Below are 57,671 nucleotides of genomic sequence, written 5' to 3'. Positions count from 1 at the left end.
ACGGTTTTCACCGCGTTACTGCAAAAACCGCACGGTCGCGATACCACGCTGGTTGCCCTCGGCGGCGGCGTGATTGGCGACCTTACCGGTTTCGCCGCCGCCAGCTATCAGCGTGGCGTGCGCTTTATCCAGGTCCCGACGACATTGCTGTCGCAGGTCGACTCCTCCGTAGGCGGGAAAACCGCTGTAAACCATCCCCTCGGCAAGAACATGATCGGCGCGTTCTACCAGCCTGCTTCTGTGGTGGTGGATCTCGACTGTCTGAAAACGCTTCCTGCGCGTGAGCTGGCATCGGGTCTGGCGGAAGTGATCAAATACGGCATCATTCTTGACGGTGAATTTTTCACCTGGCTTGAGGACAATCTGGACGCGTTATTACGTCTGGAAGGTCCGGCAATGGCGTACTGTATCCGCCGTTGTTGTGAGCTGAAAGCCGAAGTTGTCGCAGCAGACGAGCGCGAAACGGGCTTACGTGCTTTACTGAATCTGGGACATACCTTTGGTCATGCCATTGAAGCTGAAATGGGTTATGGCAATTGGTTACACGGTGAAGCCGTCGCTGCTGGTATGGTGATGGCGGCGCGCACGTCAGAGCGTCTCGGTCAGTTTAGCGCTGCGGATACGCAACGCATTATTACGCTGCTCCAGCGCGCAGGTCTGCCTGTACACGGGCCGCGTGAGATGTCTGCTCAGGCGTATTTGCCACACATGCTGCGCGATAAGAAAGTCCTGGCGGGCGAGATGCGCTTAGTGCTCCCGCTGGCGATAGGGAAAAGTGAAGTACGCGGCGGAGTGCCGCACGAAATCGTTCTCAGCGCTATTGCTGACTGTCAGCAGGCGTAACAACAAGAAAGGTCGGACTGATACTGCACGGTATTGGTCATTTAAATTCAGGTTAACTGCAACGTCGTAAGCATTAACCTTTGAGTGGGGTGTTAAATGGATGAATTCAAACCAGAAGACGAGCTGAAACCCGATCCCAGCGATCGTCGTACTGGTCGTACTCGTCAATCTTCTGAACGCGATAATGATCCACAGATCAATTTCGATGACGTCGACCTGGATACGGACGATCGTCGTCCAGGGCGTGCGCGAAAGGCGCGTGAGGAAGAGCAGTACAGCGAAGACGATTATGAATCCGATGATGCAGTGGATGAAGAGCGCGTAGAGCGTCGTCCCCGCAAACGTAAGAAAGCCGCCAGCAAACCCGCTTCCCGTCAGTACATCATGATGGGTGTCGGCGTTCTGGTGTTGCTGCTGCTGATCATCGGTATTGGCTCCGCGCTGAAAGCCCCTTCACCCTCCTCTTCCAGCGATCAAACGGCGTCTGCCGAGAAGAACATCGATCTTTCCGGCAATAACGCGACCGATCAGGCGAGCGCCACGCAGCCTGCGCCAGACGCTGAACAGACCGCCGGAAACACGCAGCAGGATGTTTCTCTGCCGCCGATCGCCTCAACGCCAACGCAGGGTCAGGCACCTGCCGCGACCGAAGGCCAACAGCGTGTGGAAGTTCAGGGCGATCTGAACAATGCGCTGACTCAGCCGCAGGGTCAGGAACAGGTTAACAATGTGGTGGCGAACTCCACGCTGCCGACGGAACCAGCCACCGTTGCGCCAATCCGCAACGGCAATGCGCCGCGTCAGACGGCGACGACGCAATCGGGCGAGCGTCAGACCACTACGCGCCCGGAACGTAAGCAGGTTGTGATTGAGCCGAAGAAACCGCAGACCACCGCGAAAGCGACGCCAGTGGAACCGAAGCCGACCACGCAGCCGAAACGTAGCGAACCTGCCGCGCCGGTCGCGACGACGAAAGCGCCAGCAACCTCCGCGCCAGCGGCAACGACCGCGCCGAAAGCCACCGCCAGCACTGCGCCTGCACAAACCGCAGCGCCAGCGCAAACCACAGCGGCAGCCGGCAGTGCGGCTGGTACGAAAAGCACAGGTAACGTGGGTTCGCTGAAGTCTGCGCCTTCCAGCCATTACACCCTGCAACTCAGCAGTTCTTCTAACTACGACAACCTGAACGGTTGGGCGAAGAAAGAAAACCTGAAAAACTATGTGGTGTATCAGACGACGCGTAACGGCCAGCCGTGGTATGTTCTGGTAACGGGTGTGTATGCGTCTAAAGATGATGCCAAACGTGCGGTGTCTACGTTGCCAGCCGATGTGCAGGCGAAAAACCCGTGGGCAAAACCGTTGCATCAGGTGCAGGCCGATCTGAAGTAATAGTCATGTTAAAGCGCAGGATGCTGTCGGAGCTTTCTCCACAGCCGGAGAAGGTGTAATTAGTTAGTCAGCATGAAAAAGAATCGCGCTTTTCTGAAGTGGGCAGGGGGGAAATACCCCCTGCTTGATGACATCAAACGGCATTTACCGAAAGGTGAATGTCTGGTTGAACCCTTTGTGGGTGCCGGGTCGGTGTTTCTTAACACCGACTTTTCTCGTTATATTCTTGCCGATATTAATAGTGACCTTATCAGCCTCTATAACATCGTGAAGTCGCGTACTGAAGAGTATGTGCGGGCTTCCCGCGAGCTGTTTACGCCTGAGACGAATCAGGCCGAGGTTTACTATCAACTCCGTGAAGAGTTCAATACGAGCCGGGAGCCGTTCCGTCGAGCGGTCCTGTTCTTATACCTGAACCGCTATGGTTACAATGGCCTGTGCCGCTATAACTTGCGTGGGGAGTTTAACGTGCCGTTTGGCCGTTACAAAAAGCCCTACTTCCCGGAAACGGAGTTGTACCATTTTGCCAAAAAAGCGCAGAATGCAGAGTTTCATTGCCTTTCGTATGAAGAGTGTATGGATCGTGCTGATAGCAATTCTGTGGTCTATTGCGATCCGCCTTACGCACCGCTTTCTGCGACGGCGAATTTCACCGCTTATCATACCAATAGCTTCAGCCCAAAAGAGCAGGCGCGCCTGGCGGAGATGGCAGAAAAGCTGGTCAGCAAGCGGATCCCGGTGTTAATTTCGAACCATGACACGCCCGATACCCGCGAGTGGTACAAAGCGGCGAAACATTTTCAGGTCAAAGTGCGTCGCAGTATAAGCAGCAATGGCGGCACACGTAAAAAGGTGGACGAACTGCTGGCTCTGTACCAACCAGGAGTCGTAACGCCTGCGAAAAAATAATTCTCAAGGAGAAGCGGATGAAACAGTATTTGATTGCCCCCTCAATTCTGTCGGCTGATTTTGCCCGCCTGGGTGAGGACACCGCGAAAGTGCTGGCTGCTGGTGCGGATGTCGTGCATTTTGACGTCATGGACAACCACTATGTGCCGAACCTGACCATCGGCCCGATGGTGCTGAAATCCCTGCGCAAATACGGTATTACCGCCCCCATCGACGTGCATTTGATGGTGAAGCCGGTTGACCGCATCGTGCCGGATTTCGCCGCAGCGGGCGCCAGCATCATTACGTTTCATCCCGAAGCCTCCGAGCATGTCGATCGTACCTTGCAGCTGATTAAAGAAAACGGCTGTAAAGCGGGTCTGGTGTTTAACCCGGCCACGCCGCTGAGTTATCTGGATTACGTGATGGATAAGCTGGATGTGATCCTGCTGATGTCCGTCAACCCGGGTTTTGGCGGCCAGTCTTTTATTCCGCACACGCTGGAGAAGCTGCGTGAGGTGCGCCGTCGTATTGATGAGTCAGGTTATGACATTCGCCTGGAAGTGGACGGCGGCGTCAAGGTGAACAACATCGGCGAAATCGCCGCGGCGGGCGCAGACATGTTTGTGGCAGGCTCCGCGATTTTCGACCAACCAGACTACAAAAAAGTCATTGATGAAATGCGCAGTGAACTGGCAAAGGTAAGTCATGGATAAATTGCAGGATATTCGGGGTGTCGCCTTTGACCTCGACGGCACGCTGGTCGACAGCGCGCCGGGATTAGCCGCTGCGGTAGATATGGCGTTATACGCGCTGGAACTGCCTACCGCTGGCGAAGATCGCGTAATTACCTGGATTGGTAACGGCGCGGATGTATTGATGGAGCGTGCGCTCGCCTGGGCTCGACAGGAACGCGCTACGTTACGTAAAACAATGGGCAAACCGCCTGTTGATGATGAGATCCCCGCCGAGGAGCAGGTGCGTATTTTGCGTAAGCTGTTCGACCGCTACTATGGCGATGTGGCGGAAGAAGGGACGTTCCTGTTCCCGCACGTAGCCGATACGCTGGGCGCGCTGCATGCCAAAGGGCTGCCGCTTGGACTGGTGACCAATAAGCCGACGCCGTTTGTGGCGCCGCTGCTTGAAGCGCTGGATATCGCCAAATACTTCAGCGTGGTTATTGGCGGCGACGATGTGCAGAACAAAAAGCCGCATCCCGATCCGCTGCTGCTGGTGGCAAAGCGGATGAGCGTCGCGCCTGAACAGATGCTCTTTGTGGGCGATTCGCGTAACGACATTCAGGCTGCAAAAGCGGCTGGCTGCCCGTCGGTCGGCCTCACGTACGGCTACAACTATGGCGAATCAATCGCTCTTAGCCAGCCGGATGTGATTTACGACACTATTAATGACCTTCTGCCCGCTCTCGGGCTTCCGCATAGCGAAAATCAGGAATCGAAAAATGACTAAGCCCATCGTTTTTAGTGGCGCACAGCCCTCAGGTGAATTGACCATTGGCAACTATATGGGTGCGCTGCGTCAGTGGGTGAACATGCAGGATGACTATCATTGCATTTACTGCATCGTTGACCAGCATGCGATCACAGTGCGTCAGGATGCACAGCAGTTGCGTAAGGCGACGCTGGATACGCTGGCGCTCTACCTGGCGTGTGGTATCGATCCTGAGAAAAGCACCATCTTTGTTCAGTCCCATGTGCCGGAGCACGCGCAGCTGGGCTGGGCGCTGAACTGCTACACCTATTTCGGCGAACTGAGCCGGATGACCCAGTTCAAAGACAAATCCGCGCGCTATGCCGAGAACATCAACGCCGGTCTGTTTGATTACCCGGTTCTGATGGCGGCAGACATTTTGCTGTATCAAACGAATCAGGTGCCGGTGGGTGAAGATCAGAAACAGCATCTGGAATTGAGCCGCGACATCGCGCAGCGTTTTAACGCGCTGTATGGCGATATCTTTAACGTTCCTGAGCCGTTTATTCCAAAATCCGGCGCGCGCGTGATGTCACTGCTGGAACCGACCAAAAAGATGTCCAAGTCGGACGATAACCGTAACAACGTCATCGGCCTGCTGGAAGACCCGAAATCGGTGGTGAAAAAAATCAAACGTGCGGTGACGGATTCCGACGAGCCGCCGGTAGTGCGCTACGACATCCAGAATAAAGCGGGGGTGTCTAACCTGCTGGATATCCTCTCCGCCGTAACCGGCCAGAGCATCCCTGAGCTGGAGCAGCATTTCGAAGGCAAGATGTATGGTCATCTGAAAGGTGAAGTGGCTGAAGCCGTTTCCGGTATGCTGACCGAGTTGCAGGAGCGTTATCATCGCTTCCGCAGCGACGAAGCCTTCTTGCAGAAAGTGATGAAAGAAGGGGCGGAAAAAGCCAGCGCCCGTGCTTCCGAAACGCTGAAAGCGGTCTACGAAGCGATCGGCTTTGTCGCCAAGCCGTAATGCGCACCGCGCCGTAGGCCAGATAAGGCGTTTACGCCGCCACCCGGCGTAAACACGGCGAGGCCTACAGTGATGCGACTCCACACATTAAAAAACCGGGGATTTCCCGGTTTTTTTGTCTCTCTGCGTACCCGTGACGAAAAACTGTGAGGCGTCTCGCCGTTTACGCACATCGTCATTGCGCGATATCTTCATTTTAATGAATATATAAATATTCACTTTACTGAAAATTTATGATGCGTCGAACATTTATCAAAAAAGAGGGGGTCGTGCTGACGACCCTGGCCCGCTACCTGCTTGGTGAGAAATGCGGTAACCGTTTGAAAACGATAGATGAACTGGCTAATGAATGCCACTCATCGGTGGGGTTAACGCAGGCCGCATTAAAAACGCTGGAGTCCTCCGGGGCGATCCGTATTGAGCGTCGTGGGCGCAACGGCAGCTTCCTGGTGGAGATGGATAACAAAACGTTGCTGTCGCATGTGGACATCAGCAACGTTGTTTGCGCGATGCCGCTGCCGTACACCCGTCTGTATGAAGGGCTGGCGAGCGGGCTGAAAGCGCAGTTTGAAGGGATTCCATTTTATTACGCGCACATGCGTGGGGCGGATATCCGGGTTGAGTGCCTGCTGAATGGCGTCTACGACATGGCCGTGGTGTCGCGTCTGGCCGCAGAGAGCTACCTGGCGCAAAACGGGTTGCGCATCGCGCTGGAACTGGGGCCCCACACCTATGTCGGCGAGCACCAGTTGATCTGCCGTAAAGGCGAATCCGACCGGGTGAAGCGAGTGGGGCTGGATAACCGTTCGGCAGATCAGAAAATCATGACTGAAGCCTGTTTCGGCAAAAGTGATGTGGAGCTGATAGACCTCTCTTATCACGAAAGTCTTCAGCGCATTGTGAAAGGCGATGTGGATGCGGTGATCTGGAATGTGGTGGCGGAAGCGGAGCTGGCATTGCTGGGGTTAGAAGCGACGCCGCTCACCCGCGATCCCCGATTCTTGCAGGCCACCGAAGCCGTGGTGCTGACCCGGTCGGACGATTACCCGATGCAGCAACTGCTGCGCGCCGTGGTGGACAAACAGGCGCTGCTCGCCCATCAGCAACGTGTGGTCAGCGGTGAACAGGAACCCAGTTACTAAGTTAATCAAAGGCATTGTAAATGGAAAACAGACTCAGCCTGCTGTGTGACGCAGGGGTTATCGACGAAGATATTTGCCGTGGCATGTTGCAGGTCGTCAGACGACTGGACGAGGAGTGGAAGCTGCCGGTGCATACCGAGCAGGGAACGATGGCGATAACCCACATGGCCAGCGCGTTAATGCGTAGTCGCCGGGGAGAGGTGATTGACGCGCTGGATCACGAGCTGCTGGCGGAACTGACGCAATCTCCCCACTGGCCCGCGATTTTGTTGGCGCACCAGGCGCTGCTGGCGGAGTTTACGGTTTCGCTTCATGCCAATGAGGAAGGTTATTTGTTGGCAAATCTATATGGGCTGTGGATGGTGGCGCACGAAGCGTCGTGAGGAACACCGTACATCAACGTACCACACCTTAAATATTCAAAAAAATGAATATTTAATTCAGGGATTAGAAATCGAGGCACAAAGATGTTTATACACGCATTGAAACGCCAGAATCCGGCGCTGATTACCGCCGCGATCCGACTCTGGCAGCAGGGAAGGATCGTCCCGGACAGCTGGGTGATTGATGTTGATCAGGTGCTGGAAAACGGGAAGCGCCTGGTTGATACGGCCCATCAATACGGTATCACGCTGTATCTGATGACAAAACAGCTTGGGCGCAATCCCTGGCTGGCGGAAAAGCTGCTGGCGCTGGGATATGCCGGAATTGTCACGGTGGATTACAAAGAGGCCAGGGTCATGCGCCGCGCCGGATTGCCGGTGGCGCATCAGGGGCATTTAGTGCAGATCCCCTCCCGGCAGATTGACGAAGCGGTGGAGCAAGGGACGGACATTATTACGCTCTTTTCGCTGGAGAAGGCGCGTGAAGTGTCGGCGGCGGCGGTGAAGGCCGGGCGCGTGCAGGCGGTAATGCTGAAGATTTACGGCGAGCAGGATTTTCTTTATCCGGGGCAGGAGAGCGGCTTCCCGCTGGCGCGCCTTGATGACGCGGTGAATGACATTCGCCGTCTGCCGGGGCTCCATGTCACGGGGTTAACGCATTTCCCCTGCCTGCTGTGGGATGACGCATCAGGTGAGACCAGGCCGACGCCCAATCTGCATTCCCTGGTCAAGGCGAGGCAGCAACTGGAAGAACAGGAGATTGCCATTGAGCAGCTTAATGCGCCCTCTGCAACCAGCTGCGCGTCTTTGCCGCTGTTGGCGCGGTATGGCGTCACCCATGCCGAACCGGGCCATGCGCTGACCGGCACCATTCCGTCGAACCAGCAAGGCGATCAGCCTGAACGCATTGCGATGCTCTGGCTGAGTGAAATTTCGCACCATTTTCGTGGCAACAGCTACTGCTATGGCGGCGGCTATTACCGCCGGGGACATGCGCGCAACGCGCTCGTTTTTACGCCGGAAAACGACGTTCCCGCGAAGACGACGCTGGAACCCGTCGATGACAGCAGTATCGACTACTACCTGCCGCTTGCAGGGACGTTTCCGGTGAGCAGCGCCGTGGTGCTCTGTTTTCGTACCCAAATTTTTGTGACGCGCAGTGATGTGGTGCTGGTGTCTGGCATTCAGCGCGGCGCGGCGGAAATCGTCGCCCGTTATGACAGTCTCGGAAACGTACTGGAGGCGTAATGGCTCGTTTTGTGGTGCTGGTGATTGATAGCTTCGGCGTCGGCGCAATGAAGGATGTGGCGGAGGTTCGTCCGCAGGATGTCGGGGCGAATACCTGCGGACATATTCTGCGTCAGCTCCCGCAGCTACATCTGCCGACGCTGGAGAAGCTGGGGCTGATTAACGCGCTGGGCTATGCGCCAGGCGTTATGGCTCCCTCGGCATCGGCAGTGTGGGGGATCGCGGAATTGCAGCATGAAGGAGGGGATACCTTCATGGGGCATCAGGAGATTTTAGGCACGCGTCCGCAGGCGCCGCTGCGTATGCCGTTTAGCGAGGTGATTGATCGCGTTGAGCTGGCGCTGAAGGCGGCGGGCTGGCAGGTAGAGCGACGTGGCGGCGAACTGGCGTTTCTGTGGGTCAATGAGTCGGTGGCGATAGGCGATAACCTCGAAGCGGATTTAGGGCAGGTTTACAACATTACCGCCAACCTTTCCGCCATCGCCTTTGACGAGGTGCTGAAGATTGGCCGCATTGTGCGTGAACACGCGCAGGTGGGGCGCGTCATTGCATTCGGCGGCACGCTTCACGACAGCCAGCGGATTCTGGACGCCGCAGAAACGAAAGAGGGGCGTTTTATTGGCATCAATGCGCCGCGATCTGGCGCATATGAGAGCGGTTTTCAGGTTGTTCATATGGGCTATGGCGTGGATGAGCGGGTTCAGGCACCGCAAAAACTGCATGAGGTTGGCGTGCCGACCGTGCTGATCGGCAAAGTGGCGGATATCGTGGCGAACCCTCACGGACGTAGCTGGCAAAACCTGGTGGACAGCCAGCGCATCATGGATATCACGCGCGATGAATTCAGTGCCGCCCGGCACGCGTTTATCTGCACCAACATCCAGGAAACCGATCTGGCGGGACACGCCCAGGATGTCGCACGTTATGCGGAACGTTTGCAGGTGGTTGACCGTAATCTTGCGCGGCTGACAAGCGAGATGACACCCGATGATTGTCTGCTGGTGATGGCCGACCACGGCAACGATCCGACGATAGGTCACAGTCACCATACCCGTGAAAGAGTGCCGATTCTGGTCTACCGGCAGGGGCTGAAGCCTGTTCAGTTAGGCCTTCGCACCACGCTGTCGGATGTGGGCGCGACGGTCTGTGAGTTCTTTGGCGCGCCCGCGCCACAAAACGGCACCTCTTTCTTTTCGTCATTACAGCTCACAGGAGACGCCGTATGAATTTTGATACGTCAGGCTACACCTGGGCCCATGAGCATCTGCACATCGATCTCTCCGGGTTCAAAAATAACCTCGACTGCCGGTTAGATCAGTACGATCTCATTTGTCAGGAGATGAAAGATCTGCGGGCGTTGGGCGTGCGCAACATCATTGAAATGACCAACCGCTATATGGGGCGCAACCCGCAATTCATGCTCGATTTGATGCGGGATAGCGGGATAAACGTGGTGGCCTGTACGGGTTACTACCAGGACGCATTTTTCCCTGAGCATGTCGCGACCCGCAGCGTGGAGCAGCTTGCGCAGGAGATGATCGATGAAATTGTCATCGGTATTGATAACACGACGCTGAAAGCCGGAATTATTGCGGAAATCGGCTCCAGTGAAGGAGTGATTACGCCGCTGGAAGAGAAGGTGTTTATCGCCGCTGCGCGCGCCCACAATGAAACCGGACGCCCCATCTCTACCCATACCTCGTTCAGTACGATGGGGCTGGAGCAACTGGCCTTGTTGCAGGCGCAGGGCGTCGATCTCTCCCGCGTGGTGATTGGTCATTGCGATCTGAAAGATAACCTCAACGGCATTTTGCAGATGATCGATCTCGGCGCGTACGTGCAGTTCGACACCATCGGCAAAAACAACTACTACCCGGATGAAAAGCGCATCGACATGCTGAATGCGCTGCGCCAGCGTGGTTTGCTCAACCGCGTGATGCTTTCGATGGATATTACCCGCCGCTCCCATCTAAAAGCCAATGGCGGCAATGGCTACGACTACCTGTTAACCACCTTTATCCCACAGCTGCGCCAGTCAGGATTCAGTCAGGCCGATGTGGACACGATGTTGCGTGATAACCCCTCACAATTTTTCCAATAAGGACAGAAAGATGAAAAAGATTGGTGTTGCTGGCTTACAGCGTGAGCAGATTAAAAAAACCATCGAGACCGTGGCGCCCGGCTGCTTTGACGTGTCCATTCACAACGATATGGACGCGGCGATGAAAGTGAAGTCCGGGCAACTGGATTATTACATCGGCGCGTGTAATACCGGCGCTGGCGCGGCGTTGTCGATAGCGATTGCGGTGATTGGCTACAACAAAAGCTGCACCATCGCTAAGCCGGGTATTAAAGCGAAAGACGAGCATATCGCAAAGATGGTCGCGGAAGGGAAAGTGGCGTTTGGCCTCTCCGTCGAACATGTTGAGCATGCGATTCCCATGCTGGTTAACCACTTGAAATAAAAGGCATGCTTATGGAGCTGTATATTCAGATTCTGGTGGTGGCTTGCCTGACGGGGATGACGTCGCTACTGGCGCATCGATCAGCCGCCGTTTTCCATGACGGGATTCGCCCGATCTTACCGCAGCTGATCGAAGGCTATATGAACCGCCGGGAGGCGGGGAGTATCGCGTTTGGTTTGAGTATCGGTTTTGTGGCGTCGGTGGGGATCTCATTTACCCTCAAAACGGGGCTGCTTAACGCCTGGCTGCTGTTTTTACCTACCGATATTCTTGGCGTACTGGCGATCAATAGCCTGTTGGCGTTTGGGCTTGGTGCCGCCTGGGGCGTGCTGATTCTGACCTGTCTGCTGCCGGTGAACCATCTGCTTACCGCCTTGCCGGTTGACGTGCTGGGGAGCCTTGGCGAGCTGAGTTCCCCGGTTGTCGCCGGTTTTGCGCTGTTCCCGCTGGTGGCGATTTTTTATCAATTCGGCTGGAAACACAGTCTTATCGCTGCGGTTGTGGTGCTGATGGCGCGTGTCCTGGTGGTGCGCTACTTCCCGCACCTGAACCCGGAATCGATTGAGATTTTTATCGGCATGGTGATGCTGCTGGCGATTGCGATTACGCACGACCTGCGCCACCGTGGCGATGAGGAGATGGATACCAGTGGGTTATCCGTCTTTGAGGAGCGCACCTCCCGTATTATTAAAAACTTACCGTATATCGCGATCGTCGGCGCGTTGATTGCGGCGGTTGCCAGTATGAATATTTTTGCCGGCAGCGAGGTGTCGATCTTTACCCTTGAGAAAGCCTATTCTGCTGGCGTTACGCCTGAAGAGTCGCAGACCTTGCTTCATCAGGCGGCGCTGGCGGAGTTCATGCGCGGGCTTGGCTTCGTGCCGATGATCGCCACAACGGCGCTGGCGACGGGCGTGTATGCGGTGGCCGGTTTTACCTTTGTGTATTCCGTGGGCTATCTGGCGCCGAATCCGTGGATTGCCGCCATCCTGGGGGCGGTCGTGATTTCTGCGGAAGTGCTGCTGTTGCGCTCGATTGGGAAGTGGCTTGGACGCTACCCGTCGGTGCGCAATGCGTCGGACAATATCCGTAACGCGATGAATATGCTGATGGAAACCGCGCTACTGATCGGCTCTATTTTTGCGGCGATCAAGATGGCGGGTTATACCGGATTCTCGATTGCGATTGCTATCTACTTCCTCAACGAGTCGCTGGGGCGCCCGGTGCAGAAGATGGCCGCGCCGGTCGTGGCCGTGATGATTACCGGTATCTTGTTGAATATTCTCTACTGGTTCGGTCTGTTTATTCCGGCCTGAGGAGGCGTCTAAATGAAAACCTTCCCCCTGCAAAGCCTGACGCTCGCCGAGGCGCAGCAGAAGCAGTTTGCGCTGGTGGACACGGTGTGTCGTTATTTCCCAGGCGCGGATTTTTTAAAGGGTGGCGATCTGGGATTAAGTCCGGGGCTTAACCAGCCGGGAACCACCCGGCAAGTGGAAAAGGTGCTGGCGGAGGCGTTTCATGCTGAGGACGCGGTGCTGGTGCAGGGCGCGGGAACCGGCGCGATTCGGGCCGGGCTGGCCGCGCTGCTGAAACCGGGGCAACGCCTTCTGGTGCATGATGCGCCGGTTTATCCCACAACGCAGGGGATCGTCGAGCAGATGGGGATTGTGCTTGTCAGAGCGGATTTCAACGATCTGGCGACGATAGCGCAGGTTATCGCAGAGCATCGTCCCCATGCGGCGCTGGTGCAACATACGCGTCAGCAACCGCAGGATTGCTATTCTCTGGCCGGGGTGCTGGCGGAGCTTGCGCGATGCGGCGTCCCCACGCTGACCGACGATAATTATGCGGTGATGAAAGTGGCGCGTATTGGCTGTGAATGTGGGGCCACGCTGTCCACGTTTTCCTGTTTTAAACTCTTCGGGCCTGAAGGCACCGGCGCGGTGGTGGGGGAGGCGGAAGCCATCGCCAGAATACGTGCGACGATGTATTCCGGCGGCAGCCAGATTCAGGGCGCGCAGGCGCTGGCGGTGCTTCGTGGCCTGGTTTTCGCGCCAGTGATGCACGCTGTGCAGGCAGGGGTGACGGAACGTTTACTCGCCTTGTTGAACAGCGGGACCGTGCCGGAAGTGAAGCAGGCGGTGATTGCGAATGCGCAATCGAAAGTGTTGATTGTGGAGTTTCACCAGCCCGTTGCCGAAAAGGTGTTGGAGGAGGCGCAAAAGCGCGGGGCGTTGCCTTACCCGGTAGGCGCGGAGTCCAAGTATGAAATCCCGCCATTGTTTTATCGCCTTTCCGGTACGTTTCGTGCGGCCCGTCCGGGTCTGGCGCGTTATGCGATTCGTATTAATCCCAACCGCAGCGGCGAAGAAACGGTGTTACGTATTTTGCGGGAAAGCCTGTGTGCCTGATGGCACAACACCGTAGGCCGGATAAGGCGTTTACGCCGCCATCCGGCGCGTATGTGTGCACGGAAGCCTGATGGCGCTGCGCTTATCAGGCCTACAATGATACATATGAAAAAACCGGGGAATCCCCGGTTTTTTTGTATCGTGCGACAACGGTTTCGATTATTGATCCGCGGCCGGGCCGCAACCACCAATAATTTTTGAAATAGAAATTGCCGGGTGAAGTAAATAATCGTAACTGCAATCATTCTTTTTGTTTTCGATATGACCCGTACACGCGGTGAGCGTAGCCAGCATCCCTGCCACAACGGCAATCTTTGCAATTTTAAACATGACAAAATCCTTGTAAATAAAACAATTTTAATTGTATGAGATAAATGGAAAAATCCATTTTGCGGACGTTACCATATCAATTAATAAGGGAGCGAGGTAGTCCAGATAAGGACTTCTTATTCTGCGGATAATATGCTTTGCGTAGATTCAGCATAATAAAAAACGGCCTGGAGATGATGTATATTCTCCAGGCCGTGGCGTTTATTTAATTAACGGAATGTTTTCTTAAAGTTCAGCATAAAGCCTTTATCGCTGATGCCATCTTCTTTCCACTGATAAGCGTCGAGATGCAGGCTGCTGTCCTGGGCGCTGTACTTCACGCCCATCGTTGCCAGACCGTTCAGACCGCCGCCTTTCTGGCCGTCGTCAACGCTAAAGCGCTGGTCGCTTGCACCCGCCAGCGTGGCGCTACGCTGGCTTTTCGTGTAGCTCAGGTTCGGGCCGCCTTCCAGCGTGGCGCTTGCGCTCCAGCCGTTTTCCCCGGCGTAGTCCATTTTCAGGCCAAGCACGGAATCTACGGCCGTTTCGCTGCCGCTGTTCATCGACAGGTTGAAGTCCCCGGCGCTGCGCTCTTTGTAACCTTCTTCCATTGTGTGACGCAGCTTAACGCCCGCATACGGCGTGATTTTCAGCGCATCGTCCATCAGGTTAAAGGTTTTTGCCCCTTCGCTGCGGAACTCCATGTACTGCTGACGGGCGTCAGAATCCGCCACTTTATTGACATCGCCATAGGCGACAGAGCGGCTGCTGTCGAGGTTATGCACGTCATAACGCAGGCTGTTGTTCCAGGCCAGACCCTCATTAAAGGTCATGCTGTGCTTCAGGCCGAAGAACTGGCTGTAGCCGCCGGTCACTCCGTTGTCGCCCGCTTTCTGCGAACCGTCGCCGTCCAGACGCGCAATACCGTATTCCAGCGTCAGGTTCTGGCTGGCGGTCAGATCCAGCGTCTGGCGCAGCGCCAGCATGTCGTACTGGGTGTCGTTACCCAGTTCGGCACGCGGATCGCCTTTCGCCATCACGTTGAACGCCAGACCGTCTTTCACCTGCGGCGCGGCGTCCGCCAGCATCGTAAAGCGATTGCTGAGTACGCGGGCTTCGCGGAAGACGGTGTTCGCCTGGCTGCCGCTGACCTGTTTCAGGGCGTTGTTCAGCTCTGCGGTCGTGCCAACGTTCAGGCTGTTGTACAGCTCATTGTTGGTATACCCGGCGTCCAGCGCCTGTGCGACGTCGCTGACGGAACTCTCCGTCGCCACATCCGCATAGGCGTTTTTGGTCATGGTGATGTCAACGTTGCCGTCGCCGTCGGTGCTGCCCTGGGCGTTCCACACCACGCTGGTGGAGGTGATATTGTCCGCGCCCTGGATATTACTGCCGGTAAAGGCGTTATCGACCACGACGGTGGTCTCTGCCGTACCTGCGGTAAAGCCGGTATTCACCTTCACGTCGTCGCCAATCACCAGGTTATTCGCTTTCAGCGTACCGGAACTGCCGTCGGCATTGGTGCCCACAATGTAGTTGCTTAACATCTGCGGCGCGTTCGGATCGGCCGGAGGCGCTGGAATATCACCCTGCGTCGGCGCGACAATCGCATCCGGGATCACGATATCCGCCGTACCGTTGTGATCGTCCTGCGTACCCGTAGTGCCAGGGGCGTAGATGCCGCAGCCGGTGTCGCACAGCAGATTCACTTCGCCATTATTGATGATGGTTTTGCTCTGGCCGCCAAACGCGTAAGAGTCATTCGCGTACACGTTGATCACGCCATCGGCGGTGTTGTTGATGGTGGTGGCGTTGCCGTTGCCTTTGATGCCGATAAGTCCGGTGCCGTTGGTTCCGTCTATTTGCCCCTGTTCGGTGCCGACGTTGATGGTGCCGCTGTTGACCAGGTCGATGATATAACTGCTGGTGCCGCCGCTGATCGCCACGGCATTGTCGCCCTGGACATTAATAGTCCCTTCGTTGCCAAAGCTATAGCCACGGCTGAGGTTGATCAGGGGGGCGTCCGGGTTAATACCATTAATCACGCCGGTTTCCGTGTTCCAGATCCACATCGGGGAGTTGCTGGCATTCGCGGTGGTGATGGCGCTGTAACCGTTGGTGGCGGTAATGGTGCCGCTGTTCACCTGAGCGATGGAACTGCTGGTACGCGTCATGTTGATGATGGTGTTTTCGCCGCCTTCTACCGCGCTGCCGCTGTTGGTAAGCGTTGCGCCTTCCTGGTTATAAAACGCAAAGCTGCCGTTGATGAGCGATTTGCCATCTTCCGCCACCGTCATATTGCCGGTATTGACGACTTCCTGGGCGTAAGAGGTTCCTGCAATTGAGCCGGTAAAGCTGCCCTCGTTGAACAGGGTGATATCGCCATTAAGCGTCAGGAGGTCAGTGGTCAGGCTGCCGTCTGCGCGGTTGAACAGGCTGTGATACGTTGTGATCGTATCGGCATGCATCGTCCCGTGGTTTTCCATATTGCCAGCGTTATTAATCGCCATATCGCCGTTGACGGTCAGCGTGGCGCCTGCTTCGTTGTACAGCCAGCCGCTAACATCGAGATCGCCGTTCAGCGTTTCATTGCCGTAATTCGCCAGCGCTCCGGTGGTGAAAAAGCCCGCTTCTGACGTTTGGCTATCGCTGTCGCCGCTGCCGGGCAGCGACCGTATCCAGATTTTGTCGGTTGGCATGGAACCCATATGTGGGTCGTTTTCGTCCATCGGGCTGCCGTTCAGGTTGATGGCGCCGTTATTGATGATGTAGCTGTTGCTGTCGCTAAGGAACGCCTGACCGTAGTCGGCATCAATATTGATGGTGCCGGTGGTGTCGTTCACGACGGTGCCGCCGTTTAATGCGGCCATCCCCACCAGTTGGTTTTCCTCGCCGGTCACACCTTCATCAGCGGTCAGCGTAATAGTACCCTGGTTAACGGCCGTGCCGCCGCTGAGCGCCATCATACCGAACCCGGCGTTGTTGACGGTGATGGTGCCGGTGTTGATGGCTGTGGCGTCACCGTAGCCGATGTCTGAGGAACCGGCAACCATTGCCGAGCTGGTCAAATAGAGGTATGTCGGCTGCCAGTAGTCTGTGCTGATGATATTGTTTTCATCGTCCAGCGTCGGGATAAAACCGTCCAGATAAATATCGCCTTCGTTTAACGCCGTCCCTACACTGGCACTGACGCCATATGCTCCCGCGCCCTGTAAATGGACGGTCGCTCCTTTATCATTAACGACGCTGCCGCCCTGGGTCGCCAGCATGGCGTAAAGCGTGTGGGTATACCATCTTTCCGGGTAGATATTGATACCGTTAATGAACTCTGGCGTTTGGTTAGAAAAGAGGGTGATATCGGCCCCTGCTTTGTTGTGTACGACCGTATCTTCGCCATTTGCACGGGTGATGGCAGAACGGTCATCTCCGGTATCGCCACTGCTTCCGTAGATGAGAATATTGCCACTGTTGCTCGCTTCCGCTCCCTTATCGGCAAGGAGAACGTTGACTGTTCCGTGGGTGGTAATATCGCCCTGATTTTCAATTGTCGAGCCCTGGCCATGAGCTGACAGCAGGGCATTACTTCCGGTGGAGTAATTTAAGTTCAGATAATCGGCGTTCACTTCAATCGTGGCGTCATCGGTAATGAGCAGAGAGCCGCCATTATTAACGTTTGCCAGCGTGGCCTGGCCACCTGTGATAGTGGTCATATCCACGGTAGATTTACCGCTTAGCGTTAACGTGTTGTCACCATCAATATTGATACCGATAGCTTCAGAGCCAATAGACGCTTCGTTTTGGGAAAAGTCGATGTTTATACCACCGGCGACATTCACGGCGTTACCGCTGCCGCTGATATTGAGGCCGGTAACGCTCGCATACCCAGAGCTGACATCAGAACTGTCAAGATGGATATTCATCGCGCCATCCAGATTGACCGTATTTTGATTGCCGTTGACGGTAATGCCTTGTAACTGCTCATCGCTTTTAATTTGAGCGTCTTGCGCGTAACCAGCCTCGATGTTCACATTACCCAGAATGGTTGTCGTATTCGTGTCGCCAGAAACGTTAAGACCGGTTGCCCCACGAAATACGCCGCTGCTGTCCTGAGCCGCAGTCACGTTAATATCGCCCGTCAGACTGACCTGCGATTCAGTACCGCTGATCAGCGTTCCCGTACCGTTAAGGCTGGTGTTGATATTACCTTTGTTGTTGAAGGTGTTTTGTGTACCGGCAACAACGAAGCCGACTGAGCCGTCGTTACGCACGGTGGTGGTGCCGCTGTTTATGAGTTCGCTTTCTTCGCCGTTGATGGTCAGGCCCGTCGCGCCATTCATAACCAACAGGTCGCCATTCTGCGTCATGTCAGCGTTATTGCCCGTAATGGTGGCGATTGTTGAGCCAGCGCCGTCGACGGCCATATTGCCGGTATTGAGTACGCGGGCGTTGTCGCCATCAATGCGCACGCCTGTCGCGCCATCGGCGATGAGCTGATCACCTTCATTAATCACCAGCGCATGATCGCCCTCAATGTACAACCCCGTAGAGCCGGCACCGCGGGTTGTCGAATGGCCTTTGTTATCGACGATAGCATCGTCACCGGTGATTTTGGCCCCGGTGCCGCCGTCAGAAACGTTTAATTCCCCTTCGTTGATGAGGCGAATGTTATTGCCGTTAATGATGGAACCGGTAGAACCTGCGCCGCTAATGCTGGAAGTCCCCGCATTATCAATGAGGGTGTTATCACCATCGATAACGATGCCCGTACCGCCGCCGCTGATGGTGATATCGCCGGAGAGTGAGGTTGAGGTGCCATTACCGGAAATTAACGCCCCGGTAGCGCCATCTACCGTACTTTTGCCTGAAATAGCGTTAGTGGTGCCGTCGCCGCTAATAACCAGGCCAACTGCGCCATTGGTTACGGTGGAATCCCCGTTCAGCGTATTACGGGTGTTATCGCCCGAGATAATGACGCCGGTACGATTTTTCCCGCCGATATCCAGTTCGCGATCGGTGGTGTGCGTCTTGCCGTCTCCGGTGACAACCTGAGTATTGTTATCCGCGAGGATCAGATAGCCCCGGCTGTCGTACTTCCAGTAAAAGCCGTTGGCCTGAGCGCCTTCAATCACGGCCGCGTTGCTGTCGGTAACGTTCCAGCCGGAAATCGCCAGCGTTTTGCCGTCCTGGGTGGTTAACTGCCACTGCGCGTCTTGTTCGGAATAACTGAGCGTGGCTTCGCCGAGGTGCTCGCCGTTATCCAGCTTGATGTCGTCGAAGTGCAGGGTGTCTGTGCCTTTATCCAGCGTCACCTGATTGCTGAAGGTCGTCACGGACGTGTCGTCAGGCGGTACTGGCGTATCACCGCCATCATCGGGCGGTGTGACGTCGCCGCCATCATCGGGAGGCGTTGGGGTGACATCTCCGCCGTCATCCGGCGGCGTTGGGGTAACGTCGCCCCCGTCGTCTGGCGGGACTGGCGTTGTTGAATGGTGGTGAGAGTCGCCGTCGCTGTGATTGCCAATGGCGATGCCCGCCGCCAGAGCCGCTACGCCGCTGGCGACCCATGCCCAATGGTTATCCTGCCCGGCTTCTGCCGTCAGACATTTCGCCGGTAACTTATTGCGTTCCGCCTGAGATAACGACGAAATATTTACCGGACATTCTTTCTCATCTTCTGTATTCTCTGCCGCAATTGCCGGGCAGTAATATGTTTGCAGTGCAATCGCAATACCCACTGCAAGGAGTTTTTTCCTTTGCATAAACATAGTTGCCATCCTGTAAATAAAATAAGAAATATAAGGCGGCCCTGACAGACAACCTTTATTTGCAAAATTAATGAATGGCGCTATTTTGCCACTGACTACCCAGGGGGCGTCAATCCAGTCTTTATTCTGCTGATATTTGTGTGGTGAATTTATTTAGCGAATAAAAAAGAGATAATGGCTGTTTTGTGCGGTATTTTATTGCGTTATTCTTTTTTATATTTACGCAATGAATGGATTTAGCTTATTTAAAGTGTAATGTAAGAATGAATGATCGTTAAAGTGTTAAAAAAAAGATGCCCTGATATAGGGCATCTATATTTATTAATGGTTTGAGAACCAGTTTAGCTTATCGCGTAACGCGACCACCCGACCGACAATAATCAGCGCCGGGCTTTCGACCTGCTTCGCCAGCTCGCCTAATTGCGCAAGAATGCCGCTGACCACGCGCTGCTTGACGGCCGTACCGTTTTCAACCAGCGCCACAGGCATATCGGCCTGCATACCAAACGCGATCAGCTTCTCCTGAATGGTCGCCGCCTGATTCAGCCCCATATAGAACACCAGCGTTTGTTTCTCCGCCGCCAGGTTTTCCCAGTCCAGCTCGCCGCCCGTTTTCAGGTGCCCGGTGACCAGACGCACGCTTTGCGCGTAGTCGCGGTGAGTCAGCGGAACGCCGGAATAAGCCGAGCACCCGGAGGCCGCGGTAATACCGGGAACAACCGAGAACGGAATGCCGGCGTGGCACAGCGTTTCCAGCTCTTCGCCGCCGCGACCGAAGATAAACGGATCGCCGCCTTTCAGACGCACCACGCGTTTGCCTTTCTGCGCTTCTCGCAGCAGGATCTGGTTAATCTCTTCCTGGGGAACACAGTGATAGCCCGCGCGTTTGCCAACGAACACGCGGTCAGCGTCGCGGCGTACCAGATTCATAATGTCGTCGGAGACCAGGCGGTCATACACCACCACATCCGCCTGTTGGATCTGTTGTAACCCTTTCAGCGTCAGCAGCCCGGCGTCGCCAGGGCCCGCGCCCACCAGCACCACTTCACCACGGTGATCCAGCGGTTCGCTAAGCATCTGCTCGGTGATCTCCGACACCGCTTTCGCATCGGCATTCGCCAGCGACTGCGCGAGCCTGTCGTTGATGAACAGTTTTTCCCAGAAGCGACGGCGCTCGCCCATTGTGGCGAACTGCTTTTTCACCCGCGCGCGGAGCTGGCCGGCGTAATGCGCGACCTGGCCGAGGTGCTGGGGCAGCAAGGACTCCAGTTTCTCGCGCAGCAAGCGTGCGAGAACGGGCGAAGTGCCGCCGGAGGAGACCGCCACCATCAGCGGCGAGCGGTCGATAATGGAGGGCATGATGAAACTGGCGGCTTTTGGCGCATCGACCACGTTGCAGAAAATGCGGCGTGATTCAGCGGCTTCGCTCACCTGCTGGTTCACGGCGTCATCATCGGTCGCGGCGATCGCCAGCCAGCATCCGTCGAGCAGGGATTCTTCGAATGCCCCTTCAACCAACGTTAACATGCCTTCATTTGCCCACACGGTGAACTGCGGAATAAACGCCAGCGCGTTAACCGTTAATCGAGCGCCTGCTTCCAGCAGTAACCGCGCTTTGCGTTCTGCGACATCACCACCGCCGACGAGCAGACAGTCACGATTGCGTAATTGACAAAATATAGGCAAATGGTCCACGACATTACCTCTTAATTATTGGCAGTAGCTTCAGTTTGATTGATTTTTGCCGGAGCCGGACGCTCCGCTTTTGGCGTAGCATACCAATAACCTAATCCCATGAATACGACACCGGACAAAGTATTGCCGAGAGTCACCCACAGCAGGTTATGACCAATTCCCGCCAGCGTGTAGGTGTCGCCGTGATGGCCGAACCAGGAGAGGGCGAACAGCGTCATGTTAGCGACGGAGTGCTCGTAGCCGGACGCGATGAACGCCAGCAGACACCACCAGATAGCGAGGAATTTCGCCGCGCCTTCGGTACGAATCGCCATCCAGATCGCCAGACAAACCAGCCAGTTGCACAGCGCGCCTTTAAAGAACAGTACCGTAGCGGGCGCGGTGGTTTTCGCCAGCGCAACCGTGTGAACGATGCTAGTATCGACCGGCAGCAGACTGCCGCCGCCCCAGCTATACAGCAGCGCGACGAACACGGAGCCCACCAGGTTGCCCAGCCAGGTTTGCGGCAGAATCGCCCACATCTGACCGTGGCTGATGGTGCCCGCTTTTACGCCGAGCGTCAGGAACATGGTGTGGCCGGTAAAGAGTTCAGAACCGGCGATGATCACCAGCGTTAAGGCGATGCCGAAGGTAGCGCCCATCACCAGCGGGCGAACGGAAGGGTCAAGCAGGTTGCCGAGGGTAAAAATAAGAATGATGCCGAGACCGACGTAGGCACCGGCCATTGCGGAACTCACCCAGAAACCGAGCGGATTATTTGCCGACAGGCGTGCAATGCGCGCAGCGTTAGCCGCACACTTGTTAATAGTGTCTGTAAACATTTGATTATCCTTGAAGTAAAAACAATAAAATTAAAAAAGAAATCGTAAAACCGTAGGCCGGATAAGGCATTTATGCCGCCATCCGGCGGTGTTTTTGCCTGATGGCGCTACGCTTATCAGGCCTACAAAATCGGGCCTGTAACCATTTGATTGTCCTTGAAGTAAAAACAATAAAAATCGTAAAACCGTAGGCCGGATAAGACATTTATGCCGCCATCCGGCGGTATGTTTTGCCTGATGGCGCTACGCTTATCAGGCCTACAAAATCGGGCCTGTAACCATTTGATTGTCCTTGAAGTAAAAACAATAAAAATCGTAAAACCGTAGGCCGGATAAGGCATTTATGCCGCCATCCGGCGGTATGTTTGCCTGATGGCGCTGCGCTTATCAGGCCTACAAAGACGTCAAAAAGGGAGGCGTTGCGCCTCCCCAAATTCATCAACCGCGCAGTTGCACCATGCCGTCTTTCACGCGAGCTTCGTAGTGCGCGACGGAATGGCTTTCATCTTCCATGCACAGACCGTCGCTCAGACGGAAACGCTGTTTTTTCAGCGGGCTGGCAACCCACAGTTCGCCCTGATGCTCGGCAATCAACCCGCGTGACAGCACGCTGGACTCAAAAAACGGGTCGATGTTGCTGATCGCGAACACCTGGTCGCTGTGATATGGACGGAAAATGGCGACCTGCTTTTCGCCTAACAGCGCGCAGACGCCGGTTTCCGGCAGAATGTCATCGATTTTGCAGATGTTTTTCCACTGGCTCATGCGTTTTCCTCCACCAGAGTTACCGGAATGCGCTCGTACGGCGTTGCCGGACGATGCTGTTCACGCTCAGGCACCACCTGAACATTCGGGTCGCGCTTATCGCTGTTGATAAAGTGTCTGAAACGAACCTGCGCAGACGGTGTATTCACGGTCTCCGTCCACTCGCACACCACCGCTGCACGCAGGCGGGTCATCTCTTCTTCCAGATGTGCGTTCAGGCCCAGTTTGTCGTCGATGATGACCGACTTCAGGTAGTCGATGCCGCCTTCCAGGTTATCTAACCACGGTGCGGTACGGGTCAGTTTGTCGGCGGTACGGATGTAGAACATCATGAAGCGGTCGAGGTATTTAACCAGCGTTTCGCGGTCGATATCCGCCGCCAGCAGGTCAGCATGACGCGGTTTCATCCCGCCGTTACCGCAGACGTACAGGTTCCAGCCTTTTTCCGTGGCGATAATCCCCACGTCTTTACCCTGGGCTTCCGCACATTCACGGGTACAGCCGGAGACGCCAAATTTCATTTTGTGCGGGGTACGGATGCCTTTGTAACGGTTTTCCAGCTCGACGCCGAAGCCGACGCTATCGCCCACGCCGTAGCGGCACCAGGTGCTGCCCACGCAGGTTTTCGCCATACGCAGCGCTTTGGCATACGCGTGACCGGTTTCGAAGCCCGCTTCAATCAGCTGACGCCAGATCTCTGGCAGATCGTCTTTCTGCGCGCCGAACAGACCAATACGCTGAGAACCGGTAATTTTGGTGTACAGGTTAAACTCACGCGCGATGCGACCTACGGCCACCAGACCTTCCGGCGTGATTTCGCCGCCCGCAGAACGCGGGATCACGGAGTAGGTGCCGTCTTTCTGGATGTTCGCCAGGAAGTTGTCGTTGGTATCCTGTAGCGGGGTGTGCTGCGGCTTCAGAATGTATTCGTTCCAGCAGGAGGCCAGCAGAGAACCGACGGTCGGTTTACACACTTCGCAACCGTAGCCTTTACCGTGTTTCGCCAGCAGTTCTTCAAAGGTTTTAATGCCTTCCACGCGGATGAGGTGGAACAGTTCCTGACGCGAGTACGCAAAGTGCTCACACAGGTTGTTGTTCACCTCAATACCCTGTTTCGCCAGTTCGGCGTTCAGAACCTGAGTAACCAGCGGAATACAGCCGCCGCAGCCAGTACCGGCTTTGGTTTCCGCTTTCAGCGCCGCAACGGTGTGGCAGCCTTTGTTGATGGCGGCGACCAGCATCCCTTTGGTGACGTCAAAGCAGGAACAGATTTGCGCGCTGTCCGGCAGTTTATCAACGCCAATGGAAGGCTTACCGCTGCCAGAATGTGCCGGCAGGATCAGCGAGTCCGGGTTTTCCGGCAGTTCAATCGCGTTCAGCACCAGTTGCAGCAGGTTGCCGTAATCGCTGGTATCGCCCACCAGCACCGCGCCGAGCAGGGTTTTGTTGTCTTCGCTGACGATGAGGCGTTTGTAGACCTCTTTGCTTTCGTCGAGGTAAACGTAGCTACGCGCGCCCGGCGTGCGGCCATGCGCATCGCCAATGCCGCCGACGTCCACGCCCAGCAGCTTCAGCTTGGCGCTGAGGTCTGCGCCTTCAAACGCGTTTTCGGTTTCGAGGATGTGGTCAACGGCAACCTGCGCCATTTTGTAGCCAGGCGCGACCAGACCGTACACGCGGTTGTTCCAACTGGCGCATTCGCCAATCGCGTAGATATCCGGGTCAGACGTCTGGCAGGCGTCGTTAATCACGATACCGCCGCGCTGAGCGACGTCCAGGCCGCACTGGGTGGCCAGTTTGTCACGCGGGCGGATACCGGTAGAGAAAACGATGAAATCGACTTCCAGCTCGCTACCGTCGGCAAAACGCATGGTTTTACGCGCTTCGGTGCCTTCCTGAACGATCTCTTTGGTGTTTTTGCTGGTGTGTACGCGCACGCCCATGCTTTCGATTTTACGGCGTAGCTGCTCGCCGCCCATCTGATCCAGCTGTTCTGCCATCAGCATGGGGGCAAATTCGATAACGTGGGTTTCGACGCCTAAGTTTTTCAGCGCGCCAGCGGCTTCCAGACCCAGCAGGCCGCCGCCGACCACCGCGCCGCGTTTGCTACGACGGGCGCAGGCTTCAATGGCGTTGAGATCTTCAATGGTACGGTAAACAAAGCAGTCCTGGGTTTCGGAACCTTTAATTGGCGGGATCCACGGGTAGGAACCGGTCGCCATGATCAGTTTATCGTAATAAACCGTACGACCCGCGCTGGAGTGGATGACCTTCTCCTGACGGTTGATCGTAATAGCGCGTTCGCCGACCAGAACGTTAACGCCGTGCTTCTCATAAAAGCCTTCACGCACCAGAGACAGCTCTTCAGCGGTGTGGTGGGAGAAGTAGGAAGACAGGTGGACACGGTCGTATGCTTTGCGGGGTTCTTCACAGAACACGGTAATGTCAAAATTGGCAGCGTCGGATTTATCAAGAAGGTCCTCAATAAAGCGATGGCCGACCATACCATTACCGATAATAGCGAGTCTGACTTTGCTCATTTTTGCCTCGATTTCTTTTCTATTACTGCCTACCTTAACGATTCAGCAACCCCGCTTATTGATGTAAATCAAATTCGGCCTTATATACTCCTTAAGAGGTATATTGCTGATTTGTCAGCATTTTTATAAGTCACGGAATTGTCAGACATTTCGTTGTTGTGCAAATAACGTACAAAATGAGGGGTTATTGGCGTAAGAAGGTCTACCTCTAAAGAATGCGAGGTCTACGCCGTCAGGAGGAGGGGGAAATTGCGCGAAAAAGCAGGATTAAAAAGCCGGGCTAAAAAGCCGGATGGCGACGCTATGCGTCTTATCCGGCCTACAAGTTACATGTAGGCCCGGTAAGCTTGCGCCACCGGGCAAATCATCATCAGTGCGCTGCTGGCACGTTATGCTGGCGATGACGGGTAACAAACCCGAGGATAAAGCACATCACAAACACTACGGCATACAGACCGTTTGCGGTGAGCAACGCGGCCTGCGGGCCGCTGTGCGCCACGATCGGGCCTGTCACCACGAAGGTCAGCATGGTGCCAATGGTGCCGCAGGTCAGCACAAAGTTAACCAGCTTCGGCGACGGCACTTTGGTTTGCTGCGAACCCAGCGTAATGATTGAGGTGTAAATGGCGCTGGAGAAGAAGCCGAGCGTCAGAATAAACCACGCCATATGCTCCGGCTGGGCCTTAATGAACAGGTACATCAGCACCGCCGCCAGACCCGCCAGTACCGTCAGGATACGTTGCAGATCAAAGAAGCGCAGAATGAAGCTGAAGGCCCACATGCCGAACATGTACGACATCCAGAAATCGCTGACCAGCGTACCGGCGCCGTTCAGGCTCATGCCCAGACCTTTGGCGTATTCCGGCACCCAGGAGATGAAACCTAACTGACCGAGGATGTAGCACAGCGCGGCGATAGACAGGAACAGAACGCCAATGCCCCATTTCTCTTTTACCACCGGCGTTTCCGTTTTCGGCGCGTGTTTACCCAGCGCCGGAAATTCGCAGCCGAAGGTCAGGATGAAAATCGCCACGTAGACCAGACCGATGCAGGCGTATACCCAGTACCACTCAATGCTGCGCGCCAGCAGGTAAGCGGCGACCATCGGGAAGATCATCCCGGCCATACTGAAGAAGGAGTCGGTGAACAGCAGGCGAGAACCACGCTGACGGCCTTCATACATCTGGGTGATCAGGAAAGTACCGATCGACATGGTGATACCGCTCACCAGACCCAGTACAAACATTGCCGCAGAGAAAAGCGCCAGGCTATGGCTGAGCATCAGCCCGGCCACGGCCAGCACCATCAACACAAAGCCAAAACGCAGCTGCGTTTTCAGCGGGATAATTTCCATCAGCCAGGCATTCAGGAAAATAGAGATCAGGATACCGGCGTTAAGAAAGGTGAATGTGTTACTCATACTGGAAACGGGCAGGTTGAAGTACTCTGCAATGTTTCCCATCACCATCCCGGTGACAATTACCAACGCGCCTGTCAGGGCGTAGGAGAGAAAGCTAATCCATGTGAGCTTGATGCGATTGCTGTTAGTCATGACTGGCCTGTGTATAGAGGTGTAAAGCGCATTGACAGCGCCGTGAGCGGGCAGATTTTAGGCGTTTTAGTGATGTATTTAAATGTTTATTAGCAATTACTGTAAGCGTTACATTTTTTAACGTGACGATGATCACATTAATATGCCGAAAAGCACAACAAAATCGTAAGGTTACATTTGTTTCAGATACGTAAAATTAGGTAAAGGGCTGGCCTGCTCCTTGAAGGCTCTTTAGAATCAATCTACTTGCTTTTGTTACTGCTCTCGTTAAGGAAATCTCATGCTCAAATCGACTCTGGCGGCTGTTGCAGCTGTTCTCGCTCTTTCTGCTCTCTCTCCTGTAGCGTTGGCAGCGAAAGGTGACCCACATGTTCTGCTGACGACCTCCGCCGGAAATATTGAACTGGAACTGAATAGCCAGAAAGCGCCAGTTTCAGTGCAAAACTTTGTCGATTATGTCAACAGCGGTTTCTATAACAACACCACGTTCCACCGTGTGATCCCCGGCTTTATGGTGCAGGGCGGCGGTTTTAACGAGCAGATGCAGCAAAAGAAACCTAACCCGCCGATCAAGAACGAAGCGGACAACGGGCTGCGCAACACCCGTGGCACCATTGCGATGGCGCGTACCGCAGATAAAGACAGCGCAACCAGCCAGTTCTTTATCAACGTTGCAGACAACGCCTTCCTGGATCACGGCCAGCGCGATTTTGGCTACGCCGTATTTGGTAAAGTTGTGAAAGGGATGGATGTCGCTGACAAAATCTCCCAGGTGCAGACGCACGATGTCGGCCCTTACCAAAATGTTCCTTCAAAACCGATAGTTATCCTTTCCGCCAAAGTCCTGCCGTAATGGCATTCTGCGCGGGCCAGTAATGCCCGCGCGATTCCTGACCTCTGCGTAACCTGAATTTGCTGCTTATACTTGTGGCAAGTGCAGGCACATTCAGGGAGGTCTCGTGAAAAAACTCACCGATAAACAAAAGTCTCGCCTCTGGGAACAACGACGAAATATCAATTTCCAGGAGAGTCGACGTCTGGAAGGGGTGGACATCCCGTTAGTTACCCTGACCGCCGAAGAAGCACTGGTGCGCCTGGCAGAATTAAGGAGGCACTATGAGCGATAAGTTTGGTGATGGACGCGACCCCTACCTGTATCCCGGCCTGAACATCATGCGTAATCGCTTAGGCATCCGGCAGGTTCAGCGTCTGGAGCAGGCGGCGTATGAACTGACCGCACTGCGTGCCGCGACGATTGAAGCTGGCCCCCTGGTGCGCGGACTGCCTCACCTGCGCGCCATTCATCGTCAGCTGTATCAGGATGTTTTTGACTGGGCCGGACAACTGCGCGAGGTCGATATATATCAGGGAGATACCCGTTTTTGCCATTTTGCCTACATCGAAAAAGAGGGCAACGCCCTGATGCAGGATCTGGAAGAAGAGGGGTATCTGGTCGGGCTGACGAAAGAGAAATTCGCCGATCGTCTGGCGCACTACTACTGTGAAATTAATGTGCTGCATCCTTTTCGCATCGGCAGCGGACTGGCGCAGCGCATCTTCTTTGAGCAACTGGCGCTCCACGCCGGTTATATCCTGAGCTGGAGCGGCATTCAGGTGGCCGAATGGAGCCAGGCGAACCAGAGCGGCGCGATGGGCGACCTGTCGGGATTACAGGCAATATTTCGTAAAGGGGTAAGCGAAGCCCAGGAAACTGAGTAGAATAGCGCGGTTCTTACGTACCGGAGCCGCCATGATTCTGCTGATCGACAACTATGATTCGTTTACCTGGAACCTTTATCAGTATTTCTGCGAACTGGGCGCTGATGTCCTGGTCAGGCGAAATGACGCGTTGACGCTGGCGCAAATTGACGCGCTGAATCCGCAAAAAATCGTGATCTCGCCGGGGCCCTGTACGCCGGATGACGCGGGTATCTCCCTGGCGGTAATCCGCCATTATGCCGGGCGCCTTCCCATGCTCGGCGTCTGTCTTGGACACCAGGCGATGGCGCAGGCCTTTGGTGCGACGATCGTGCGGGCGGCTAAAGTGATGCACGGTAAAACCTCTCCCGTCACCCATAACGGCCAGGGCGTTTTTCAGGGGCTATCGAACCCGCTCACCGTCACGCGTTATCACTCGCTGGTGATCGATCCTGAAACGCTTCCCGCTTGCTTTGACGTTACGGCCTGGAGCGACACGCAGGAAATTATGGGGATTCGCCACCGGGAGTGGGATCTGGAAGGGGTGCAGTTCCACCCGGAAAGTATTCTGAGCGAGCAGGGACATCAACTGCTGGCTAATTTCCTGTCGCGCTGATTTGTGGTTGCTATATAGTGATTTTTTATGCATATTTTATGACTGAAATTTCATTTAGCTGGATGGGCATAAGATGGCAACTGAACAAACTGCAATTACGCGCGCGACTTTCGATGAAGTTATCCTGCCGATTTATGCACCGGCAGAGTTTATTCCGGTAAAAGGCAAGGGCAGCCGGGTCTGGGATCAGCAGGGTAAAGAGTACGTTGATTTCGCGGGTGGGATTGCAGTTACCGCCTTAGGGCATTGCCATCCGGCGCTGGTGGACGCGCTGAAAACGCAGGGTGAAACGCTGTGGCACACCAGCAACGTTTTTACTAACGAACCTGCGCTGCGTCTGGGGCGTAAGCTTATCGACGCGACCTTCGCCGAGCGCGTGCTGTTTATGAACTCCGGCACCGAAGCCAACGAAACCGCCTTCAAACTGGCGCGCCACTATGCCTGCGTGCGTCATAGCCCGTTTAAAACCAAAATCATCGCCTTCCATAACGCCTTTCATGGCCGCTCGCTGTTTACCGTTTCCGTTGGTGGTCAGCCGAAGTATTCCGACGGATTTGGCCCTAAACCGGCGGATATCATCCATGTTCCTTTCAACGATCTGCACGCGGTGAAAGCGGTGATGGATGACCATACCTGCGCGGTGGTGGTGGAGCCGATCCAGGGAGAAGGCGGCGTCACCGCCGCAACGCCAGCGTTTCTGCAAGGCCTGCGCGAGCTGTGCGATCGGCATCAGGCGCTGCTGGTGTTTGATGAAGTTCAGTGCGGTATGGGGCGCACCGGCGATCTGTTCGCCTATATGCACTACGGCGTGACGCCGGATATTCTTACCAGTGCGAAAGCGCTGGGCGGCGGCTTCCCGGTCAGCGCTATGCTGACCACGCAGGAGATTGCGTCCGCGTTCCACGTTGGGTCGCACGGTTCCACCTACGGCGGCAACCCGTTGGCCTGCGCCGTTGCCGGAGCCGCGTTCGATATCATCAATACGTCTGACGTGCTGAGCGGCGTTCAGACTAAACGCGAGCGGTTTGTTCAGCATTTGCAGAAGATTGACGAGCAGTATGACATTTTCAGCGATATTCGCGGCATGGGGCTGCTGATTGGCGCGGAACTGAAGCCGCAGTACAAAGGCCGGGCGCGGGATTTCCTTTACGCTGGCGCGCATGAAGGCGTTATGGTGCTGAATGCCGGGCCGGATGTCATGCGCTTTGCCCCTTCGCTGGTGGTGGAAGAGGCGGATATTGACGAAGGGATGCAACGTTTTGCGCAGGCGGTGGCGAAAGTGGCTGGCTGATTGCCGGATGGCGCTACGCTTATCCGGCCTACAAATCGCGTTTTCCCTGTAGGCCGGATAAGGCGCTTGCGCCGCCATCCGGCAAACAACAAACAGTAAACAACGTCAACCCTTCATATCCCGTAACCGGCGACTAAGCCAGATGCCATGATGCGGGCGCTGGCGCCATGCCACTGACGAAATGGTGTGCATGGTATTCAGGTGCCCCAGCACGCGTTGCAGATGCTGTTCCAGCGTGCTGAGCGGCCCGTGGGAGAGCATCTCCGATGACTCCAGAATATTCACATCCCCGGAACCGCCCGGTGCGTCATACTCCAGCCGCTGCTGACAGCGCTGGAGCGCAATTTCGCAGGATTCCAGATAGCGCTGCGCCAGATCCGGCGTCAGCATCGTATGCTCGCGCGCCAGCGTGGTCATGGCGTTGACGTGCTCAACGATAAACTGGCTGTGCGTTACCCACAGTTTCATATCTTCCAGATAGTGCGTGTTAAACCCCGGTTCCTGCATCGCCTGATTCAGCGAGTTAAACAGCGTATTGTGCGCCTGGTTCACCCGCATTCGCTGATACGCCAGCGGCGTTGGCTGCGGGTCGTTGCTGAGGATCAGCCGAATGGCCTCCTGGTCCGCTTCCAGCGCGTCGTGGGCATTCTTACGCAAAAGGCCGCTTTGCCACTGCGGCCAGAGCCAGACCATTCCGCCAAAAGCAATCAGGCAGCCAATGACCGTATCAATAAATCGCGGCACGATGAACTGTTCGCCGTTGAGCGTCAGCAGTTGCAGGGTATAGACCGCCGTCACCGTAAAACCAACCGTCGCCCAGCCGTAGTTTTTGCGAATGGTCAGATAGCTCACCAGCGTAATGATCAGCATTAATGCCAGCGTGTAGCCTTCAGGAATGCGAAAGTGCAACGTGACGCCCGCCACCACCAGACCGGCCAGCGTACCCGCCGAACGGTGCAGAATGCGCACGCGCGTCGCGCCGTAGCCGTTTTGCGTGACGAACAGGATGGTCATCAGAATCCAGTACGGCTTGGGCAGATGTAAGGCGCTGCCCATCAGGCTGGCGATACTTAACATAACGCTGATTCGCCCGGCGTTGCGCAGCGCGGGCGATTTAAACGATAAATAGCTTTTCAGCGCGGGCAGTAGCGGCAGGCGACGCTGTTTATCGGCCATCAGGTCGCGTGCGTACAGCGGACGCTGAGTGCGTAATACGCGGGCAATACGGCTAAAGTGCCAGTAGCAAAACTGCCCGACAGGGTTTTCCGGGTGCTGATTGGCGATTTTTCCCAGCGCGCCAGTCTGCTTCTCCATCGAAAAACGGCTGGGCAGACGGTGATACAGTATGTCATCCGCGATGATGCGCAGGCGGGCTGCGACGGTTTGCGCATTCCAGCGAATAACCTGTTCTGCGTGACTGCGCTCCACCAGCTTCTGAACCTCCTCCGGCTGATGCAAACTGACGGAGATATGCTCCTGTAAGTCCAGCGCTTCCTGGAAGGCGCGCAGCAGGCGCTTGTAGTCATTATTGTGCTGGGCCGACAGCATGTGCATCTGCTGGTAACACTGGGTAATGAGATCCACCGCTTTCTGCTGGCGCACCAGCAGAGGCGGCAGCGCTTTTTCTGGATCGATATGCTGCGTGAGCAGGCTGTATTTGGCCTCGCAATAGTCGGCCAGCTCGCGATACAGCAGGCTGAGCGACTCGCGCAGCGGCTGTTCGCGCCACAGCCAGAACCAGAACCAGTTAAACAGCCCATACCATAGCGTGCCGAGCGCGTAGATGAGCAGCGGCTCCCAGACCGGCATGTTCCCCGCCAGGCTTAGCGTGAAAATGGCGGCAATCAGTGAAGCGGGCAGCAGTCTTGCATGTAGCGGGCTGATTTCCGCCGTGACGCCGAGCAGCAGCGTCAGTCCGGTGAGGATCAGCGGCAGGGGGATGTCGCGCGCCAGCAGCAATTGCGTAATCAGGCTGCATCCGGCAAACAGCGATCCGCCGATGATTAAGCGTTTGAAAAAGCGTTTATGCGGGGTATCAAGACCGGCAATGTTGCAGCAGGCGGGAACGAGCGAGAACAGCAGTCCCAGGTGCAACTGGCCGATGATCAGGCCGATAGCCACAGGCAGGCACAGCACCAGCGTTTGCCGTAGTGCGTAGTTGATCTCTGGATGGTAAATCAGTCTTCGCCACATCGGTGCAAACAAAAATGGCGCATTACCCGGTAATGCGCCATTCCGACGGGATTAACGTGTGCCGTAGACGACGATGGTCTTACCGTGAGCGGAGATCAGATTCTGATCTTCGAGCATTTTCAGAATACGCCCCACGGTTTCACGGGAGCAGCCAACGATCTGGCCGATCTCCTGACGGGTGATTTTGATCTGCATGCCATCCGGGTGAGTCATCGCGTCAGGTTGTTTCGCCAGGTTCAGCAGGGTCTGAGCGATACGGCCCGTTACGTCGAGGAAGGCGAGGTTACCGACTTTCTCAGATGTCACTTGCAGACGGCGAGCCATCTGGGAAGACAGGCGCATCAGAATATCCGGGTTTACCTGGATCAACTGACGGAATTTCTTGTAAGAAATTTCAGCGACTTCACAGGCCGTTTTGGCACGTACCCAGGCACTGCGTTCCTGACCCTCTTCAAACAGGCCCAGTTCGCCAATAAAATCGCCCTGATTCAGATAAGAAAGGATCATTTCTTTCCCTTCTTCATCTTTGATCAACACTGCCACTGAGCCTTTAACGATGTAGTACAACGTTTCCGCTTTTTCACCCTGGTGAATCAGCGTGCTCTTCGATGGGTACTTATGAATGTGGCAATGAGACAAGAACCATTCGAGAGTCGGGTCTGTTTGCGGTTTGCCAAGCACCATGCGCGGTTATCCTCTGTTATAAGCTGTCTCCAGAGCCAGAACACGACACTGCCTCTGGGTTTGCAAAAATAGGTTTCCCGAATTCCTGGGAAGGGGGCTGTCGAAAATGTACTGCAGCCTGAATGTGATGTCCTCTGCATACATGCAGTACGTCAATGTATTACTGTAGCATCCCGACTGTTTTAGCATAGCTTTCGCCGTGTGTCTCCTGGTGTCTCGCTTCAGCATGACGCAGGTCGCCTTCCGTTGCGAGATTTGTTATGTGCGCGTAATCTGTCAGGAAAATTGACACATTGGAGTTCCGAATATGCAAGCGCGTGTAAAGTGGGTTGAAGGGTTAACCTTTCTGGGAGAGTCTGCCTCCGGCCACCAGGTTTTAATGGATGGCAACTCCGGTGATAAAGCGCCAAGTCCGATGGAAATGGTGCTGATGGCCGCAGGCGGTTGTAGCGCAATCGACGTGGTTTCTATTTTGCAGAAAGGGCGTCAGGATGTGACGAATTGCGAAGTGAAGCTGACGTCCGAACGTCGTGAAGAAGCGCCGCGCCTGTTTACGCATATCAATCTGCATTTCATTGTGACCGGTAATGACCTGAAAGACGCGGCGGTTGCGCGGGCGGTCGATCTTTCGGCTGAGAAGTATTGCTCAGTGGCGCTGATGCTGGAAAAAGCGGTGAATATTACCCATTCGTATGAAGTGATTGCGGCGTGATGCCGGTTGCCTGATGGCGCTACGCTTATCAGGCCTACGAATTCGCACCCTGTAGGCCGGATAAGCGTAGCGCCATCCGGCATATATCAAACGCACCTTGTAGGCCGGATAAGGCGTCAGCCGCCATCCGGCAAACATCGAACAGATTATTCGATTTTCTTCCCTTCCATCAGTCGCTGAACCAGCGGCAACATGATCAGCTCCATCGCCAGCCCCATTTTGCCGCCCGGCACCACGAGCGTATTGATATGGGAAATAAACGACCCCTGCAACATCGCCAGCAGCCACGGGAAATCAATCCCTTCCAGATTTCTGAAATGAATGACCACAAAACTTTCGTCCAGCGAAGGAATGCCTTTCGCGGCGAAGGGATTGGAGGTGTCGACGGTGGGCACGCGCTGGAAGTTAATGTGGGTGCGGGAAAACTGCGGCGTAATGAAATTAATGTAGTCATCCATTGAGCGGACAACGGAATCCATCACCGCCTCGCGGGAGTGGCCGCGCTCGCTGGTATCGCGAATCAGCTTTTGAATCCACTCCAGGTTGACGATCGGCACTACGCCGACCAGCAGATCGACATGACGTGCGACATCATGCTGCGGCGTTACCACGCCGCCGTGCAGCCCTTCGTAAAACAGCACATCGGTGGGTTCCGGCAGCGGCTGCCACGGGGTAAACGTCCCCGGCACCTGATTCCACGGCACGGCTTCATCGTAGGTATGAAGATACTTACGCGCCTGGCCTTTGCCCGTCTGTCCGTATTCAATAAAGGTTTGTTCCAGCAGGCTGAAGTCGTTGGCTTCAGGGCCGAAATAGCTGATATGCCGCCCGGCGTCGCGCGCTTTGCGGATCGCCATGTCCATTTCGGGGCGTGTGTAACGATGAAAACTGTCGCCTTCCACCTCGGCTGCGCGCAGATTTAACTGCGCGAAAATTTTTCGAAACGCGAGGCTGGTGGTCGTGGTCCCCGCGCCGCTGGACCCTGTTACCGCAATCACCGGATGTTTGGCAGACATAACAACTCCATGAATCAACAAAAGTTTTAGTATAGTCGGCCGTCAGCGGCGGATTATTCGCGAAACTGTCCACGCGGCATAATGTTGACCGTCTCGTGCAGTTCAGACCACACCAGAACAGCTTCTCCGCACTGTAGCTGTCGTTTGACGTCGGCGACCTTTTGCTCAAGCGAACGTTCATGTTCACCATAATCGGTGCCTTCACGCAACACAAAGCTTTCGATCAAATTGTCCAGCGTCTCAGAAGACAGCTCTTGCCAGGGGATCATCATGATGACGCCTCCAGATACGTTGTCAGCCAGTCGGGAATCCGCGACTCCAGCCACATTTCCGGGCGACGCAGCGTCCCGCCGATAAATCCAACATGCCCGCCATGCTCGGTGAGCTGATACTCCACCAGCGGCGGCAGATTTTCCGGTTTCGGGATCACATGATGATCCATAAACGGATCGTCTTTCGCGTGGATGATGAGCGTCGGTTTGGCGATCTGGTTGAGCATCGGCATGGCGCTACATTGACGATAATAGTCTATCGCGTCGGCAAAGCCGTGAATTTTCGCGGTGATCAGATCGTCAAATTCACGGAGCCGGCGCACGGATTTGAGTTGCGCCAGATTAATCGGCAGTGTGCCGGGGTATGCCGCCAGCTTGCGCGCGGCGTTGGCCTTCAGCAGATTGAGCAGATAGCGCTGATAAACGCGGGAAAACCCTTTTTCCATATGATAGCTGCACGCTTCCAGCACGAAGGGGGCGGAAACGATGACCGCCGCGTCAATTGGGATCTCGCGGCCTTCTTTCGCCAGCAGACACGCCAGCATATTTCCGCCGAGCGAATAGCCGACGGCGGCGGTGGGGACGGCGCCAAACTCGCGCTGTAGCCAGTGTAAAAACCAGGTGCCGTCTTCCGTTTCGCCGGAGTGATAAATGCGGTTCAGCCGGTTCGGTTCACCGCTACAGCCGCGAAAGTGCATGACCACGCCCAGCCAGCCGCGCTTTTGCGCCGCTTCAATCAGCCCGTGAGCGTACGGGCTGTTCAGGCTGCCTTCCAGGCCGTGAAAAACCACCAGACGCGGTTTGTGCTTCGCGTGCTGCGGATCTTCACTCCAGGCCAGATCGATAAAATCGCCGTCTGGTAATTCCAGACGCTGCCAGTGCGCATCGAACTTCACCTTGCGGCGGATGAGTCGCGGCAGCATGGTTTGCAGGTGACGGTTGCGGATACCGCGCATTGGCACGAACTCCGCACTATCGTGACCGGTGATATCAAGGTCGGGGGAGGTTATTTGAGTCATAAATTATGCGATGTTTTTTTAAATCTGCCGCCTACTATACCGTCACTTTCCCCTGGTGTTTATGAAAATGAGGCAAGGGGAGCGGATTTACACCTTCCTGACGCTGATCTTAATCACAATTCATTACTCAAATTATTACTCTCAGGCTAATGATTCCTCTCTACGCTTAATTGATGACTTTCTCACCAGGGCGCACACTCTTTCCAGTGTTAAGCAATCAAAATGATTAGCTGAATCAGGAGGTTAATAATGTTATCTGGGCAAACGCCAGCACGAGTCTGGAACACGCGCCGCACCGAGAAGCAGCGGCGTCTGGCTTCTGTTCCGGTGCAGGGCAAGGTGCTGCCAACCGCAGACCTGACCGCAATGCTGGAAAAACTGATCGCGCCGGGTGACCGCGTGGTATTAGAAGGGAATAACCAGAAGCAGGCAGATTTCCTGTCCCGCATGCTGGCGGAGGTCAACCCGCAGATAGTGCATGACCTGCATATGATCATGCCAAGCGTTGGGCGCAGCGAGCATCTCGATATCTTCGAAAAGGGTATCGCCCGCAAGCTGGACTTCTCTTTTTCCGGTACCCAAAGTCTGCGCATCTCGCAACTGCTGGAAGATGGCCTGCTGGAAATTGGCGCCATCCACACCTACATCGAACTTTATTCCCGTCTTTACGTCGACCTGGCGCCAAACGTGGCGCTGATTGCCGGTTACAAAGCTGACCGCAAAGGCAACCTCTACACCGGGCCGAGTACCGAAGATACCCCGGCGCTGGTGGAAGCCGCCGCATTCCACGATGGCATCGTTATCGCACAGGTGAATGAGCTGGTGGACGACGAGTGCGACTTGCCGCGCGTCGATATTCCGGGCTCGTGGATCGACTACGTGGTGGTTGCCGACAAACCGTTCTTTATCGAACCGCTGTTCACTCGCGACCCGCGCCTGATCAAACAGGAACATATCCTGATGGCGATGATGGCCATTAAAGGCATCTACGCAGAGCACCAGGTGCAGTCGCTGAACCACGGTATCGGCTTCAACACCGCCGCTATTGAACTGCTGCTGCCGACCTGGGGCGAGCAACTCGGTCTGCGCGGCAAAATCTGTAAACACTGGACGCTGAACCCGCATCCGACGCTGATCCCGGCGATTGAAAGCGGCTGGGTGGAAAGTGTGCACTGCTTCGGCGGCGAGCTGGGGATGGAGGAGTACATCCGCGCCCGTCCTGACGTGTTCTTTACCGGCGCCGACGGCTCCATGCGTTCTAACCGCGCCTTCTGTCAGTTGGCGGGTCAGTACGCGGTCGATATGTTTATCGGCTCCACGTTGCAGGTTGATGGCCTGGCTAACTCCTCAACGGTGACTCGCGGTCGTCTGTCCGGCTTCGGCGGCGCGCCAAACATGGGCCACGATCCGCACGGTCGCCGTCACGCTACCCCGGCCTGGCTGAACATGATCACCGAACCTGATCCCATGCAGCGCGGTAAAAAACTGGTGGTGCAGATGGTGGAAACTTTCCAGGCAGGCGTGAAACCGACTTTCGTGGAAAAACTGGATGCGGTTGATGTAGCGAAAGCCTCCGGTATGCCGCTGGCGCCGGTGATGATCTACGGCGACGACGTGACCCACGTTCTGACCGAAGAAGGTATCGCTTATCTCTACCGGGCGGAAAGTCTGGAAGAGCGCCGCGCGATGGTTGCGGCGGTGGCTGGTATTACCGACATCGGTCTGGGCGTAGACGCCCGGCGCGTCGCCGAACTGCGTCAGAGCGGCAAGGTGGTTTACCCGGAAGATATGGGCATTCGTCGTACCGACGCCACCCGTTCTCTGCTGGCGGCCGGCAGTGTTGCCGACCTGGTGGAATGGTCCGGGGGGCTCTACAACCCACCTGCGAAATTTCGGAGCTGGTAATGAAACTTCTGCCCCGGATTCAGGTTGAAGGCGGCGCCGAATGGCTGGCGCGAACCGCCACGCAGTGTCTGATCGACGAAGCACGATTAAGCCCGAAGCCCGGTCTGGTGGACAGTCGGGGGAACGGCGCGCACCACGATTTATCGCTTGCGCTGATGGAGCGCTCGGCGCACAGCCTGACCTCCACGTTTCAGGCGCTGGCGCAACAAAGCTGGCGGCGTCCGGCTGATATTGCGCTCAGACAAACCATAGGGCGACTCGGTCGCGAAGGCGAGCAGCAGATGATGGCGGCAACGGGCGGCGTGAACACCCACCGTGGCGCGATTTGGGCGCTAGGGCTGTTGGTGAGCGCCGTGGCGATGCACGGCGGCGCGGGCAGGGCGCAGCAGGTGACGGCAACCGCCGCCGAACTGGCAAAACTGCCGGATGACGCCGCGCCGAAAGTCTTCAGTAAAGGGCTGCGCGCCACCCATCGTTATCGCGTACCGGGCGCCAGAGAAGAGGCACAGCAGGCGTTTCCACACATTATGCAGCGTGCGCTGCCGCAGCTTCGGCTAAGCCGACAGAACGGCAGCAGCGAAATGCACGCCCGGCTGGATGCGCTGATGGCCATCATGACCTCACTGACCGACACCTGCGTACTTTCTCGCGCCGGGATGGAGGGGCTGGATGCCATGCAGCATGGCGCGCGCGCCGTTCTCCATGCGGGCGGCAGCGCGCACCCGGCAGGGGCGCAGGCGCTGGCCCGTTTAGACCGTCAGATGCTGGCGCTGAACGCCTCGCCGGGCGGCGCGGCGGACTTGCTCGCCGCCACCCTGTTTCTCGATCGCGTCGAAACGTCTTATTCAAAGCATTAAGAGGATGTTATGGAAAAAATCACATTGACCGTGCCAGCCAGCCGCGCGTTACGCGGCAGGGCGCTGGCAGGGGTTGTCGGCTCCGGGGATATGGAGGTGTTATTCACCGCCGACCAGGGCCAGACGTTAACCATTGATATCACCACTTCCGTCGATAACAGCCGCAGCCGCTGGGAAGCGCTGTTTACCCGTCTGCAAACGGTCAGCAGCCTGCCGGCAGGCAAACTGACCATCCACGACTTCGGCGCGACGCCGGGCGTAGCGCGCATTCGTATCGAACAGGTATTTGAAGAGGTGAGCTATGCGTGATGACCGCAGTTTTATCGAATTAAAAGCGCGTCAGCGCGCCCATGCGCTGCTGGATGAAGGCAGCTACCGCGAACTGCTCGACCCGTTTGAAGGCGTGATGTCGCCGTGGCTGGGCGCGCAGGGCATCGTGCCGCAGGCCGATGACGGCATGGTCGTGGCGAAAGGCACTATTAACGGCAAACCGGCGGTGGTTGTGGCGATTGAGGGCGCATTCCAGGGCGGCAGCATGGGCGAAGTGTCCGGCGCTAAAATGGCGGCGGCGCTGGAGCTGGCGGCGGAAGATAACCGTAACGGCATTCCGACGCAGGCGGTGTTGAGCCTGGAAACCGGCGGCGTGCGTTTGCAGGAAGCCAACCTCGGCCTGGCGGCGATTGCCGACATCCACGCGGCGATTGTTGACCTGCGTCGTTACACCCCGGTGGTCGGCATTGTGGCCGGGACTGTCGGCTGCTTCGGCGGGATGTCTATCGCCGCTGCGCTGTGTAGCTATCTGATTGTCACCCGCGAAGCGCGTCTGGGTCTGAACGGCCCGCAGGTTATCGAACAGGAAGCCGGGATTGAAGAGTATGACTCCCGTGACCGCCCGTTTATCTGGAGCATGACCGGTGGCGAAGTGCGCTATCAAAGCGGGCTGGTGGATGCGCTGGTTGGCGATGGCGTCAACGCGGTGAAAGCGGCGATGAACGATGCGCTGGCGAAAGGCGTTCCGGCAAAACACCGCACCGATAACTACGACGATTATCTGAACCGTCTGAGCCATTTCGACACCCGCAAACAGGCCGATTCAGAACAGATTAACGCGCTCTTTGCCCGGGAGGTGAAATGATGAGTAACGTAATAAGCCGTGGCGAGTTATGGCTGCAAGCCCTCGTACCGAACGCCAGACGGCTCGAAGGGCTGTGCCCCTCCGTGCAGGCCGCAGACGGTGAGCTGAACGGTGAAACGGCGCGCTTTATCGCGGTAGTGCCGGATGCTAACAACCATTACCCACGCGCCGCAAAAGGCGAGGTTGGTCTGCTGGAAGGCTGGACGCTTGCAAAAGTGGTCAGCGAAACCGTGGCTGCCGATGCTGACAACGCTGTTAAGCGCCCGATCGTGGCGGTGATTGATGTGCCCAGCCAGGCCTACGGTCGCCGTGAAGAGGGATTTGGTATTCACCAGGCGCTGGCCGGTGCGGCAGCGGCGTATGCCAATGCGCGTCTGGCAGGGCATCCGGTGATTGGCCTTATCGTCGGCAAGGCGATGTCCGGCGCGTTTCTGGCGCACGGTTATCAGGCCAACCGCCTGATTGCCTTCAACGACAAAGGCGTGCTGATCCATGCGATGGGAAAAGAGTCTGCGGCACGTATCACCCTGCGTACCGTCGAGTCGCTGGAAAAACTGGCGGCCACCATTCCGCCGATGGCGTACGACATCAGTAACTACGCCACGCTGGGACTGCTCTCCAGTCTGCTGGATATCAGTAATCCAGATGCTCCTTCGGCAAACGATCTGACGTTGGTGACGGCTACTCTGCAACAGGCCATCAGCGATGCTCGTCAGGAGCCGACGCTGAAAAATCGTCTGGGTGCCGACAATCGTCGTAGTTCTGCTCTTGTACGCGAACGCATGCGGGCGAGCTGGTAAGTAAAAGAGACCTGCCAGATGCATAACCCCACGGGCGCGCCCGTTGCGTCCGTGAGGCGACCTGCATCCTGAAAATAATAATCATCGCGTCCGTGCTAACTCTTTTATTCATTACAGGTGATTTATGACTTACGTGATTGTTCATGCTCTTGCACCGATTTTTGTCATCATGTTGCTGGGGTTCTGGGCCGGGAAGGCCAAAATGGTTGATAACAAGAATGTTTCCCTGCTCAACATTTTCGTCATGGATTTTGCACTCCCCGCTGCGCTGTTTAGCGCCACGGTACAAACGCCCTGGACGGGTATTGTCGCGCAGTCGCCGCTGATTCTGGTGCTGACGCTGGCGATGTGGATCACCTACGCCGCTATCTATTTTCTGGCAACGAAGGTATTTAAAAAATCACCGCAGGATGCGGCCGTGCTGACCCTGACCGTCGCTCTGCCAAACTACGCCGCGCTTGGCCTGCCGATTCTCGGTAGCGTGCTGGGCGAAGGGCCGTCAACGTCGCTCTCCGTCGCGGTTTCCATCGCCTGCGGTTCTGTGCTGATGACGCCGTTCTGCCTGCTGATTCTGGAGCGTGAGAAGGCGCGTGCGGAAGGCGGCAACTCAGGTTCTACTCTGTCGATGCTGCCGGTGCTGATGTGGCGTTCAATCAAGAAACCGATCGTGATGGGGCCGCTGCTGGGGGTTATTCTCTCTGCTATCGGTATCAAGATGCCGGAGCTGGTGCTGGCGGCGATCAAACCGCTGGGCCTGTCCGCCACTGCGGCGGCGCTGTTCCTGACCGGGGTGATTCTTTCTGCGCGTAAGTTGCAGATCAACACGATGGTTATTACCTCCACCATTGCCAAGCTGCTGATTCAACCGGCGATCGCCTGGGGGATCGTGCTGATTTTCGGTCTGCATGGCTCGGTGGCGATCACCGCTATCCTGATGATTGCGCTGTCTGCCGGTTTCTTCGGCGTGGTGTTCGGTAATCGCTTCGGCGTGCAGTCGCCGGATGCAGAAGCCGTGCTGCTGCTAAGCTCGGTCCTGTGTATCCTGTCGCTGCCGTTGTTTATCTCGTTGACTTCAGGACTCTAAAGCATGAACACAACATTACGCCCCCACGATCTTATCTGGCTTAACGCGCGGAGCGCGCTGGAAGGTGTCACGGAATCCTGGGTGGATGACGTCTGGCATACCCGCCTGCCGGTGGTGGTACGGCGTGATGTTGATGCGCAGGGGCGCATTCCCGTCGGCGTTCGCGGCATAAAGCGCGACCAGCGCGCGGCGGGCTGGGCTCAACCGGACGCCATTACCCGCGTCTGTACGCCGGAATCGCTGGTTGACCCACAGACGCTGCTGCGCTCGCCCTTTATCTCGCAGCCACCGGTTCAGGTGGCTTTATTACTGACGCAACAGGCATGGCCGTGGACGTGGGGGATTACCGGCAGTACCGGTTACGCGCTGGCGACCGGGCTCCCGGTGATCCACGCCGCAAGCGATCTGGATTTGCTGATTCGCGCCCGGCAGCCGCTCTCTCGCGAGCTGCTGGAGAAATGGCGGCAGCAACTGACGGGCGGGCTTTGCCGTGCGGATACCCAGGTGGAAACGCCACACGGCGCGTTTGCGCTGAACGAATGGCTGCGCGATGGCAAAGCGCTGTTAAAAACGTCGCAGGGGCCGCGGCTGGTCAGCGACCCGTGGCGCAGGGAGGAGTAAATGAAAATCCTGTTTACCTTTCCGGGACAGGGGACGCAGCATGCAGGTATGCTGCAAAACCTTCCGGGAACGGAGTTAGCGCTGGCGCGCGAGGTGCTGGGGGCGGAGGCGAATACGCTTGATACCCCGGACGCGCTGCAACACACCCGGGCGGTACAGCTTGCTTTGCTGATTGCCGGGGTGGCGTGGGCGCGCGAGCTGGAACGTCGCGGCGTCGCGCCGGATATTGTCAGCGGCCTGTCCATCGGCGCGTATCCAGCGGCGGTGATCGCCGGAGCGCTGGAGTTTACCGACGCGCTGACGCTGGTGGCCCTGCGCGGTGATTTGATGGAGCAGGCGTATCCGCACGGTTACGGCCTGACGGCGATTATGGGGCTGACCTTGCCGCAGGTGGAGTCGCTGGTTGCAGGCAGTGGAACCTTTATCGCTAACCTGAATGCGGAAACCCAGATTGTGATTGCCGGTAGCGATGAGGCGATGGCGGATGTTGCGAAGCGGGCGCTGGATAAAGGCGCGAGTAAAGCCCACCGTCTGGCGGTGAGCGTGCCGTCGCACTGCGCTCTGCTGGCGGAACCGGCGCAGCGGCTGGTGGAGGCGTTCCGTCATGTGACGCTCTCCCGTCCGCGCTGTGCATACCTCAGCGGTAGTACCGGGCGCGTGCTGTGGCAGCCGGAACGTATTGCTGACGATCTGGCGATGAACATGGCGCGGACGGTGCGCTGGCAGGACGCGGCGATCTCCGCCAACGAGCGCGAGGCGCGGCTGGCGATTGAAATGCCGCCCGGCGGCGTGTTGACCTGCTTAACGCGACAGGCGGAGTGGGAAGGTGAGTCTGTTTCGCTGGAGCGCAGCGGGGTGGATGTCGCGGTGCATCTGGCAAAACGGCTTAGAGGCTAGTGCGGTTGCCCGATGGCGCTGCGCTTATCGGGCCTACGGCTCGCACCCGTTGTAGGCCGGATAAGGCGCGTAGCGTCGCCATCCGGCGATCCCGGTCAACATGCAACCCCCGTAGGCCGGATAAGGCGCGCAGCGTCGCCATCCGGCGATCAGGCGCCCGGATTAAGGCTACGCGCGTACATGCGCCCTTCGGCGGCCAGCGCCAGCAGATTAGGGTCGCGCTCGCGGTTGCGGGCGAAGACAATGGCGATGAGCTGCTGCATCTGGTACGGCTGCGACAGCTTCAGCAACTGTACGGAATTCTCGTACATCTTCTTCATGCGTCCCGGCATCAGAGTGAAACCGACGCCCGCCTGCACCAGACTGAGCATCGAAAAGATGTCGTTCACACGGGTGACAATCTCTGGTTCAAACCCGGCAATATGAAAGGCTTCCTGGAAGCCCGCATAGGTGGCAAAGCCTTCCGCCAGTGAGACAAACTTCTGATCCCGGTAATCACGCAGATCGGCGGGCGAGGAGGTGTCAAGCGTCGCCGTCGCCGGTGCGGCGAGATAAATATCGTCATGAAACAGCGGCAGCACTTCCAGACTGTTGCGATCGATAGCGCTTTCTGAAATGGAGATCAGGATCGCATCCAGCATTCCGTCTTCCAGCATTCTCAGCAGCGCTTCGTTGGAGCCCATTGTCAGATCCAGTTCGAGATCCGGTCGGCGCAGTTTCATCCCCATGATCAGATGCGGGACGGTTTCCAGCGTCAGAGAGTAGAGCGTACCCACGCGCAGACGCCCCTGGCCGATCCCTGCCGTTTTGCGCGCCTCTTCCAGCCCGCGCGCCATCAACTGGCTGACCTCCTGGCAATACTCCAGCAGCGTCCACGCCGCCGGTTGCGGGATCAGATTACGTCCTTTATGCACGAACAGCGGACAGCGAACATTCTCTTCCAGCGTATGCAGTGCGCGATGAACGCTGACCCCGCTGATATCCAGCGCCTCCGCCGTCCGGGCAATATTGCCTTTCTCCATAAACGTCATGAAGATGCTTAACTTGCGAAAGGTGATATCGTTGGTTATCAGCGGATTCATCGTCATATTCCCGAAGTTAGTCGGCCAGCATCTGCTCAAGCTGTTCCTGCGCTTCCAGCCAGGCCATCTCGCACTCTTCCAGCCCGGATTTGGCGCTGGCCTGCTGTTGCAGGCATTCTGTCAGTTCCGCTTTGCGGCTCTGGTCGTACAGTTCGCTGTCGCCCAGTTTTTCTTCCGCTTGCGCCAGTTTTGCGTTCAGCTTTTCCATCTCTTTTTCCAGACGGGCGATCTCTTTACGCAGCGGCTGGGTCTGGGCACGCAGTTCGGCTTCGCGACGCTTCTGATCCTTACGCGCCTGGGCGCTGTTGGCATTCTCTTTCGGGGCGTCATCAGGCTGGTTTTCCTGTTTCTGCACGTCGCTCAGCCACTGCTGATAGTCTTCCAGATCGCCATCGAACGGCTCGACTTTATGGTCGTGAACCAGATAGAGATCGTCGGTGGTGGAGCGTAGCAGGTGACGGTCGTGCGAGACGACCACCAGCGCGCCTTCAAATTCGATGAGCGCTTCGGTCAGCGCCTGGCGCATATCGAGGTCAAGGTGGTTGGTCGGTTCATCAAGCAGCAGCAGATTAGGGCGCTGCCAGACGATCAATGCCAGCACCAGGCGCGCTTTTTCACCACCGGAGAAGCGACGGGTCTCTTCGCTGACCTTATCGCCCTGGAAGCCAAACCCGCCGAGGTAATCGCGCAGCTTCTGCTCCAGTTCCTGCGGCGCCAGCCGCGCCAGATGTTGCAGCGGCGATTCATCCGCTCGCAAATACTCCAGCTGATGCTGAGCGAAGTAACCGAGTTTAATACCCTTCGCCAGACCGATTTCACCGCTGGCAGGCGCAAGCTCGCCCGCCAGCAGCTTGATGAGCGTTGATTTACCGGCGCCGTTGCGCCCCAGCAACCCGATGCGTGAACCGGGCACCAGATTCAGCTTAATGGAGTCCAGAATGATGCGATCGCCATACCCGGCGCTCACTTTTTCCATTTTCAGCAGCGGGTTGGGCAGGCTTTCCGGCGCGCGGAAGCTGAAGTGGAACGGGTTATCGACATGCGCGGGGGCGATAAGCTCCATACGCTCCAGCATTTTGATACGGCTCTGCGCCTGCTTCGCTTTTGTCGCTTTGGCGCGGAAACGGTCGATATAACTTTGCAGATGCGCCACGCGCTCCTGCTGGCTCTCGTACATCGCCTGCTGCTGGGCCAACCGGGTCGCGCGCTGCACTTCAAATGCGCTGTAGTTGCCGGTGTATTCGAACAGGGTTTGCTGTTCGATATGAATGATTTTGTCTACCACCGGATCGAGGAAGTCGCGGTCGTGCGAAATCAGAATCAGAGTGCCCTGATAGCTCTTCAGCCATTTTTCCAGCCAGATAACGGCATCAAGATCGAGGTGGTTGGTCGGTTCATCGAGCAGCAGCAGGTCAGAACGGCAAATCAGCGCCTGGGCCAGGTTAAGGCGCATGCGCCAGCCACCGGAGAAGTCGCTGACCGGACGTTCAAGCTGTTCGTTGCTAAAACCGAGGCCGTGGAGCAGGCTGGCGGCGCGTGAGCGCACGGTCCAGGCGTCGATGGCGTCGAGCTTGCCGTGTACGGTGGCGATGGCGTGTCCGTCGTTACGTTCGTTGGCGTCGTGCAACTGCGCTTCCAGCTGGCGGTATTCGCGATCGCCATCAATCACGTACTCCAGAGCAGGTTGCGCAAGCGCGGGTGTTTCCTGATTCACCCACGCCAGCTGCCAGTTACCGGGAAAGGTCACGCCGCCTGCATCGGCGCTGATTTCATTTTTCAGCAATGCCAGCAGGGTAGATTTACCGCAGCCATTCTTACCCACCAGGCCGACCTTCTGTCCTGGGTTGATGGTGGCGGTGGCATTGTCCAGCAAAACGCGCACGCCGCGACGAATTTGTAACGAGGAGAAAACAATCATAAGGCGCCGTATGTTCAGACTATGTTAATTTATCATTATGATAATGTAATATGCGGGCATTCTGCCGCGCCGGAGCGCAATGGTAGCCCAAAACAATAACGATACACAAAATAACCGGGAGGGGGATGATGTCCCAGCCAGCAAAGGTACTGCTGCTGTATGCCCATCCAGAATCTCAGGACTCGGTCGCGAACCGGGTGCTGCTTAAACCGGCCATGCAACTCAGTAATGTGACGGTGCACGATCTCTACGCGCACTACCCTGATTTTTTTATCGATATCGCGCATGAGCAGGCGCTATTGCGTGAACATGACGTGATTGTTTTCCAGCATCCGCTGTATACCTATAGCTGTCCGGCGCTGCTTAAAGAGTGGTTAGACCGCGTGCTCAGCCGTGGTTTCGCCAGTGGCCCAGGGGGGAACCAACTGGCGGGAAAGTACTGGCGGAGCGTGATTACCACCGGCGAGCCGGAAAGCGCGTATCGCTACGACGCGCTGAACCGCTATCCGATGACCGATGTGCTGCGGCCGTTTGAGCTGACGGCGGCGATGTGCCGGATGCACTGGATGAGTCCGATTATTATCTACTGGGCCAGGCGACAAAGTGAGCAGGAACTGGCCAGCCACGCGAAAGCCTACGGCGAATGGCTGGCAAACCCTGTTCTGGCGGGAGGTCGCTAATGGAAGGTTCCGATTTATTGACGGCGGGGGTGATGTTTCTCTTCGCGGCGGTCGCTGCGGTGCCACTGGCATCGCGGCTGGGTATTGGCGCGGTACTGGGATATTTGCTGGCAGGGATTGCGATTGGCCCCTGGGGGCTGGGATTTATCAGCGACGTTGATGAAATCCTCCACTTTTCTGAGCTGGGCGTTGTCTTTCTGATGTTTATCATCGGCCTGGAACTCAACCCTTCCAAACTCTGGCAACTGCGTCGCTCTATCTTTGGCGTCGGGGCGGCCCAGGTGATGCTGAGCGCTGTCGTGCTGGCCGGGCTGCTGATGCTTACCGATTTCTCGTGGCAGGCGGCGGTGATCGGCGGGATTGGTCTGGCGATGTCATCGACCGCGATGGCGCTGCAACTGATGCGGGAAAAGGGGATGAACCGCAGCGAATCCGGCCAGTTGGGTTTTTCGGTGCTGCTGTTTCAGGATCTGGCGGTGATCCCCGCACTGGCGCTGGTGCCGCTGCTGGCTGGCTCGGCAGATGAACATTTTGACTGGATTAAGGTCGGCATGAAGGTGCTGGCCTTTGCCGGGATGCTGATTGGCGGTCGCTATTTGCTGCGCCCGGTGTTCCGTTTTATCGCCGATTCCGGCGTGCGTGAAGTGTTTACTGCCGCCACGCTGTTGCTGGTGCTGGGGTCTGCTTTATTTATGGATGCGCTGGGGCTGTCGATGGCGCTCGGTACGTTTATCGCAGGCGTGCTGCTGGCGGAAAGCGAATACCGTCATGAGCTGGAAACGGCCATCGATCCGTTCAAAGGGCTGCTGCTGGGGTTGTTCTTTATCTCCGTGGGGATGTCGTTAAACCTTGGCGTGCTCTATACCCACCTGTTGTGGGTAGCGGTGAGCGTCATCGTGCTGGTGGCGGTGAAAACGCTGGTGCTTTATCTGCTGGCGCGTCTGTACGGGATTCGGAGTTCGGAGCGGATGCAGTTTGCGGGCGTGCTGAGTCAGGGGGGCGAGTTCGCGTTTGTGCTCTTTTCCACCGCCTCGTCCCAGCGGCTGTTTCAGGGCGACCAGATGTCGCTGCTGCTGGTCACCGTAACGCTGTCGATGATGACCACGCCGCTGCTGATGAAGCTCGTCGATAAATGGCTCTCCAGACAGCTTAACGGCCCGGAAGAGGAAGATGAAAAGCCCTGGGTGGATGATGATAAACCGCAGGTGATTGTCGTGGGATTCGGGCGTTTTGGTCAGGTAATTGGCCGTTTGTTGATGGCGAATAAAATGCGCATCACCGTACTGGAGCGCGATATCAGCGCCGTTAACCTGATGCGAAAATATGGCTACAAAGTGTATTACGGCGATGCGACTCAGGTGGAGCTACTGCGTTCGGCGGGAGCGGAAGCGGCGGAGTCTATCGTCATTACCTGTAATGAGCCGGAAGACACCATGAAGCTGGTGGAGATATGCCGGCAGCATTTCCCGCATTTGCATATTCTTGCGCGAGCGCGCGGACGTGTGGAAGCGCATGAGTTATTACAGGCGGGTGTCACGCAGTTTTCCCGCGAGACGTTTTCCAGCGCGCTGGAACTGGGGCGTAAGACGCTGGTGTCGTTAGGGATGCACCCACACCAGGCGCAGCGTGCGCAACTGCATTTCCGTCGGCTGGATATGCGTATGCTACGGGAGCTTATTCCGATGCATACCGACATGGTGCAAATTTCTCGTGCCAGAGAGGCCAGACGCGAACTGGAGGAGATTTTCCAGCGAGAGATGCAGCAAGAGCGGCGCCAGCTGGATGGCTGGGATGAGTTTGAGTAGAGGGTAGGTATGGCGATTCGTAAACGTTTTATTGCAGGGGCGACGTGTCCGGCCTGCCAGGCGCAGGATTCAATGGCGATGTGGCGCGAAAATAATGTCGATATTGTTGAGTGTGTTAAGTGCGGTCATCAGATGCGTGAAGCCGATAAAGCGGCCCGCGAGCACGTTCGCAAAGAAGAGCAAGTGATCGGGATTTTTCATCCAGACTAGCGATATGCCGCAGGTTTTTTTAAGCTAGTGGGTACACGGGTGCAGAATTCCGCTACAATCTGCGCCACTATTCTTCCCATGCTCAGGAGATATCATGAAAGTAGCAAAAGACCTGGTGGTCAGCCTGGCCTATCAGGTACGTACAGAAGACGGTGTGTTGGTTGATGAGTCTCCGGTGAGTGCGCCGCTGGACTACCTGCATGGTCACGGTTCCCTGATCTCTGGCCTGGAAACAGCGCTGGAAGGTCACGACGTTGGCGACAAATTCGATGTGGCTGTTGGCGCGAACGACGCTTACGGTCAGTACGACGAAAACCTGGTGCAGCGCGTGCCTAAAGACGTCTTCATGGGCGTTGACGAGTTGCAGGTTGGCATGCGTTTCCTGGCGGAAACTGACCAGGGCCCGGTACCGGTAGAAATTACCGAAGTGGAAGACGACCACGTTGTGGTTGACGGTAACCACATGCTGGCTGGCCAGAACCTGAAATTTAACGTGGAAGTTGTGGCGATCCGCGAAGCGACCGAAGAAGAACTGGCTCATGGCCACGTTCACGGCGCGCACGGTCACGACCATGACCACGACCACGGTCACGACGGTTGCTGCGGCGGCCACGGCCACGATCATGACCACGGTCATGAGCATGGCAAAGGTGGTTGTGGCGGTAACGGCGGCTGTGGTTGCCATTAATCGTCTGTAATGCCTGATGGCGCTGCGCTTATCAGGGCTACAGTAGGCCGGATAAAGCGTTTACGCCGCCATCTGGCACAAAAAAGCGGGAATATCCCGCTTTTTTTACGTCTCAATAATGCGGTGGCGGTGTCTCTTCGGCCTGCGAGGCGATATTCGACGGTTGGCTGGCTTTAAGCTTCTCCGTCAGCAGGCGCAGATGATCGCGCAGTTTCGCCATCTCCATCTCGTGCGCGGTCACCGTTACGTTGAGTTCTTCAATGGTGATCTCCTGAAACGCCAGACGGCTCTCCAGTTCAGCCAGGCGAGCTTCCATCGTTATATCTTGCATGATTCACCTCTCTTGTTGTCTCCGGCACTTCTTGGGTCGCGGCGGATTCTACTGAACTTTATCGGATTACACAGCACTCATTCGCCCTCTACGAAACTAATTTAAACAAAAAGAGTCTGAAAAGGGGTGATAATAGGGCGTGTCCGTATGTTGATTTGTTCTACAACGTTTTATAGTACGCTTCTCATGTAAGTTAACCCTGGGGTGAGATGCCCCGGCCCTGGAGATATGGATGAAATCACTGTTTAAAGTAACGCTGCTGGCGACCACGATGGCCGTTGCTCTGCATGCACCGCTCACTTTCGCTGCGGACGCCGCGAAACCAGCTGCAACTGCTGACAGCAAAGCCGCGTTCAAGAATGACGACCAGAAATCTGCTTATGCGCTGGGCGCTTCGCTGGGTCGTTACATGGAAAACTCCCTGAAGGAACAAGAAAAACTGGGGATCAAACTGGATAAAGATCAGCTGATCGCGGGTGTCCAGGATGCATTTGCAGACAAGAGCAAACTGTCTGACCAGGAAATCGAGCAGACCTTGCAGGCATTTGAAGCGCGCGTGAAGACCTCCGCTCAGGCGAAGATGGAAAAAGACGCCGCTGATAACGAAGCGAAAGGTAAAGCGTTCCGCGAGAAATTTGCTAAAGAGAAAGGGGCGAAAACCTCTTCAACAGGTCTGGTTTATAAAGTAGAGAAAGCCGGTACTGGCGAAGCGCCAAAAGACAGCGACACCGTTGTGGTTAACTACAAAGGTACGCTGATCGACGGTAAAGAGTTCGATAACTCCTACACCCGTGGCGAACCGCTCTCTTTCCGTCTGGACGGCGTGATCCCAGGCTGGACTGAAGGCCTGAAGAACATTAAGAAAGGCGGTAAGATCCAGATGGTTATCCCACCGGATCTGGCCTACGGTAAAACGGGCGTTCCGGGTATTCCGGCTAACTCCACGCTGGTATTCGATGTAGAGCTGCTGGACATCAAACCGGCGCCGAAAGCCGATGCGAAACCAGACGCAGCGGCCGACGCCAAATCGACAGATGCTGCTAAAAAATAAAAACTGAGAACCGCCGCCTGTCATGGCGGCGGTTTTTTTATTGCAGGCCGGATATAATTAATACTGGAAAGCGGAACCCCCGCTGTATTAATTTAATCATCCGCGTAAATAATGAGCCTGCCCTGAAAACATAACGACAGGCTCCTGAAAAGGAGTGTTTTTTTTCATGACCAGGTCGCTTTTAACCAACGAAACCAGTGAGCTTGACTTACTGGATCAACGTCCTTTCGATCAAACCGACTTTGATATTCTGAAATCCTACGAAGCGGTGGTGGACGGGTTAGCGATGCTCATTGGTTCCCATTGTGAAATCGTATTGCACTCTTTGCAGGATTTGAAATGCTCAGCCATTCGCATTGCCAACGGTGAACACACGGGGCGCAAAATTGGCTCGCCGATCACTGACCTTGCATTGCGCATGCTGCATGATATGACGGGTGCGGATAGCAGCGTATCGAAGTGTTACTTCACACGCGCGAAAAGCGGTGTCCTGATGAAGTCAGTGACGATTGCCATTCGCAACCGCGAGCATCGCGTAATTGGTCTGCTGTGCATCAACATGAACCTTGATGTGCCGTTCTCGCAGATTATGAATACCTTTATTCCGCCGGAAACGCCGGAAGTGGGTTCCGCCGTGAACTTTGCCTCCTCGGTGGAGGATCTGGTCACTCAGACGCTGGAATTCACCATTGAAGAGGTGAATGCCGATCGCAATGTCTCTAATAACGCGAAGAATCGTCAGATTGTGCTGAATCTGTATGAGAAGGGGATCTTCGATATTAAAGATGCGATTAACCAGGTGGCTGACCGCCTGAACATCTCCAAACATACGGTCTACCTCTATATTCGTCAGTTCAAAAGCGGCGACTTCCAGGGGCAAGATAAGTAATGCGTTTTGCCATTGTGGTGACGGGGCCAGCGTACGGAACGCAGCAAGCGAGCAGCGCGTTGCAGTTTGCACATGCCTTAGTTAACGAAGGGCATGAGTTGAGCAGCGTCTTTTTCTACCGGGAAGGCGTGTATAACGCCAACCAGTTGACCTCTCCGGCCAGCGATGAATTCGACCTGGTGCGCGCATGGCAGCAGTTGGGCGCGCAGCATGGCGTCGCGTTGAATATCTGCGTTGCGGCGGCGCTACGTCGCGGCATTGTGGATGAGACCGAAGCAAAAAGGCTGGCGCTGGCATCAGCCAACTTACAGCCAGGGTTTTCGTTGAGCGGGCTTGGCGCGCTGGCGGAAGCCTCCCTGACCTGCGATCGCGTGGTGCAGTTTTGATGAAACGTATTGCTTTTGTATTTTCCACCACGCCGCACGGCAGCGCGTCGGGCCGCGAAGGACTGGATGCATTACTGGCGACGTCGGCGCTGACGGAAGAGACTGGCGTCTTTTTTATCGGCGACGGCGTTTTTCAGATTCTTTCGGGACAAACGCCTGATGTCGTGCTGGCGCGGGATTACATCGCCACCTTCAAACTGCTGGGGCTGTACGATATCGAGCAATGCTGGCTGTGCGCCGCTTCGTTGCGTGAGCGCGGTCTGGAGACGGGGGCGAGTTTCATTGTGGATGCGACGCCGCTTGAACCTGAAGCGTTGCGCGGTGAACTGGACAATTATGATGTTATCCTGAGGTTCTGACGTGACTATCCTGCATACATTACATCGTTCCGCATGGCTCAGTGACGTTTCCGCGCTTCTTCGCGTGTGCAAAGAAGGCGATGCGCTTTTATTGCTACAGGATGGCGTTACGGCGGCCATCGAAGGTAGCCGTTTCCTTGAAAGTTTGCGTAACGCCCCCATAACGGTTTACGCACTGAAAGAAGATATCGATGCTCGCGGTTTGAGCGGTCAAATTTCAGACAGTGTCGTCAGGGTTGACTATACTGACTTCGTCAGACTTGCGGTTAAGCATCCCAGCCAGATGGCCTGGTGATTGTGGGATCGTTGTATATTTCTTGACACCTTTTCGACACCGCCCTAAAATTCGGCGTCCTCATATTGTGTGAGGCCGTTTTATTACGTGTTTACGAAGCAAAAGCTAAAACCAGGAGCTATTTAATGGCAACAGTTAACCAGCTGGTACGCAAACCACGTGCTCGCAAAGTTGCGAAAAGCAACGTGCCTGCGCTGGAAGCATGCCCGCAAAAACGTGGCGTATGTACTCGTGTATATACTACCACCCCTAAAAAACCGAACTCCGCGCTGCGTAAAGTATGCCGTGTTCGTCTGACTAACGGTTTTGAAGTGACTTCCTACATCGGTGGTGAAGGTCACAACCTGCAGGAGCACTCCGTGATCCTGATCCGTGGCGGTCGTGTAAAAGACCTCCCGGGTGTTCGTTACCACACCGTACGTGGTGCGCTTGACTGCTCCGGCGTTAAAGACCGTAAGCAAGCTCGCTCCAAGTATGGCGTGAAGCGTCCTAAGGCTTAATGGTTCTCCGTTAAGTAAGGCCAAACGTTTTAACTTAAATGTCAAACTAAACTCGTAGAGTTTTGGACAATCCTGAATTAACAACGGAGTATTTCCATGCCACGTCGTCGCGTCATTGGTCAGCGTAAAATTCTTCCGGATCCGAAGTTCGGATCAGAACTGCTGGCTAAATTTGTAAATATCCTGATGGTAGATGGTAAAAAATCTACTGCCGAAACTATCGTATACAGCGCGCTGGAGACCCTGGCTCAGCGTTCTGGTAAATCTGAACTGGAAGCTTTCGAAGTAGCTCTCGAAAACGTGCGCCCGACTGTCGAAGTTAAGTCTCGCCGCGTTGGTGGTTCTACTTATCAGGTACCAGTTGAAGTCCGTCCGGTTCGTCGTAATGCTCTGGCAATGCGTTGGATCGTTGAAGCTGCTCGTAAACGCGGTGATAAATCCATGGCTCTGCGCCTGGCGAACGAACTCACTGATGCTGCAGACAACAAAGGTACTGCAGTTAAGAAACGTGAAGACGTTCACCGTATGGCAGAAGCCAACAAGGCGTTCGCACACTACCGTTGGTAATCCCTTCGGAATTTTAGTCACCAGGCGGGCGCTTCCAGCAAGCAGCCCGCTTTGGGCTACTTAAATTGAACGCCTAGAAGATAAAACGAGGAATCAAATGGCTCGTACAACACCCATCGCACGCTACCGTAACATCGGTATCAGTGCGCACATCGACGCCGGTAAAACCACTACTACCGAACGTATTCTGTTCTACACCGGTGTAAACCATAAAATCGGTGAAGTTCATGACGGCGCAGCTACCATGGACTGGATGGAGCAGGAGCAGGAGCGTGGTATTACCATCACCTCCGCAGCGACTACTGCATTCTGGTCTGGTATGGCTAAGCAGTATGAACCGCATCGCGTAAACATCATCGACACCCCGGGGCACGTTGACTTCACTATCGAAGTAGAACGTTCCATGCGTGTTCTTGATGGTGCAGTAATGGTTTACTGCGCAGTTGGTGGTGTTCAGCCGCAGTCTGAAACCGTATGGCGTCAGGCAAACAAATATAAAGTTCCGCGCATTGCGTTCGTTAACAAAATGGACCGTATGGGTGCGAACTTCCTGAAAGTTGTTGGTCAGATCAAAAGCCGTCTGGGCGCGAACCCTGTTCCGCTGCAACTGGCGATTGGCGCTGAAGAAGCGTTCACCGGTGTTGTTGACCTGGTGAAAATGAAAGCCATCAACTGGAACGAAGCAGATGCAGGCGTTACCTTCACTTACGAAGATATCCCGGCTGACATGCAGGAACTGGCTGAAGAATGGCACCAGAACCTGATCGAGTCCGCTGCGGAAGCTTCTGAAGAGCTGATGGAAAAATACCTGGGTGGCGAAGAACTGACTGAAGAAGAGATCAAAAAAGCTCTGCGTCAGCGTGTTCTGAGCAACGAAATCATCCTGGTAACCTGTGGTTCTGCATTTAAGAACAAAGGTGTTCAGGCGATGCTGGATGCGGTAATTGATTACCTGCCATCCCCGGTTGACGTACCTGCGATCAACGGTATCCTAGACGACGGTAAAGATACTCCGGCTGAGCGTCATGCTAGCGATGATGAGCCTTTCTCTGCACTGGCATTCAAAATCGCTACCGACCCGTTCGTGGGTAACCTGACCTTCTTCCGTGTGTACTCTGGTGTGGTTAACTCTGGTGATACCGTACTGAACTCCGTGAAATCTGCACGTGAGCGTTTCGGTCGTATCGTTCAGATGCACGCTAACAAACGTGAAGAGATCAAAGAAGTTCGCGCGGGCGACATCGCTGCTGCTATCGGTCTGAAAGACGTAACTACGGGTGACACCCTGTGTGACCCGGACGCGCCGATCATTCTGGAACGTATGGAATTCCCTGAGCCGGTAATCTCCATCGCAGTAGAACCGAAAACCAAAGCTGACCAGGAAAAAATGGGTCTGGCTCTGGGCCGTCTGGCTAAAGAAGACCCGTCTTTCCGCGTATGGACTGACGAAGAATCTAACCAGACCATTATCGCCGGTATGGGTGAGCTGCACCTCGACATCATCGTTGACCGTATGAAGCGTGAATTCAACGTTGAAGCGAACGTCGGTAAACCTCAGGTTGCTTACCGCGAAGCGATTCGCTCGAAAGTTACCGATATCGAAGGTAAACACGCCAAGCAGTCTGGTGGTCGCGGTCAGTACGGTCATGTTGTTATCGACATGTACCCGCTGGAGCCGGGTTCCAACCCGAAAGGCTACGAGTTCATCAACGACATCAAGGGTGGTGTAATCCCTGGCGAATACATCCCGGCCGTTGATAAAGGTATCCAGGAGCAGCTGAAAGCAGGCCCGCTGGCTGGCTATCCGGTTGTTGACATCGGTATCCGTCTGCACTTCGGTTCTTACCATGACGTTGACTCCTCTGAACTGGCGTTTAAACTGGCTGCGTCTATTGCCTTTAAAGAAGGCTTTAAGAAAGCGAAACCTGTTCTGCTTGAGCCGATCATGAAGGTTGAGGTAGAAACGCCGGAAGAGAACACCGGTGACGTAATTGGTGACTTGAGCCGTCGTCGCGGTATGCTGCGCGGTCAGGAATCCGAAGTTACTGGCGTTAAGATCCACGCTGAAGTACCGCTGTCTGAAATGTTCGGATATGCAACTCAGCTGCGTTCTCTGACCAAAGGTCGCGCATCATACACTATGGAATTCCTGAAGTATGATGATGCACCGAGCAACGTTGCTCAGGCCGTTATTGAAGCCCGTGGTAAATAATCCACAGGATTAAAACCTAAGTCCCGTGCTCTCTCCTGAAGGGGAGAGCACTATAGTAAGGAATATAGCCGTGTCTAAAGAAAAATTTGAACGTACAAAACCGCACGTTAACGTCGGCACCATCGGCCACGTTGACCATGGTAAAACTACTCTGACTGCTGCAATCACTACCGTACTGGCTAAAACCTACGGCGGTGCTGCTCGTGCATTCGACCAGATCGATAACGCGCCGGAAGAAAAAGCTCGTGGTATCACCATCAACACTTCTCACGTTGAATACGACACCCCGACTCGCCACTACGCGCACGTAGACTGCCCGGGCCACGCCGACTATGTTAAAAACATGATCACCGGTGCTGCGCAGATGGACGGCGCGATCCTGGTTGTTGCTGCGACTGACGGCCCGATGCCGCAGACCCGTGAGCACATCCTGCTGGGTCGTCAGGTAGGCGTTCCGTACATCATCGTGTTCCTGAACAAATGCGACATGGTTGATGACGAAGAGCTGCTGGAACTGGTTGAGATGGAAGTGCGTGAACTGCTGTCTCAGTACGACTTCCCGGGCGACGACACGCCGATCGTTCGTGGTTCTGCTCTGAAAGCGCTGGAAGGCGAAGCTGAGTGGGAAGCGAAAATCATCGAACTGGCTGGCTACCTGGATTCCTACATCCCGGAACCAGAGCGTGCGATTGACAAGCCGTTCCTGCTGCCGATCGAAGACGTATTCTCCATCTCCGGTCGTGGTACCGTTGTTACCGGTCGTGTAGAGCGCGGTATCATCAAAGTGGGCGAAGAAGTTGAAATCGTTGGTATCAAAGAGACTGCGAAGTCTACCTGTACTGGCGTTGAAATGTTCCGCAAACTGCTGGACGAAGGCCGTGCTGGTGAGAACGTAGGTGTTCTGCTGCGTGGTATCAAACGTGAAGAAATCGAACGTGGTCAGGTACTGGCTAAGCCGGGTTCCATCAAGCCGCACACCAAGTTCGAATCTGAAGTTTATATCCTGTCCAAAGACGAAGGCGGCCGTCATACTCCGTTCTTCAAAGGCTACCGTCCGCAGTTCTACTTCCGTACAACTGACGTGACTGGCACCATCGAACTGCCGGAAGGCGTAGAGATGGTAATGCCGGGCGACAACATCAAAATGGTTGTTACCCTGATCCACCCGATCGCGATGGACGACGGTCTGCGTTTCGCAATCCGTGAAGGCGGCCGTAC

At 55.8% G+C, this 57,671-nt stretch carries 56 protein-coding genes (1 of these 56 running past the window's edge); 41 read left to right on the top strand and 15 right to left on the bottom strand.

Features of this window, described 5'->3' with window-relative positions; genetic code table 11:
- From aroB to OGX75_RS01570, 14 genes are all read left to right on the top strand, one after another.
- Nucleotides 1-843: the 3' portion of a 3-dehydroquinate synthase gene (aroB, locus tag OGX75_RS01635; protein ID WP_012135497.1), read on the top strand. It extends 246 nt beyond the left edge of the window; the window shows 843 of its 1,089 coding nt (coding positions 247-1,089); its start codon lies beyond the left edge, outside the window; it ends in the stop codon at nt 841-843.
- 96 nt (nt 844-939) lie between these two features.
- Entirely contained in the window at nt 940-2,232 is a 1,293-nt protein-coding gene (gene damX, locus OGX75_RS01630) for a cell division protein DamX (protein ID WP_134768984.1), read from the top strand.
- Nucleotides 2,233-2,304: 72 nt separating this feature from the next.
- The gene (gene dam / locus OGX75_RS01625; RefSeq protein WP_012135494.1) at nt 2,305-3,141 is read left to right on the top strand and encodes an adenine-specific DNA-methyltransferase; all 837 of its coding nucleotides are present in this window, start codon (nt 2,305-2,307) and stop codon (nt 3,139-3,141) included.
- Between the two features lie 17 nt (nt 3,142-3,158).
- Nucleotides 3,159-3,836, top strand: coding sequence for a ribulose-phosphate 3-epimerase (gene rpe / locus OGX75_RS01620; RefSeq protein WP_012135493.1), 678 nt, complete (start codon nt 3,159-3,161; stop codon nt 3,834-3,836).
- Nucleotides 3,829-4,587 (top strand): phosphoglycolate phosphatase, encoded by a 759-nt coding sequence (gene gph / locus OGX75_RS01615; protein ID WP_115181039.1) that lies wholly within the window; start codon nt 3,829-3,831, stop codon nt 4,585-4,587. Before rpe ends, gph begins: the two co-directional genes overlap by 8 nt.
- The gene (gene trpS / locus OGX75_RS01610) at nt 4,580-5,584 is read left to right on the top strand and encodes a tryptophan--tRNA ligase (protein WP_012135491.1); all 1,005 of its coding nucleotides are present in this window, start codon (nt 4,580-4,582) and stop codon (nt 5,582-5,584) included. The genes gph and trpS overlap by 8 nt, the downstream gene beginning before the upstream one ends.
- A gap of 236 nt (nt 5,585-5,820) precedes the next feature.
- Complete coding sequence (gene yhfZ / locus OGX75_RS01605) at nt 5,821-6,726, top strand: GntR family transcriptional regulator YhfZ (protein WP_024131011.1); 906 nt, start codon at nt 5,821-5,823, stop codon at nt 6,724-6,726.
- 20 nt (nt 6,727-6,746) lie between these two features.
- Nucleotides 6,747-7,109, top strand: a complete 363-nt coding sequence (locus OGX75_RS01600; RefSeq protein WP_134768985.1) for a PRD domain-containing protein — start codon at nt 6,747-6,749, stop codon at nt 7,107-7,109.
- An 84-nt stretch (nt 7,110-7,193) separates the two neighbouring features.
- Entirely contained in the window at nt 7,194-8,357 is a 1,164-nt protein-coding gene (locus OGX75_RS01595; protein ID WP_071259375.1) for a YhfX family PLP-dependent enzyme, read from the top strand.
- A complete protein-coding gene (locus OGX75_RS01590; RefSeq protein ID WP_286450960.1) occupies nt 8,357-9,583 on the top strand; it encodes a phosphopentomutase in 1,227 nt (408 codons plus the stop codon). Before OGX75_RS01595 ends, OGX75_RS01590 begins: the two co-directional genes overlap by 1 nt.
- On the top strand, nt 9,580-10,458 hold the full coding sequence (locus OGX75_RS01585; RefSeq protein WP_134768988.1) for a phosphotriesterase-related protein: 879 nt from the start codon (nt 9,580-9,582) through the stop codon (nt 10,456-10,458). The genes OGX75_RS01590 and OGX75_RS01585 overlap by 4 nt, the downstream gene beginning before the upstream one ends.
- A 10-nt stretch (nt 10,459-10,468) precedes the next feature.
- Nucleotides 10,469-10,822, top strand: a complete 354-nt coding sequence (locus OGX75_RS01580; RefSeq protein ID WP_047460736.1) for a DUF2620 domain-containing protein — start codon at nt 10,469-10,471, stop codon at nt 10,820-10,822.
- Between the two features lie 11 nt (nt 10,823-10,833).
- Complete coding sequence (locus OGX75_RS01575) at nt 10,834-12,138, top strand: YhfT family protein (RefSeq protein ID WP_024131010.1); 1,305 nt, start codon at nt 10,834-10,836, stop codon at nt 12,136-12,138.
- Between the two features lie 12 nt (nt 12,139-12,150).
- On the top strand, nt 12,151-13,233 hold the full coding sequence (locus OGX75_RS01570; RefSeq protein ID WP_049011735.1) for an aminotransferase class I/II-fold pyridoxal phosphate-dependent enzyme: 1,083 nt from the start codon (nt 12,151-12,153) through the stop codon (nt 13,231-13,233).
- Between the two features lie 159 nt (nt 13,234-13,392).
- On the opposite strand, the gene OGX75_RS01565 is transcribed toward OGX75_RS01570, so the two are convergent.
- The 7 genes from OGX75_RS01565 to tsgA form a co-directional block, all read right to left on the bottom strand.
- Nucleotides 13,393-13,563: a YhfL family protein gene (locus OGX75_RS01565; RefSeq protein ID WP_012135480.1), complete on the bottom strand. Its 171-nt coding sequence runs from the start codon at nt 13,561-13,563 to the stop codon at nt 13,393-13,395.
- A 209-nt stretch (nt 13,564-13,772) separates the two neighbouring features.
- Nucleotides 13,773-19,301 (bottom strand): pectate lyase-fold domain-containing protein, encoded by a 5,529-nt coding sequence (locus tag OGX75_RS01560; protein ID WP_286451056.1) that lies wholly within the window; start codon nt 19,299-19,301, stop codon nt 13,773-13,775.
- A gap of 327 nt (nt 19,302-19,628) precedes the next feature.
- Nucleotides 19,629-21,002, bottom strand: coding sequence for a siroheme synthase CysG (gene cysG, locus OGX75_RS01555; RefSeq protein ID WP_286450959.1), 1,374 nt, complete (start codon nt 21,000-21,002; stop codon nt 19,629-19,631).
- Nucleotides 21,003-21,013: 11 nt separating this feature from the next.
- Nucleotides 21,014-21,823 (bottom strand): nitrite transporter NirC, encoded by an 810-nt coding sequence (gene nirC / locus OGX75_RS01550; protein ID WP_101744208.1) that lies wholly within the window; start codon nt 21,821-21,823, stop codon nt 21,014-21,016.
- A gap of 438 nt (nt 21,824-22,261) precedes the next feature.
- Nucleotides 22,262-22,588 (bottom strand): nitrite reductase small subunit NirD, encoded by a 327-nt coding sequence (nirD, locus tag OGX75_RS01545; RefSeq protein WP_286450957.1) that lies wholly within the window; start codon nt 22,586-22,588, stop codon nt 22,262-22,264.
- Nucleotides 22,585-25,128, bottom strand: a complete 2,544-nt coding sequence (gene nirB / locus OGX75_RS01540; protein WP_214143535.1) for an NADPH-nitrite reductase large subunit — start codon at nt 25,126-25,128, stop codon at nt 22,585-22,587. Before nirB ends, nirD begins: the two co-directional genes overlap by 4 nt.
- 370 nt (nt 25,129-25,498) lie before the next feature.
- Nucleotides 25,499-26,680 carry an MFS transporter TsgA gene (gene tsgA, locus OGX75_RS01535; RefSeq protein WP_286450956.1) on the bottom strand — a complete coding sequence of 394 codons (1,182 nt, stop codon included), beginning with the start codon at nt 26,678-26,680 and terminating at the stop codon, nt 25,499-25,501.
- 280 nt (nt 26,681-26,960) lie between these two features.
- Between tsgA and ppiA the strand changes: the two genes are divergently transcribed.
- From ppiA to argD, 5 genes are all read left to right on the top strand, one after another.
- Nucleotides 26,961-27,533, top strand: a complete 573-nt coding sequence (ppiA, locus tag OGX75_RS01530; protein ID WP_012135471.1) for a peptidylprolyl isomerase A — start codon at nt 26,961-26,963, stop codon at nt 27,531-27,533.
- A 106-nt stretch (nt 27,534-27,639) separates the two neighbouring features.
- Nucleotides 27,640-27,807 (top strand): FicA/YhfG family antitoxin, encoded by a 168-nt coding sequence (gene ficA, locus OGX75_RS01525; protein ID WP_012135470.1) that lies wholly within the window; start codon nt 27,640-27,642, stop codon nt 27,805-27,807.
- A complete protein-coding gene (locus OGX75_RS01520; RefSeq protein ID WP_047460753.1) occupies nt 27,797-28,399 on the top strand; it encodes a putative adenosine monophosphate-protein transferase Fic in 603 nt (200 codons plus the stop codon). The genes ficA and OGX75_RS01520 overlap by 11 nt, the downstream gene beginning before the upstream one ends.
- Before the next feature lie 31 nt (nt 28,400-28,430).
- A complete protein-coding gene (gene pabA, locus OGX75_RS01515; RefSeq protein WP_153257915.1) occupies nt 28,431-28,994 on the top strand; it encodes an aminodeoxychorismate synthase component 2 in 564 nt (187 codons plus the stop codon).
- A gap of 73 nt (nt 28,995-29,067) precedes the next feature.
- Complete coding sequence (gene argD, locus OGX75_RS01510) at nt 29,068-30,285, top strand: bifunctional acetylornithine/succinyldiaminopimelate transaminase (RefSeq protein ID WP_101744210.1); 1,218 nt, start codon at nt 29,068-29,070, stop codon at nt 30,283-30,285.
- A 105-nt stretch (nt 30,286-30,390) separates the two neighbouring features.
- Here the strand turns inward: argD and OGX75_RS01505 are convergent, their stop codons facing one another.
- Nucleotides 30,391-32,478, bottom strand: a complete 2,088-nt coding sequence (locus tag OGX75_RS01505; protein ID WP_115625982.1) for a YccS/YhfK family putative transporter — start codon at nt 32,476-32,478, stop codon at nt 30,391-30,393.
- A gap of 51 nt (nt 32,479-32,529) precedes the next feature.
- The gene (gene crp / locus OGX75_RS01500) at nt 32,530-33,162 is read right to left on the bottom strand and encodes a cAMP-activated global transcriptional regulator CRP (protein ID WP_000242758.1); all 633 of its coding nucleotides are present in this window, start codon (nt 33,160-33,162) and stop codon (nt 32,530-32,532) included.
- Between the two features lie 307 nt (nt 33,163-33,469).
- Here crp and OGX75_RS01495 point away from each other — a divergent pair, with 307 nt between their 5' ends.
- On the top strand, nt 33,470-33,874 hold the full coding sequence (locus tag OGX75_RS01495; RefSeq protein WP_012135462.1) for an OsmC family protein: 405 nt from the start codon (nt 33,470-33,472) through the stop codon (nt 33,872-33,874).
- A gap of 146 nt (nt 33,875-34,020) precedes the next feature.
- Here the strand turns inward: OGX75_RS01495 and OGX75_RS01490 are convergent, their stop codons facing one another.
- From OGX75_RS01490 to OGX75_RS01480, 3 genes are read right to left on the bottom strand one after another with little or no spacing between them, the layout of a single operon-like run.
- The gene (locus OGX75_RS01490; RefSeq protein ID WP_012135460.1) at nt 34,021-34,890 is read right to left on the bottom strand and encodes a phosphoribulokinase; all 870 of its coding nucleotides are present in this window, start codon (nt 34,888-34,890) and stop codon (nt 34,021-34,023) included.
- Between the two features lie 53 nt (nt 34,891-34,943).
- Nucleotides 34,944-35,162, bottom strand: a complete 219-nt coding sequence (locus OGX75_RS01485) for a YheU family protein (protein ID WP_047460774.1) — start codon at nt 35,160-35,162, stop codon at nt 34,944-34,946.
- Entirely contained in the window at nt 35,159-36,181 is a 1,023-nt protein-coding gene (locus OGX75_RS01480; protein ID WP_012135458.1) for a hydrolase, read from the bottom strand. The genes OGX75_RS01485 and OGX75_RS01480 overlap by 4 nt, the downstream gene beginning before the upstream one ends.
- 249 nt (nt 36,182-36,430) lie before the next feature.
- Here OGX75_RS01480 and mdcA point away from each other — a divergent pair, with 249 nt between their 5' ends.
- The 8 genes from mdcA to mdcH all read left to right on the top strand — a co-directional run bounded on the left by mdcA (nt 36,431) and on the right by mdcH (nt 43,480).
- A complete protein-coding gene (mdcA, locus tag OGX75_RS01475; protein ID WP_047460778.1) occupies nt 36,431-38,086 on the top strand; it encodes a malonate decarboxylase subunit alpha in 1,656 nt (551 codons plus the stop codon).
- Nucleotides 38,086-38,943, top strand: a complete 858-nt coding sequence (locus OGX75_RS01470; protein ID WP_110493732.1) for a triphosphoribosyl-dephospho-CoA synthase — start codon at nt 38,086-38,088, stop codon at nt 38,941-38,943. The genes mdcA and OGX75_RS01470 overlap by 1 nt, the downstream gene beginning before the upstream one ends.
- A 9-nt stretch (nt 38,944-38,952) precedes the next feature.
- On the top strand, nt 38,953-39,252 hold the full coding sequence (gene mdcC, locus OGX75_RS01465) for a malonate decarboxylase acyl carrier protein (protein WP_047460783.1): 300 nt from the start codon (nt 38,953-38,955) through the stop codon (nt 39,250-39,252).
- Nucleotides 39,245-40,078, top strand: coding sequence for a biotin-independent malonate decarboxylase subunit beta (locus OGX75_RS01460; protein WP_012135453.1), 834 nt, complete (start codon nt 39,245-39,247; stop codon nt 40,076-40,078). The genes mdcC and OGX75_RS01460 overlap by 8 nt, the downstream gene beginning before the upstream one ends.
- Entirely contained in the window at nt 40,078-40,878 is an 801-nt protein-coding gene (gene mdcE / locus OGX75_RS01455; RefSeq protein ID WP_200028910.1) for a biotin-independent malonate decarboxylase subunit gamma, read from the top strand. The genes OGX75_RS01460 and mdcE overlap by 1 nt, the downstream gene beginning before the upstream one ends.
- Nucleotides 40,879-41,002: 124 nt before the next feature.
- Nucleotides 41,003-41,962, top strand: a complete 960-nt coding sequence (locus OGX75_RS01450) for an AEC family transporter (protein ID WP_047460789.1) — start codon at nt 41,003-41,005, stop codon at nt 41,960-41,962.
- 3 nt (nt 41,963-41,965) lie between these two features.
- A complete protein-coding gene (locus tag OGX75_RS01445) occupies nt 41,966-42,583 on the top strand; it encodes a malonate decarboxylase holo-ACP synthase (protein WP_286450955.1) in 618 nt (205 codons plus the stop codon).
- Complete coding sequence (gene mdcH / locus OGX75_RS01440; RefSeq protein WP_047460795.1) at nt 42,584-43,480, top strand: malonate decarboxylase subunit epsilon; 897 nt, start codon at nt 42,584-42,586, stop codon at nt 43,478-43,480.
- A 149-nt stretch (nt 43,481-43,629) separates the two neighbouring features.
- On the opposite strand, the gene OGX75_RS01435 is transcribed toward mdcH, so the two are convergent.
- Both OGX75_RS01435 and OGX75_RS01430 read right to left on the bottom strand, forming a co-directional pair.
- Nucleotides 43,630-44,562: a LysR family transcriptional regulator gene (locus tag OGX75_RS01435; RefSeq protein ID WP_024131007.1), complete on the bottom strand. Its 933-nt coding sequence runs from the start codon at nt 44,560-44,562 to the stop codon at nt 43,630-43,632.
- Nucleotides 44,563-44,578: 16 nt separating this feature from the next.
- Nucleotides 44,579-46,480 (bottom strand): ABC transporter ATP-binding protein, encoded by a 1,902-nt coding sequence (locus OGX75_RS01430; protein ID WP_012135447.1) that lies wholly within the window; start codon nt 46,478-46,480, stop codon nt 44,579-44,581.
- Between the two features lie 128 nt (nt 46,481-46,608).
- Between OGX75_RS01430 and kefG the strand changes: the two genes are divergently transcribed.
- From kefG to slyD, 4 genes are all read left to right on the top strand, one after another.
- Nucleotides 46,609-47,160, top strand: a complete 552-nt coding sequence (gene kefG / locus OGX75_RS01425; protein ID WP_024131006.1) for a glutathione-regulated potassium-efflux system ancillary protein KefG — start codon at nt 46,609-46,611, stop codon at nt 47,158-47,160.
- Nucleotides 47,160-48,965 carry a glutathione-regulated potassium-efflux system protein KefB gene (kefB, locus tag OGX75_RS01420; RefSeq protein ID WP_012135445.1) on the top strand — a complete coding sequence of 602 codons (1,806 nt, stop codon included), beginning with the start codon at nt 47,160-47,162 and terminating at the stop codon, nt 48,963-48,965. Before kefG ends, kefB begins: the two co-directional genes overlap by 1 nt.
- A 9-nt stretch (nt 48,966-48,974) precedes the next feature.
- Entirely contained in the window at nt 48,975-49,175 is a 201-nt protein-coding gene (locus OGX75_RS01415) for a YheV family putative zinc ribbon protein (RefSeq protein ID WP_047460809.1), read from the top strand.
- 94 nt (nt 49,176-49,269) lie between these two features.
- Complete coding sequence (gene slyD, locus OGX75_RS01410; RefSeq protein ID WP_041851431.1) at nt 49,270-49,863, top strand: peptidylprolyl isomerase; 594 nt, start codon at nt 49,270-49,272, stop codon at nt 49,861-49,863.
- A gap of 112 nt (nt 49,864-49,975) precedes the next feature.
- On the opposite strand, the gene OGX75_RS01405 is transcribed toward slyD, so the two are convergent.
- Nucleotides 49,976-50,194 (bottom strand): protein SlyX, encoded by a 219-nt coding sequence (locus OGX75_RS01405; protein ID WP_012135441.1) that lies wholly within the window; start codon nt 50,192-50,194, stop codon nt 49,976-49,978.
- Nucleotides 50,195-50,426: 232 nt separating this feature from the next.
- Here OGX75_RS01405 and fkpA point away from each other — a divergent pair, with 232 nt between their 5' ends.
- The 9 genes from fkpA to tuf all read left to right on the top strand — a co-directional run.
- Nucleotides 50,427-51,245 (top strand): FKBP-type peptidyl-prolyl cis-trans isomerase, encoded by an 819-nt coding sequence (fkpA, locus tag OGX75_RS01400; RefSeq protein ID WP_012135440.1) that lies wholly within the window; start codon nt 50,427-50,429, stop codon nt 51,243-51,245.
- Nucleotides 51,246-51,411: 166 nt separating this feature from the next.
- Nucleotides 51,412-52,134 (top strand): helix-turn-helix transcriptional regulator, encoded by a 723-nt coding sequence (locus OGX75_RS01395; RefSeq protein ID WP_012135439.1) that lies wholly within the window; start codon nt 51,412-51,414, stop codon nt 52,132-52,134.
- A complete protein-coding gene (gene tusD, locus OGX75_RS01390) occupies nt 52,134-52,520 on the top strand; it encodes a sulfurtransferase complex subunit TusD (RefSeq protein ID WP_012135438.1) in 387 nt (128 codons plus the stop codon). The genes OGX75_RS01395 and tusD overlap by 1 nt, the downstream gene beginning before the upstream one ends.
- Nucleotides 52,520-52,879, top strand: coding sequence for a sulfurtransferase complex subunit TusC (gene tusC, locus OGX75_RS01385; RefSeq protein WP_012135437.1), 360 nt, complete (start codon nt 52,520-52,522; stop codon nt 52,877-52,879). Before tusD ends, tusC begins: the two co-directional genes overlap by 1 nt.
- A 7-nt stretch (nt 52,880-52,886) precedes the next feature.
- A complete protein-coding gene (gene tusB / locus OGX75_RS01380; protein WP_024131005.1) occupies nt 52,887-53,174 on the top strand; it encodes a sulfurtransferase complex subunit TusB in 288 nt (95 codons plus the stop codon).
- Nucleotides 53,175-53,299: 125 nt separating this feature from the next.
- Nucleotides 53,300-53,674: a 30S ribosomal protein S12 gene (gene rpsL / locus OGX75_RS01375; protein ID WP_000246815.1), complete on the top strand. Its 375-nt coding sequence runs from the start codon at nt 53,300-53,302 to the stop codon at nt 53,672-53,674.
- Between the two features lie 96 nt (nt 53,675-53,770).
- Nucleotides 53,771-54,241 carry a 30S ribosomal protein S7 gene (gene rpsG / locus OGX75_RS01370; protein ID WP_002920113.1) on the top strand — a complete coding sequence of 157 codons (471 nt, stop codon included), beginning with the start codon at nt 53,771-53,773 and terminating at the stop codon, nt 54,239-54,241.
- A 97-nt stretch (nt 54,242-54,338) separates the two neighbouring features.
- Nucleotides 54,339-56,453, top strand: coding sequence for an elongation factor G (gene fusA, locus OGX75_RS01365; protein WP_012135435.1), 2,115 nt, complete (start codon nt 54,339-54,341; stop codon nt 56,451-56,453).
- A 70-nt stretch (nt 56,454-56,523) separates the two neighbouring features.
- On the top strand, nt 56,524-57,671 hold a 1,148-nt coding region (gene tuf / locus OGX75_RS01360), incomplete at its 3' end, for an elongation factor Tu (RefSeq protein WP_200103606.1).

The sequence above is a fragment of the Citrobacter sp. CK199 genome, from assembly GCF_030333285.1.
GTDB classification, from domain to species: domain Bacteria; phylum Pseudomonadota; class Gammaproteobacteria; order Enterobacterales; family Enterobacteriaceae; genus Citrobacter_B; species Citrobacter_B koseri.
This window is presented reverse-complemented; position numbering and strand designations above follow the sequence as displayed.

Coding starts and splice junctions, on each gene's coding strand:
- OGX75_RS01595 (WP_071259375.1), top strand. CDS start 7,194: ATGTTTATACACGCATTGAAACGCCAGAATCCGGCGCTGATTACCGCC.
- OGX75_RS01565 (WP_012135480.1), bottom strand. CDS start 13,563: ATGTTTAAAATTGCAAAGATTGCCGTTGTGGCAGGGATGCTGGCTACG.
- OGX75_RS01415 (WP_047460809.1), top strand. CDS start 48,975: ATGGCGATTCGTAAACGTTTTATTGCAGGGGCGACGTGTCCGGCCTGC.
- mdcE (WP_200028910.1), top strand. CDS start 40,078: ATGAGTAACGTAATAAGCCGTGGCGAGTTATGGCTGCAAGCCCTCGTA.
- OGX75_RS01485 (WP_047460774.1), bottom strand. CDS start 35,162: ATGATGATCCCCTGGCAAGAGCTGTCTTCTGAGACGCTGGACAATTTG.
- fkpA (WP_012135440.1), top strand. CDS start 50,427: ATGAAATCACTGTTTAAAGTAACGCTGCTGGCGACCACGATGGCCGTT.
- OGX75_RS01445 (WP_286450955.1), top strand. CDS start 41,966: ATGAACACAACATTACGCCCCCACGATCTTATCTGGCTTAACGCGCGG.
- OGX75_RS01430 (WP_012135447.1), bottom strand. CDS start 46,480: ATGATTGTTTTCTCCTCGTTACAAATTCGTCGCGGCGTGCGCGTTTTG.
- kefG (WP_024131006.1), top strand. CDS start 46,609: ATGTCCCAGCCAGCAAAGGTACTGCTGCTGTATGCCCATCCAGAATCT.
- OGX75_RS01570 (WP_049011735.1), top strand. CDS start 12,151: ATGAAAACCTTCCCCCTGCAAAGCCTGACGCTCGCCGAGGCGCAGCAG.
- mdcH (WP_047460795.1), top strand. CDS start 42,584: ATGAAAATCCTGTTTACCTTTCCGGGACAGGGGACGCAGCATGCAGGT.
- OGX75_RS01395 (WP_012135439.1), top strand. CDS start 51,412: ATGACCAGGTCGCTTTTAACCAACGAAACCAGTGAGCTTGACTTACTG.
- tusC (WP_012135437.1), top strand. CDS start 52,520: ATGAAACGTATTGCTTTTGTATTTTCCACCACGCCGCACGGCAGCGCG.
- OGX75_RS01470 (WP_110493732.1), top strand. CDS start 38,086: ATGAAACTTCTGCCCCGGATTCAGGTTGAAGGCGGCGCCGAATGGCTG.
- fusA (WP_012135435.1), top strand. CDS start 54,339: ATGGCTCGTACAACACCCATCGCACGCTACCGTAACATCGGTATCAGT.
- OGX75_RS01560 (WP_286451056.1), bottom strand. CDS start 19,301: ATGCAAAGGAAAAAACTCCTTGCAGTGGGTATTGCGATTGCACTGCAA.
- OGX75_RS01590 (WP_286450960.1), top strand. CDS start 8,357: ATGGCTCGTTTTGTGGTGCTGGTGATTGATAGCTTCGGCGTCGGCGCA.
- rpsL (WP_000246815.1), top strand. CDS start 53,300: ATGGCAACAGTTAACCAGCTGGTACGCAAACCACGTGCTCGCAAAGTT.
- slyD (WP_041851431.1), top strand. CDS start 49,270: ATGAAAGTAGCAAAAGACCTGGTGGTCAGCCTGGCCTATCAGGTACGT.
- OGX75_RS01585 (WP_134768988.1), top strand. CDS start 9,580: ATGAATTTTGATACGTCAGGCTACACCTGGGCCCATGAGCATCTGCAC.
- nirD (WP_286450957.1), bottom strand. CDS start 22,588: ATGAGCCAGTGGAAAAACATCTGCAAAATCGATGACATTCTGCCGGAA.
- OGX75_RS01405 (WP_012135441.1), bottom strand. CDS start 50,194: ATGCAAGATATAACGATGGAAGCTCGCCTGGCTGAACTGGAGAGCCGT.
- OGX75_RS01490 (WP_012135460.1), bottom strand. CDS start 34,890: ATGTCTGCCAAACATCCGGTGATTGCGGTAACAGGGTCCAGCGGCGCG.
- OGX75_RS01450 (WP_047460789.1), top strand. CDS start 41,003: ATGACTTACGTGATTGTTCATGCTCTTGCACCGATTTTTGTCATCATG.
- mdcA (WP_047460778.1), top strand. CDS start 36,431: ATGTTATCTGGGCAAACGCCAGCACGAGTCTGGAACACGCGCCGCACC.
- crp (WP_000242758.1), bottom strand. CDS start 33,162: ATGGTGCTTGGCAAACCGCAAACAGACCCGACTCTCGAATGGTTCTTG.
- tsgA (WP_286450956.1), bottom strand. CDS start 26,680: ATGACTAACAGCAATCGCATCAAGCTCACATGGATTAGCTTTCTCTCC.
- OGX75_RS01520 (WP_047460753.1), top strand. CDS start 27,797: ATGAGCGATAAGTTTGGTGATGGACGCGACCCCTACCTGTATCCCGGC.
- damX (WP_134768984.1), top strand. CDS start 940: ATGGATGAATTCAAACCAGAAGACGAGCTGAAACCCGATCCCAGCGAT.
- rpsG (WP_002920113.1), top strand. CDS start 53,771: ATGCCACGTCGTCGCGTCATTGGTCAGCGTAAAATTCTTCCGGATCCG.
- OGX75_RS01435 (WP_024131007.1), bottom strand. CDS start 44,562: ATGAATCCGCTGATAACCAACGATATCACCTTTCGCAAGTTAAGCATC.
- yhfZ (WP_024131011.1), top strand. CDS start 5,821: ATGCGTCGAACATTTATCAAAAAAGAGGGGGTCGTGCTGACGACCCTG.
- pabA (WP_153257915.1), top strand. CDS start 28,431: ATGATTCTGCTGATCGACAACTATGATTCGTTTACCTGGAACCTTTAT.
- argD (WP_101744210.1), top strand. CDS start 29,068: ATGGCAACTGAACAAACTGCAATTACGCGCGCGACTTTCGATGAAGTT.
- mdcC (WP_047460783.1), top strand. CDS start 38,953: ATGGAAAAAATCACATTGACCGTGCCAGCCAGCCGCGCGTTACGCGGC.
- nirC (WP_101744208.1), bottom strand. CDS start 21,823: ATGTTTACAGACACTATTAACAAGTGTGCGGCTAACGCTGCGCGCATT.
- OGX75_RS01580 (WP_047460736.1), top strand. CDS start 10,469: ATGAAAAAGATTGGTGTTGCTGGCTTACAGCGTGAGCAGATTAAAAAA.
- dam (WP_012135494.1), top strand. CDS start 2,305: ATGAAAAAGAATCGCGCTTTTCTGAAGTGGGCAGGGGGGAAATACCCC.
- OGX75_RS01495 (WP_012135462.1), top strand. CDS start 33,470: ATGCAAGCGCGTGTAAAGTGGGTTGAAGGGTTAACCTTTCTGGGAGAG.
- nirB (WP_214143535.1), bottom strand. CDS start 25,128: ATGAGCAAAGTCAGACTCGCTATTATCGGTAATGGTATGGTCGGCCAT.
- OGX75_RS01480 (WP_012135458.1), bottom strand. CDS start 36,181: ATGACTCAAATAACCTCCCCCGACCTTGATATCACCGGTCACGATAGT.
- gph (WP_115181039.1), top strand. CDS start 3,829: ATGGATAAATTGCAGGATATTCGGGGTGTCGCCTTTGACCTCGACGGC.
- ppiA (WP_012135471.1), top strand. CDS start 26,961: ATGCTCAAATCGACTCTGGCGGCTGTTGCAGCTGTTCTCGCTCTTTCT.
- OGX75_RS01600 (WP_134768985.1), top strand. CDS start 6,747: ATGGAAAACAGACTCAGCCTGCTGTGTGACGCAGGGGTTATCGACGAA.
- OGX75_RS01575 (WP_024131010.1), top strand. CDS start 10,834: ATGGAGCTGTATATTCAGATTCTGGTGGTGGCTTGCCTGACGGGGATG.
- OGX75_RS01460 (WP_012135453.1), top strand. CDS start 39,245: ATGCGTGATGACCGCAGTTTTATCGAATTAAAAGCGCGTCAGCGCGCC.
- tusD (WP_012135438.1), top strand. CDS start 52,134: ATGCGTTTTGCCATTGTGGTGACGGGGCCAGCGTACGGAACGCAGCAA.
- OGX75_RS01505 (WP_115625982.1), bottom strand. CDS start 32,478: ATGTGGCGAAGACTGATTTACCATCCAGAGATCAACTACGCACTACGG.
- kefB (WP_012135445.1), top strand. CDS start 47,160: ATGGAAGGTTCCGATTTATTGACGGCGGGGGTGATGTTTCTCTTCGCG.
- rpe (WP_012135493.1), top strand. CDS start 3,159: ATGAAACAGTATTTGATTGCCCCCTCAATTCTGTCGGCTGATTTTGCC.
- trpS (WP_012135491.1), top strand. CDS start 4,580: ATGACTAAGCCCATCGTTTTTAGTGGCGCACAGCCCTCAGGTGAATTG.